Raw genomic sequence first — 56,220 nt, forward strand, 5'->3', positions numbered from 1 at the left:
CACCGGCGAGTTGGCATAGCCCTGCGTCAGCATCAGGCCGTTGGCGGCCAGGCTGTCGAGTACCGGAGAGACCGGCTCGCGCCCGCCATAGCAGCCCAGGTCCGCGTAGCCAAGATCGTCGGCGACGATATAGATCAGGTTCGGTTTCATTCGACTTTCATGCCGGTGGCAACAATGAGTTGACGATATCGCTCGGACAGGTCCGACAACCGCCGCGCGGCCGCCGCGCCGGTGATGCCTTCGGGCTGCAGGTCCAGCGCCTGCATGCGAGCCTGCACATCGGGCCGCGCCAGCGCATCGGCGATGGCACGCTCGAGCACGCGCACCACCGGCTCCGGCGTGGCCGCCGGCACCATCGCCACATACAGTACCTCATGCTCCAGTTCCTTCATGCCAAGCTCGGCCACGGTAGCAATGCCCGGCGCCAGCCGCGAGCGCTGGTGGCTGGTCACCGCCAGCGCCGTCACCTTGCCCGCCTTGACGAAGGGCAGCATGCTGGGCGTGGCCAGGAAGCCGCCATCCACTTCGCTGCCCACCACGGCGGTCACCGCCGGCGTGCTGCCCTTGTAAGGCACATGGTTCAGCTTGAGGCCGGTGGCGCGCTGGAACTCCTCGATGGCCAGGTGGCCCGGGCTGCCGCTGCCGCCGGAGCTGAAGTTCAGGCGCTTTGCCTTGGCCTGCTTGACCAGGTCCGGCAAGGAAGCGATGCCGGACGACGGCGACGTGCCTACCAGCAAACCCGAACTGGCCAGTATCATCAAGGGCTTGAGCTCGCCGGGCCGGAACGGCATGGCGCTGTAGATATGCGGATTGACGGTAAAGGTGGTATCGATGCCGAACAGCACCGCGTAGCCATCGGCAGGGCTCTTGGCCACCGCGCCCGCGCCCAGGTTGCCGCCCGCCCCAGGCTTGTTCTCGACCACAAAGGCCTGCTTAAGCTCGCCCTGCAGCACCTCGGCCACCGAGCGGGCGAGCAGGTCTGACGGGCCGCCCGGCGGGAATGAGTTGACGAAGCGCACCGGCTTGGCCGGATAGCGCTCCTGGGCGTGCGCAGCGAGTCCCGGCGCGCAGAGCAGGAGCACAAGGGTTGCGGCCCGCAGCGGGGCGGCAAGGCGATGGAACATGGCATGGTCTCCGTTGTTATGTGTGCACTGGCACTGCGGCGCCTCACGGCGCCATCATGCCGGACAACTCTACTTGCCATGCCGTCGATTGTTCTAATCAATCATTTCCGGCCCCATCGACGGTCCATCGCGGCCCACCGGCCACGCCGGGATGGACAGGTTGCGCGCGATGTCACACGCCACGCGCCGAAGCGCCCGCTCAAGCCCTGGCCTTGCGCAACCGCGCCGTTGCTTTCCCGGCCGAAAGCGCAGCGACGACGTTAGCCACCATCGGGTTTTCCCGCGTGGTGGACCACGCCATCGCGGTGGTCACCACGTTCACGGGCTCCTTCAGCGGCCGGACCACGACATTGTCCGGCGCGGCCTTCTTCAAGGAGGCGGGAACGAGCGCGATGCCCTGCCCGCACCCGACGAAGGCGATCTGCGAAGACACCGTGCGCACCTGGTGCAGCACCCGCGGCGAGAAGCCCGCAGTGCGGCAGGTCGCGATGAGACTGTCGTAGTAGACCGGGCTGACCTGCCGGGCAAACATCACGAACTCCTCATCTGCCAGCGCCGCCAGCCTGACACGTGGCACCTCGGCCAGGGCGTGCGACCGCGGCAGCGCGACCGCCAGCCGGTCCTGCTTGAGAGCAATGGACTGGATCGACGGGCCCAGCTCCCCTTCCAGGCGCGCGAAGGCCAGATCGACATCACCGCGCTCCAGCGCGGGCACGGCGTCGACGCTATCGATCTCCGTCACGGAAATGGTCAGCTGCGGGTACGCGGCCTTGAGATGGTCGATCAGCGCAGGCAGCGTATCGAGCATCGCGGACGAGATCGCGCCGATCGTCAGGAGCCCGGTCTGCCCATGCACGGCTTCGCGCACCGCCACGTCGAGCCGCTCCAGCTGCTCCGCGAGCTTTTGCACCGCCGGCAGCAGCGCCGCGCCAACCGGCGTGAGCTGCGCGCCTCGCCTTGAGCGCTCGAAGAGCTTCACCTTGAGTGCCTGCTCCAGTATCTGGATCTGCTCGGTGACGGGCGGCTGGGACATGCCCAACCGTTTGGCGGCACGCCCGAAATGCTGCTCCTCGGCGACAGCCAGGAACACCCAGAGGTGACGGACAAGCCGGAAATTGATCATGGCTTCCTTGATAGGTTTTACATATGGATAGCTTACCGGATTCGGAATTTACAGATTGGTCTCCATCGCCGAAAGTGCAAGCCTGGCAACCGCTGGTAACCCCCTGGCAACCCGCTTTACAGGCTCGAAATGACCTCCCCCACCTCACGCTCCTTGCTCGACCGCCTCGCCGCACTCGATACCAACACGGTGTCGGATGCCCTCGATTTTTACAGCCTCCCCGGCGCGACCTTCGGCATTCGCCCGCTCTGGGACTGCCCGAAGATCGTTGGCCGGGCCAGCACCATCCAGCTGGGCCACAAGACGGATGCCCAACCGACGGTGCACCTGATCACCCCGGTCGTCGCCGCGATCCACACCGATGACCGTGTGCTTGTGATTGCAGGCGGCATCGATGGCGTCTCCTGCTGGGGCGACATCCTGGCCAATGCCGCCACCGCCAGGCAGGTGCGCGGCTCGGTGATCGACGGCCTGAGCCGCGACATCGAAGGCAGCGAGTCGATCGGCTACCCCGTGTTCGGGCGTGGTGTCACCATGATCAGCGCGCGCAACCGGGTTGTGCAGGTGGGTGCCGGAGAACCTGTCAACTTTGCGGGCGTGGTTGTTCATCAGGATGACTACGTGCTAGCCGATCGCTGCGGCACGGTGTTCGTGGCGGCCGAGCGCATCGAAGACATCGTGGCGCTTGGCGAGCGCATTGCACGTCGCCAGGACTCGATGGTCAAGGCCGTGCGCGCCGGACGCTCGGTCGCTGAAGTCATGCATGACAAGGAATTCGACGCCATCCACAGTGGAAATACCCAATGAACGCAGCAGACAAAGAACTATCGGCCTTGTTCGCAGGCCTGGATACACCGGGTGTGTCCGACGCCATGGACAAGCTGGGCCTGCCCGGCCAGTGCCTCGGCATCGCGCCGCTGGACAATTACGCCCAAGTCGTGATCGGGCCGGCCTACACCGTCAGATACGTGTCCGCCAGCACGCCGCCGGGCACGGTCGGCGACTTCATCGATGACGTGGCCGAAGGCGACGTGGTGGTGATCGACAACGACGGCCGCACCGACTGCACGGTCTGGGGCGACATCATGACCCAGTACGCCGGCGCGCGCGGCATCGCGGCCACCGTCATCGACGGTGTGTGCCGGGATGTGGCCAAGGCGCTCGGCGACGGCTATCCGCTGTTCACGCGGGGCCGGTTCATGCGCACCGGCAAGGACCGTGTCCAGGTCGAAGCGATCAATGCGCCGGTCTCCATCGGCACGGCGCGCGTCTGCGCCCGCGACATCGTCGTGGCGGACGCCAACGGGGTGGTCGTCATCCCGCGCGACCGGGCGCGCGAGGTTGCCGAACTGGCACGCCAGATCGAGTCCGTGGAAGCGCGGATCCGCGAGCACATCGCCAACGGGAAAACCCTCGGGGAAGCCCGCGCGGCATTGGGCTACCACACGCTGCAGAGGAAGGCCTGATGACAACCGATGTACAACGCTTGAATGAGAACCTGGCTAGCGCCCAGCCCTCGGCCACTTACCGGATGATGGACCGCGTGGCGGCAAAACGCGCGTCCGGCGCGAAGGTGATATCGCTCAGCGCGGGCGAGCCGGACTTCGATACCCCCGTGCATGTCTGCGACGCCGCGGTCGACGCGATTCGCCAGGGCCACACCCGGTACACGCAAGTCGCTGGCCTGCGCGCCCTGCGCGAAGCCGTTGCCGCCAAGTTCAGGCGCGAGAACGGGCTCGACGTGGCCTGGCAGGACACCATCGTCTGCAGCGGCGGCAAGCAGGTGATCTACAACGCCCTGGCGGCCACCCTGAACGAGGGCGACGAGGTCATTGTGCCCGCGCCTTACTGGGTCAGCTACCCGGAGATGGTCCAGCTGTGCGGGGCGCATGCCGTGGTGGTGCCGTGCGATGCGGACGTCGGGTTCAAGCTGACGCCGGCCGTCCTCGCCGCGGCGATCGGCCCGGCGACACGCTGGCTTATCCTGAATTCGCCCTCCAATCCCACAGGCGCGGTCTACACGCACGGCGACCTGGCGGCGCTTGCCAAGGTGCTGCTGGCGCACCCGCATGTGCTGATCCTGTCGGATGACATTTACGAGCACCTGACATTTGACGGCGAGCGCTTCCATACCATCGCCGCGGTCGAGCCACGCCTGGCGGCGCGCACGCTGACGATGAACGGCGTGTCCAAGGCCTACGCCATGACCGGCTGGCGCATCGGCTTTGGCACTGGCCCGCGCTGGCTGCTTGAGGCCATGGAAAAGCTCCAGGGCCAGCAAACCTCCGGCGCCAGCGCCATCTCCCAGCACGCCGCGCTGGCAGCGCTCAGCGGGCCGCAGGCGTTCGTCGCCGACACGCGGCGGATATTCGAGGCGCGGCGCAACCTGATGGTCCGGCTGCTCAACGAAACGCCGGGGATGGCCTGCGCGGTACCCGGCGGGGCGTTCTATGCATTCGCCTCCTGCGCAGGCCTGCTCGGCCGGCGCACGCCCGCCGGCACGTTGCTGAGCACGGACGAGGACGTTGCGCTTGCGCTGCTGGACGAGGCCAACGTGGCCGTCGTGCACGGCAGCGCCTTCGGCCTTGCGCCCTACATCCGCCTTGCCTACGCGCTGGACACCGAGTCGCTGCGCCAGGCATGCCAGGCGATCCAGCGGTTCTGCATATCACTGAGTGGCTGAGCAGCTGAGCGGCTGAGCGCCGCGCGGCGTGGCGCCAGGCACCGGCGCTACGCCGCCATCCAATCCTCCCAACGAAGCGTCAAAACGACCTCGGCATGCCAAGGATGTGCTCCCCGACATAGGACAGGATCAGGTTGGTCGAGATCGGCGCGACCTGGTACAGGCGGGTTTCGCGGAACTTGCGCTCCACGTCGTATTCCGCGGCGAAGCCAAACCCGCCGTGATACTGCAGGCAGGCGTTGGCGGCCTCCCAGGAGGCATCCGCGGCCAGCAGCTTGGCCATGTTGGCTTCGGCGCCGCAGGGCTGGTGCTCGTCGAACAGCTTGGCAGCCTTGAAGCGCATCAGGCTCGCCGCCTCCACGTTGACGAACGCCCTTGCGATGGGGAACTGCACGCCCTGGTTCTGGCCGATGGGCCGGCCGAACACTATGCGTTCGTTGACGTAGCTGGTCACCTTGTCGATAAACCAGTAGCCGTCGCCGACGCACTCCGCGGCAATCAGCGTGCGCTCGGCGTTCAGGCCATCCAGGATGTACTTGAAGCCTTTGCCCTCCTCGCCGATCAGGTTCTCCGCCGGGATCTCCAGGTTGTCGAAGAAGAGCTCGTTGGTCTCGTGATTGACCATGTTGAGGATCGGCTGCACCGTCAGGCCCTTGCCGATCGCTTCGCGCAGGTCGACGAGGAAGATGGACATGCCTTCCGACTTCTTCTTGCACTCCGCCAGCGGCGTGGTCCGCGCCAGCAGGATCATGAGATCCGAGTGCTGCACCCGCGAGATCCAGACCTTCTGCCCGTTGACGACATACTTGTCGCCCTTGCGCACGGCGGTGGTCTTGATCTTGGTGGTATCCGTCCCGGTGCTCGGCTCGGTGACCGCCATGGATTGCAGGCGCAGCGCGCCGCTCGCGATCTTCGGCAGGTACTCGCGCTTCTGCTGCCCTGAGCCATGGCGCAGCAGCGTGCCCATGTTGTACATCTGGCCGTGGCAGGCGCCCGAGTTGCCGCCGGCACGGTTGATCTCTTCCATGATGACCGAGGCTTGCGTGAGGCTCAGCCCCGAGCCGCCGTATTCCTCGGGGATCAGGGCCGCCAGCCAGCCAGCGGCGGTCAGCGCATTGACGAATGCCTCGGGATAGCCCCGGGCCTCGTCGATCTTGCGGAAATACTCCGACGAGAACTGCCCGCACAAGTCGCGGATGGCTTCGCGGATTTCCTGGTGTTCATCAACTTTGTTCAGCACGAGATGTCTCCATGAGTGTTCGTCTTTGCCTGGTTCGGCTGGATCTGGAGGTGCCTGGCTTAGCCAAGCTCAGCGGTGGCGGTCATGGCGAGAGCGCCGCCCGCCTGGCGAATCCACAGCGCGACCGTCTTGCCGTCGTCGCTCAGCTTGCCGCAGGCCTGGAAACGCTGGGGCACATGGGTCGGCCGCACGCCCTTGAAGGAAAAACTGCTGACGGTGGCGTCCGGCAGGTTCCTGCGTACCAGGTCAAGGAGCAGCACGGCCAGCAACGGGCCGTGGACGATCAGGTCCGGGTAGTGCTCGACAGTGGTCACGTAGTCGTGGTCGTAGTGGATCCGGTGGCCATTGAAGGTCAGCGCGGAAAAGCGGAACAGCAGCACCGGGTCGGGCACGATTTCGCGGGACCAGTCCTCGTCCGTGCGCGCGGCGATCGGGTCCGGCGCGGCCGCGCCCGGGATGGCTTCCTCGCGGTAGACGATGTCGTGCTCCTCCGTCACCGCAAGGCCCTGCGGCCCCGAGTACCGATGCTCCACGGTCACAAAGGCCAGCGAGCCGGTGCGGCCCGCCTTGGCGCTTACATCCAGGATGGTGGAAGTTTTCGACACGGCATCGCCCAGGCGCAGCGGCTGGTGAAAACGCAGGCGCCCGCCGGCCCACATGCGGCGCGGTAGCGGCACGGGCGGCAGGAACCCGCCCCGATTGGCGTGGCCGTCGATGCCCAGCTCGGACTGCCGGTGCAGCGGCAAGAAGTAGAGCCAGTGCCAGAGCGGGGGCAAGGCATCGCCGTGCACGGGCGCCGCGTCTTCGCGGTCCAGGGTCGCGCTAAGCGCCTTGACGGGAAACGCGGTGATGTCGTCCTGGGACTCGGTTGACTTACCGATCCACGCCTTCAGGTTGGCAGTGTCCATCAATCTCTCTGTGGTTATGTTCTGGTCATGGTCAGTCGTTGATGCGGATCAGGCCGGCGCCCGGCCCGCGCGCTCGAGCAGGCTCATAGCGCGTGCAATGACAGGCGCATCGATCATCTCGCCGTCGAGCTGGAATGCGCCCGGGCCTGACCTTGCCTGCTCGACCACTCGCGTGGCCCAGGCATGCTGCGCTTCGGTTGGCCGGTAGGCGGCGTTGACCTCGCCCACCTGAGCAGGGTGAATGCAGAGCTTTGCCCCGAAGCCCAGGCGCCGCCCGCGTTCGGCAGCGTTGCGCAGCGCCTCGGCATCGGAGAGCGCAACCGTCACCCCGTCCACCGGCGGCGCAATGCCCGCGACCCGCGACGCGAGGACGAGCATGGAGCGGAAAAACAGCAGCTCCTGGTCGTCGCCCTCGATGCCCAGCTCGGTGCGAAAATCCACGGTCCCGAAAATCAGGCGGTCGACGCCCGGTGCACCGGCCACCTCCTTGACGTTGGCCATGCCCCTGGCGGTCTCGATGAGCGGGAGCACCTGCACGCCGGGCCGAAGGTGCCTGGTCACCAGCGCGACGTCCGCCGCGCTTTCCGCCTTCGGCAGCACGATGCCCGTCACGCCTTTCTCGCGGCAAAGGCGCACGTCATCCTCAAACCATTCGGTCTGCGTGGCGTTGATCCGCACCATGGCGCAGCCGCCGTCGGCCAGGTACGCCTCCAGCAGCCCCCTAGCCCGGCACTTGTCCTCGTCGGACACCGCGTCCTCGAGGTCGAGAATGACCGCGTCCGCGCCCGAGGCGTTGGCCTTGGCGAAACGCTCGGGACGATTGGCGGGCACGAAGAGATAGGAACGGGCGATAGCGGCGGCGGCCATGGGATCTTTATCCGGGATGGAAGGCATAGGGTCAGATCGCGCCTTCGGCACTGAGCCGAACCACGTCGTCCGCGGTGTAGCCAAGTTCGAGCAGGATGCTCTTGCTATGCTGGCCGAGCGCGGGAATCGCGTCCATCCGCGGCGCGAACGACTGTGGCGTGCCGGGCGGCAGCAGCGCCGGAATGATGCCCACGGGCGACGGCACGGACGTCCAGCGCTCGCGCGCCTTGAGCTGCGGATGGTTCCAGACGTCGCGCATGTCGTTCATGCGGGCATTGGCGATCTGGGCGCGCTCAAGCCGCTCGATCACCGCCTCGATGGTCAGGGCGGAGAACACCGTCGTGATGATGTCGGTGAGCGCCGCGCGGCTCTGGGTGCGCAGGGAGTTGGAGACAAAGCGTTCGTCGGTTGTCAGTTCCGGCCGCTCCAGCACGACGCGGCAAAAGGCATCCCACTCGCGCTCGTTCTGCAGGCCCAGGATGATGGTCTTGCCGTCGCCGGCGGCAAACGGGCCATACGGGAAGATGGTGGCGTGAGAGGCGCCGGCCCGCGGCGGTGGCGTGGCGCCATCGAACGCGTAGTAAAGCGGATAGCCCATCCACTCGACCATGCTCTCCAGCATCGACACGTCGATATGCGCGCCCTTTGCGCTCCTGCCGCGCTGCAGCAGCGCCGCCAGGATGTTGGAGTAGGCATACATGCCAGCCGCGATATCGGCAATGGAGCAGCCAGCCTTGACGGGGCTATCGGGGGTGCCGGTGATCGAGACGAAGCCGGATTCCGCCTGGATCAGCAGGTCATAGGCCTTCTTGTCCCGGTAGGGGCCATCGCTGCCATAGCCTGAAATATCGCAGACGACCATGGCGGGATAGCGCTGCGACAGCGCCGCATAGGAAAGGCCGAGCCGGTCCGCCGCGCCCGGCGCCAGGTTCTGCACCAGCACATCGGCCTGGCCGAGGAGCTTGCCCAGGATGGCCGGGGCCTCGCTGTGCTTGAGGTCCAGCGCCAGGCTTTCCTTGGAACGGTTGGTCCAGGCGAAATGCGAGGACAGGCCATCCACGCGCTCATCGTAGCCGCGCGCGAAATCACCCACCTTGGGCCGCTCGACCTTGATGACCCGGGCGCCGAGGTCCGCCAGTTGCCGGGTACAGAACGGCGCGGCAATGGCGTGCTCGAGGGAAACGACGGTGATGCCATCCAGGGGACGCATAGCAGCCTTGTTCAGTCTGGGCCCGCCTGCCCTGCGCAGTGCAGCGGCAAACGGGAGAAGTGGGTCCACGGCGCCCCGGCCCGGCCGGAAGTCGCCACGCATGGGCAGCACGCCTGGTGCAATGCGCACCGAAGCTAGTCTCCCAGAGTGGAGGGCATCGGACCATCTCGTTTTCTCGAACCAGCCATTCGCTTCAATGGAAACCATCGCTTTGCCAGCGGGCCCACCGCATGAATTGCGGCACCGACGACCCCTTGGTACAGTGGCGGCGAAGGAGTATCCATGCACTTTGACTTTGCCGACCTCAGGCTCTCTGCCCGCATCGCCGAGGAAGAAAACCTCTCTCGCGGTGCGAAAAAGGCATTTCTGTCCCCCGCCGCGGCCAGCGCGCGCCTCAAGTCCCTGGAGGAGCAATTGGGCACCCGGCTGTTCTACCGGGAGAGCAGGGGGCTGGCGCTGACGCCCGCCGGAGAACGGCTGCTGCGCCATGCGCGGGTCATCGAGCGGCAGTTCGAACACGTGCGCAGCGATTTCGAGGAGTTCTCGAAGGATTCCGTCGGTCACATCCGCATCTTCGCGAACACTACCGCGGTCACGGAGTTCATGCCGGAAGTGCTCTCGCGCTTCATGGCGGTGCGCCCCGCCGTGACCGTCGACCTGCAGGAGCGCCTGACGCGGGACATCATCCGCGGCGTGCTCGACGGCAGCGCCGACCTCGGCATCATCTCCGGGCCCGTGAACCCGGAAGGGCTTGAAGTGGTGCACTTCAGCACGGACAAGCTCGTGCTTGCCACGCCCGTCGGCCATCCCCTCACGCAAAAGAGCAAGGTCTCGCTCGCCGACACCCTCGAGTACGAGCACGTCAGCCTGCACGAGGGCAGCACCCTGCATGCTTTCCTCACCGATCTGCTCCACGAGCAACGGCGCAAGCTGCAGATCCGCATCCAGATTCGCAGCTTCGAAGCCATGTGCCGCATGATCGAAGCGGGCGTGGGCATTGGCGTGGTGCCGCTGTCCGCGGCGCTGCGGCACCGCCAGACCATGAAGCTCGCCATCGTCGAGCTGGACGAACCATGGGTGATCCGCGAGCGCGCGGTCATCGTGCGCGAACTGCAGGGGCTGCCCGGCTGCGCGCGCGCCCTGATCGACGAGCTGATCAGCGTGGCGCAGGCTGCCGGCGGGAGCCCGGCAAAGCTGATCGGTTAAGCACGTGAACGTCTCGCCGATCTCTCCCACCAATCTGGCGCCTACCGCATGGCAAACGGATTGCCGGAGCCCGCGCCGGTATTGATCCAGACGCTCTTGGTCTGGAGATACGCCCGGATCGCGTCGATACCGTTCTCCCGCCCCAGGCCGGAATCCTTGTAACCGCCGAAGGGCGACATGACGCTGACCGCCCGATAGGTATTCACCCACACGGTGCCGGCCTGTATCTTCTCGGACATGCGGAATGCCCGGCCGATATCGCTGGTCCACACGCCCGCCCCAAGGCCGTAGCAGCTATCGTTGGCGATCGCTATCGCCTCGCTTTCATCCTTGAACTTCAGGACGGAGAGCACCGGGCCAAAGACCTCCTCGCGCGCGATGCGCATTTGCGGCGTCACCCCGCAGAAGATGGTCGGCTCGACAAACCACCCTTGCCCGCACGACGCAGGCTGCCCGCCCAGTACAAGGCGGGCGCCCTCGTCACTGGCAATCCGGATGTAGGAAAGCACCTTGTCGTACTGCGCCGGCGTGGTGATGGGGCCGACCTGCGTCGAGGCATTCATGGGGTTGCCAAGCTTTGCCGTCCTGGCCAGCGCCACCAGCTTCTCGACGAAGGCATCGTGGATGTCTTGCTGCAGCAGCAGGCGGGAACCGGCAATGCAGGTTTGTCCGCTGGCCGCGAAGATCCCGGAGACGGCGCCGTTGACGGCATCGTCCAGATTGGCGTCGTTGAACACGATGTTAGGCGACTTGCCGCCAAGCTCCAAGCTGACATGCTTGAACTGCGCCGCGCACTGTTGGTTGATGACGCGGCCGGTGGCATCGGACCCCGTGAACGTGACCTTCCTGACCAGCGGATGCGTGACGAGCGGCGACCCGACCTCCGCGCCGAAACCCGTCACGACGTTGAAGACGCCGGGCGGAAAGCCTGCCTCCTGAAACAGGAGCGCCAGTTCCAACGCGGAAACCGAGGTGAACTCCGACGGTTTGACCACCACCGTGCACCCGGAGGCCAGCGCCGGCGCAATCTTCCACGCCAGCAGCATCAGCGGGGAATTCCAGGGCGTGATGGCGGCCACCACGCCCAGGGGCTCGCTGCGCGTGTAGTTGAAGTAGCCCTTCTTGTCGAGCGGGATGACCGTGCCCTCGATCTTGTCGGCCAGGCCGCCAAAGTAGTAGAACCACTGCGGCAGGTACTTTACCTGCCCGCTCATCTCGGCGAGCAGCTTGCCGTTGTCCTGCACTTCGAACTCAGCCAGGCGCTCCGCGTCCCTGGCGATCAGGTCGCCGAGCTTGCGCAGCAACGCGCCACGCTGGGTGGCTGTCAGCGCCGCCCAGGGGCCCGCGCGGAACGCACGATCGGCTGCGCCGGCCGCGCGGTCCACATCGGCCGCCGTGCCGCGGGCTACCTCTGCCCAGGCTTTACCCGTGAAAGGATTCTGGGTTTCGAACCAGCGACCGTCGCTTGCATTCACGAAGGTCCCGTCGATGAACATTTGATATTGCTTCATGGTGCAATGTTGTCCGGTCAGATTGAAAGCGCAGGATGGACTCGCAGGATGGAGCCACAGGATGGCAAGCTGCGGCAGGACGGCTAGAACGGCGCGAAGCCCAGATGCTGGCGGAACCGGTTCTTGACAAACACGCCATCGCGCGGCGGCAAGGCGCGCTGGTGCTCTTCGGCGGCGATGCTCACCTGCGCCACGGTCATGCCGTCGGCGTTCCTGATTGCCTGCACCAGCGTCTGCACTTCTTCCATGTCAAAGATCTCCAGCGTGGACGGCACGCCGCACGCCTTGGCCACCTTTGCCAGGTTGGTGCCCAGGCTGGTGTGGCTTTGCTGCATGCCGGTCTCGCCAAAGTGGCCGTTGTCCAGGATCACCACCGCGAGGTTGTTCGGGTTCTGCGCCGCGGCGGTCGCCAGGCTGCCGATGCCCATCAACTGCTCGCCATCGCCGGTGATGGCGATCACCTGCTTTTGCGGCTGTGCCAGGGCCAGCCCCAGCGCCACCGACGTTGAGCCGCCCATGGCGCCCCACAGGTAGAAATTGCCCGGGCGGTCGCCGGCGGCAAAGACGTCGTACGAAGGCGAGCCGAGACCGGTCACGACCAGCGCATCGGGAAACTGCCTGAGCAGCGTGGCAACAAATTCGCGGCGGTCGATCGCCGGCTTGGAGGTCAAGGTAGTCATAGGTTCAGCGCACCCAGTTTTTGCGGCCGATGAGGCTTTGAGAAAGAAGAATCGCCACGCGTTGCCCGGCGTCGAAGGCGCTAGCCAGGCCCGCGTCGACCAGTTCGGCAGCGTCTTGCGGCGAGTCCACGCGGTACACCGTGATGCCCATCAGCTTGAGCGCCGCCTCGGTAACCAGTCCCATCGGCCCCTGCCAGGGATTGAACTCGGCGTACTCGCCACGCATGGTCACGATGGTGAAAAACGGGAACCGGCAGCTTTCCAGCAGCGAGAACATGTTCACGCAGTTACCCACGCCGCTGCTCTGCATGAGCAGGACCGCGCGCTCGCCGCCCAGCCACGCGCCGCTGACAACGCCGACGCCCTCCTCCTCGGTGGTGAGGACAATGTCGCGGATCGCCGGGTCGGCCTTGGCCCGCTTGATGACGTGCGAGTGCCCGGCATCCGGCACATAGGCAATTTGCCGGACCCCGGCTTGCTTGATGACTTGGAAGATGTCCTCTTGCCAGGCAAGAGGCTCAGGATTTGGATTTGGATTTGTCATGGGAAGTGATCTGGGTAGGGAACAACGCTGTTATCATAAAATTGAATGGAATCTCATATGAAATAGAATAATTTGATTCCTACATCAGTAATTTGGATAGCCGGCCAACCACCAGAATCACAGGATCACGCCCATGGACATCAAGCAGCTTCGCGCCCTCCTGGCCATTGCCGAGACCGGCAGCGCCACCAAGGCCGCCGAGCTTCTTCGCATCGTGCAGCCGGCCGTTTCCCGGCATGTGCGGCTGCTTGAGGAGGAGTTCGGCGTAGAGCTGTTCGAGCGCGAACGGCACGGCATGGTCCTCACCGATGCGGGCCGGACGCTGGTTGAGTACGGGCGCCGCGCACTGCGCGAGCTCGACCGGGCCAAGGCGGAGATCCAGCCGGTGGCCGGGGCGATCTCCGGCATGGCCGCCGTCGGCCTGCTGCCCAGCACGTGCGAGCTGCTGGCCGCGGAGCTGGTCGCTACCGTCAAAGGCAAGCACCCGCAACTGGTCGTGCGGCTCAACGTGGGTTACGCGGGCAACCTCCTGCAATGGCTGGAGGCGGGCGACGTCGAGATCGCGCTGCTGTACGACATCAAGGCGTCCCCCGGCTTGCAGGTCGAGGCGCTGCTCGACGAGCAGCTCTGCCTGATTGGCGCCCCCGGCACCGTGCCCGCGGGCGCCGCGCATACCATCGAGAGCCTGCGGGACCTGCCGCTGGTGCTGCCCAATGCGCCGCACGGCCTGCGCACTGTGGTCGAGCATGCGTGCGCGGTGGCGGGGGTGACGCTCACGATCGCCGTCGAGACCAACTCCCTGAGCGTGCAGAAATCCCTGGTTGCCAAGGGCTTTGGCTATACGGTGCTGCCCAGCTCCGCCGTCTCCGAAGAGCTGGAAAAAGGGACGCTGGCCGCGGCACCGATCACCTCGCCCAACCTTTCCCGGCGTATCGTGCTGGCGCATCCGGCCACACGCCGGATGTCGCCTGCCGCAAGCTTCGCCTCGGCGGAACTGGTCACGCTGATCAAGCGCCTGGTGCTGGATGGCGCCTGGCCGGGCGCCACCTGGATTGGCGCATAGCCTGCCGGGCCCGCATTCAGTCCGCCTGGATGTTGCCCGCCTTGATGACCTCCGCCCAGCGGCGCGTCTCCGCCTGCACGAACCTGGCGGCCTTATCCGGGCTGGAATCCACCACGGGCTGCACGCCGATCTTCTCCATCCGCTCCCGCACTTCAGGATCCTTGACGGCCTGCTGCAGGGCCACGCTCAACTTTTCGATCGCGGGCGCGGGCGTGCCCCGCGGCACCATCACCATGTTCCAGATCGATGCCTCGTAGTTGGGAAAGCCCGCCTCCTTCATCGTCGGAACATTCGGCAGCACGCTGGAACGCGTACTGGTGGTGACCGCGAGCGCCTTCAGGCGCCCGGCCTTGATCATGGGCGCGGAGGTGGATACGGCATCGGTAATGAACTGCAGGTCGCCGGACATCACGGACTGGATCGCCTGGCTGGCACCCCGGTAAGGCGCGTGGACGACGTCCAGGTGCTCCTGGTACTTCAGCAGCTCCACGGCCATATGCAACGCGCTGCCCTTGCCGGCGGAGCCGTAGCTGTACTTGCCGGGGTTCTTCTTGATATCGTCGACCAGCTCCTTTGCCGTGCTGGCTTTCACCGATGGGTTCACCGAGAGCACCATCGGCACGGCGGCCACGATGGACACGGGCACGACCGCGCCGCTGTCATAGGGAAGCGTCTTGTATAGCGACGCGTTGATGGCGTGCGAGCTGGTGCCGAACAGCAGCGTGTAGCCATCGGCCTTGCTCTTGGCGACGGCGTCGGTGGCAATGCTGCCGCCCGCGCCTGCCCGGTTCTCGACCACGATCGGCTGGCCCAGCAGCATGCCAACCTTGTTGGCGACGATACGCGCCACCAGGTCCGTGCTGCCGCCCGCGGCGAAGCCAACCACCATGCGGATGGGATGGTCGGGGTATGCCGGCTGGGCGTGCGCGCCAACGCCGACGAGCGCACCCACCCCGACTTGCACAATCAAGCGTTTCATGTCTCTTCCAGATTGTTATGGTGCGGGCTCGGGGCAAATCGCCAAGCCCGTGGAGACGATGGTAGCCAGCGGGTGCGTGAATGGTGAAATAGAAAATGACGCTGCTGCCATCAGCGAACGACATGCCTGCAGCGCGCGCCCAGGCGGCGCCGAACGCAAAAACGCCGCGCTGCGGTTGCACGGCGGCGTGCTTGCCATGGCGGCGAGCCATGGCCCGCTGTCATCTCCAACGTTAGTCCGCTTCCACCTTCATCGTTCTCAGCAGCGGTTGCCATTTGTCGCTTTCCGTCTTGAGCCAGCCATGCAGCCCGTCCGGCGTCTGCTTGTCGACGGGCACGATCTCGGCGCCAAGGTCATCGAGGCGCTTCGCTACCATCGGGTCCTGCAAGCCCTTCTGCAGCGCCTTGGTCAGGCGCGCGGTGACAACTGGCGGCGTGCCCTTGGGCGCGTAGACACCATGCCAGACTTTCATCTCGAAGCCCTTGAGGCCGCCCTCCTGCAGCGTCGGGGCATTGGGCAGCGCCTTGATGCGCTTGGGCGTGGTCACGCCGTAGAACCTGAGCCGGTTGGCATTGATATGCGGCAGTGTCGATGTGGTCTGGTCACATAGCAGGTCGACCTGCCCGCCGAGCAGCGCCGTGAGCGCCGGCCCGGTGCCCTGGTAGGGAATCGCGTTCAGCTTCACATGCACTGCCTCCTCGAACAGCAGCCCGCACAGCTGGGATACCGCCCCCAGGCCGGCGTTGGCCAGAGATACCTTGTCCTTGTTCTGGGCGACGTACTTCACCAGGTCTTGCGTGGTGGCCGGGGGCAGGTCCTTGCGCCCGAGCAGGGTCATCGGGACATCCGCGACTTGTCCGATGTACTCGAAGTCCTTCAGCGGGCTGTACGACAGCTTTTTGTACAGCGCGGGCGCCGTCGCCATCCCGTTGTGGTGGATCAGGATCGTGTAGCCATCCGGCTGGGCCCGCGCGACATAGGCCGCCGCGACCGTGCCGCCGGCACCGAGGCGGTTCTCCACGATCACGCTTTGCCCGAGATCCCTGGACATCGCCTGCGCAAGTGCCCGCGCCACGACATCCGTCGGGCCGCCCGCCGAAAAGGGAACCACCAGCGTGACCGGCTTGGATGGGAACGCATCCACGGCCATCGCGCCCGAGGCAAGCCCCGCCGCAAGCGGTCCGAAAACCATCCACTTCAAGCCAGTGCCTACGTGCTTCATCGCGGTCATGCCAATCATCGTTGTCTCCGAAACTCAGGCCGGCAAGCTGGGGCGCTTGCCTGTTCTAGGGTGTTGGCCGAAGGTTGCCGGATAAGCCGGTGCGAGAGAATCAGGATTATCTGAACGGGTCATACGGCGTGGCCGAACGCGCGCCAGCGGCGGTGTAGCATTCGTCGCATTTCTTGACGCCGTGGCGCCGCTGGCCTGTAATGCGGCTTCTCGCGCGCCGCCTTGCCAGGGCGCGCGATCACGAACCTATGATTCGATTCACCTGGGCCGCCTCCATGCCAGCTTCCAATCCCGCCTCCGATCGCCTGAGCCAGCCGCAATCGATCGAAGACCTCTTGCTCTACCGGCTGAGCTGTCTGCTGGCGGATGCCGGCGGCATCGTGATCCGCTATTGCGAAGGGCAATTCGGCATTACCCGCAGGGAATGGCGCTTGCTTGCGCTGCTGGGCGCGCACGGCGCGATGAGCTCGTCCGAGCTGGCGCAACTGGCCCACCTGGACCGTCCCCGCGCTTCGCGCACGATCACGGCGATGGTGGACAAGAAGCTGATCAGCCGGGTGGCGCGGCCCGATGATGCGCGGCAGGTCACGCTGGCGCCGACCGCTGCGGGCGAAGCCCTGTACGGCGAGATCTTCCCGCTGACGAAACAGGTCAACCTTGAACTGCTGGATGCGCTCGAAGACAAGGAAGTGGCGCAACTGGATGACATGCTGATGCGGCTGGAGCAGCGCTCCCGGCAGATGGCCGCGCGCGGCGGCCTGCCGCTAGCGGACCGGCGGCGCGGCGGCAGCGGACGCAACCGCCAGGCGCGGGCATTGCGCGATGCGAAGGAAGACAGCAACGGCAACTAGGCCGGCCCGGCGCACCAACGTCCCGCGCGTCTGCGCCTCGTGGCACGCCAGCGTAACGCGGCCGCTGGGAAAAGCTAAGCGGCTTTGGGCGGCAACGCCGCCCGCTATACTCTAGCCCCTCAAAAGCCTCAAGCCTCAAGTAACCGGAAGCCGTCATGCCCACTATCCCCGCCTGCCCCCAATGCGCCCTGGAGAACACCTACCCCGACGGCGACAACTACGTCTGCGCCGACTGCGGCCACGAGTGGGCCATGGTGGCCGCCGCGCAGGATGATGACAGCGACCAGGCCGTGGTGAAGGATGCCAACGGCGCCGTATTGAACGACGGCGACGCCGTGGTGCTGATCAAGGACCTGAAGGTCAAGGGCTCGTCCATCACGCTGAAGATGGGCACCAAGGTCAAGAGCATCCGGCTGGTGGGCGGCGACCACGAGGTCGATTGCAAGATGGACGCCGGCAGCTTCATGCTCAAGGCCTGCTACCTGCGCAAGGCCTGAGGCTGCTTGAGACTGCGCACGCTGTTGGTTGCGGCCCCGGTTCCGGTCAGCGCGTGGCCACGATGAAGAACCGCGGGAACGGCAGCAGCACCGTGCCGTCCGCCATCGGCGGATAGGCGCACGCCACTTGCGCGGTGTAGCGTTCCAGGTAGGCAGCGCGCTCGGCTTCATCCAGCGGATCCAGGAAGGGACGCAGGCCGGTGCCCTTGAACCACTCCACGATCGCGGCAGGGCCACCGGCCAGCGCGTGGTGGTAGGTGGTGTGCCAGACATCGACCGCTGCGCAATGCGCGCGCAGCAGTTCGTAGTACCAGCCAGCCCCCTGCAGCCCGGTACGCGCCTGCGAAGCGGCGGCCAGCTTGGCGGCCCACGGGCCGTCGGCGGCGACTTCGCGCATCAGGCGGTGCGCGGGCGTGTCCAGCGTGTCGGGCACCTGGATCGCGAGGCTGCCGCCGGGCGCCAGCTTGGCGGCAAGCGCGGGCAGCAGGCGGCCGTGGTCGGGCAGCCATTGCAGCACGGCATTGGCGAGGATCACGTCGTAAGGGCCCGGGTCATACCAGGTTTCGATGCGGCTCACCTCGAATTTCAACGCCGGTAGCCGCTTGCGCGCGGCTTCGACCATGTCGGCCGAGCTGTCCAGCCCGGTCACGCTCGCGCCGGGAAAGCAGGCGGCCAGCACTTCCGTCGAATTGCCCGGGCCGCAGCCGATGTCTACCGCGACGCGCGGCTCGCGCCCCGGCACCGCGGCCAGCAGGTCGCGCACCGGACGGGTACGTTCGTTCTCGAATTTCACGTATTGCTTGGCTGACCAAGTCATTGCTGCTCCTTTGCGGGTTCGGTTCTAGTGTCTCGGAATATCGGGAGTATCTGGCGCATCTGGAGCATCTGGCGTCGCGGCCTGCCCGGCCTGCTGCAGCGCGGCCCTGCCCTTGGCGGTCAGCGCGACGATGGCCTGCGCGCGCGGCACGCCGGGCCGGGACGCCATGCCGACCAGGCCGGCCGTCGTCGCATCCTCCCACGCGGACAGCCTTGGGCAGGACGTGCGCCATGCCTCCATGGTGTCGGCAAAGGTGCGCGGCATGGCGTCTAGCCACGCCAGGAACGCAAGCAGGTTGCCCGGGTGCGACGACGCGGGAAGATTGGCGTCCTTGTCGTTGTCGTTGTCTTTGTCGTTGTCATTGCCCAGATCTTGTTCTTGCATGGCCGTGCTCCGTGGATGCCCGATGCATGCCGTCAGGATAGAGCCGAACTGCTATGATTTCCAATGCATATTGAGCACGTTTTCAATACCTTGAGAGTATGGCAATGATTGAGCTACGCCGGCTGCGCGCCTTCGTCGTGCTGGCCGAGGAAGGCCACGTCACCCGCGCCGCCGAGCGCCTGGGCATGCAGCAGCCGCCGCTCACGCGCCTGTTGCGCGGGCTGGAGGAGGAGCTGGATGTTTTGCTGATGCGCCGCCTGCCGCGCGGCGTGCGCCCGACAGAGGCCGGCCTGGCATTGCTGGAAGAGGCTCGCGCCGTGCTGGCCCGGGCCGAAGGCGTGGCCGACGTGGTGCGCCGCGCCGCGGCCGGGGAGCAAGGGCGGCTGGCGGTGGGCTTTACCAGCTCCGCCGCCCTGCACCCCTTCGTGCCCGCCGTGCTGCGCCGGTTTCGCGAGAGCGTGCCGGGCGTTGCCGTGACGCTGGAGGAAGCCGGCACCAGCGAGCTGGTGGACGCGATCCTGCACGAGCGGCTGGACGCCGCGTTCGTCCGCTCGCCGGTGGGCAGCACCGCCGGGCTGGTACTCGACGACGTGCTGGACGAGCCGATGCTGGCGGCGTTGCCGGCCGGGCATCCGCTGGCAGCGCAGGCCGGGGCGCTGCCGCTATCAGCGCTGGCGCGCGAGCCGTTCATCCTCTATCGCCGCCCCGCCGGGCCCGGCTTGTACGACGCGATCCTGACCGCCTGCCGCGCCGCGGGCTTCAGCCCGCTGGTGGCGCAGGAAGCGCCACGCCTGCCGGCCACGCTGAGCCTGGTGGCAGCAGGCCTTGGCGTGTCCGTGGTGCCCGCGTCCATGCACCGCCTGGGTGGCGAGGACATCGTCTATCGCCCGCTGGGCGAGAGCCCGCCGCTGAGCGCGCCCCTGCACCTCGCGATGCGCCAAGGCGCGCTGCCGGCAGCCGTGACGCGCTTTCGCGCGATGGTGCGCGAGATGGTGGTGGCTGCGCCAATCACGCCAGCGCGCGCAATGCGCCGTTGAAGGCATGTGTGGCGGTTTCCCATGCGTTCTTCCTCGGGCTTCGCAGCACGTTCCGAGCGAGCGGCCGCGAGGCCTTCATTGTCCAGACAGCGGGAATCTGTGTTCGCCCTGGTAGACAAGTTTGGCCTACAGCTTCGCCCGCATGCCTGCCCGGGGGCTACCAACGACGCGCGCGCCCGATTGGCTCCGCGCGTTCGTGGTTGTAGCAGACATAGTGCGCGTCGAAGCCTTGCTTCAACTTCAAATGGCGTCGCCGTAAACGAGCATTGAGATCCTTCTCAATCCATGGATTAAACAATGCTCCCCAACTTAACCATCAAGGCACGGCTCGCCATTGCAATGCTCGTGCTTTCCGTCTTGCTGCTCGTCGTCGGTGCACTGGGCTTGCTCGGCATGTCGCGCAGCAATGCGGCGAACCACGCCACGTATGCCAACCAGATGCCGAGCGCCATGGCGATCGCGGAAGCTGATATCTGGCTGGGCCGGGTCCGCACGGCGCTGTTCAGCGCTGGCATGGATCCCGAATCTCCCCACGCTGCCGAACTGCTGACCCGCACGGAGAAATTCCTCGCGCAGTCAGAGTCCGCCTGGCAGCGTTACCTGTCCTTGCCGCGCGACGCGGAAGAAGAGCGGCTGGCCCAGGATGTCATTGCCAAGCGCAAGGCGCTGTACGTCGCGCTCGATGCCTTCGCCGCCGCCGTCAAGTCGGCCGACCACCAGAAGATCATCGAGGCGGGGGTCGCGCAAACGCCGTACTACGCTGCGCTGCAAGCCAGCGGCGAAACGCTCAGCCAGTTCCAGTCAGCCCTGGCCAAGCGCAGCTATGAGGCTGCCGAGGCGTCCTATGCCACCTTCAGGACGATCACCATTGCCGCGTTGCTGGCGGGGCTGGCGCTGGCCATCTATAGCTGGGTAGCCCTGCGTCGCGCCATTGCGCGCCCGCTCGACGCGGCGCTCGCGCACTTCGGCCACATCACCGCGGGCGACCTGAGCCGCCCCGTTGAAATCCGCTCGCAGGATGAAATGGGCCAGTTGCTGTCGGGCATCGCGAAGATGCAGGACGGCCTGGCGCAAACCGTCTTGTCCGTGCGCACGGGCAGCGAAACGATCGCGGCGGCCACCAGGCAGATTGCCGCCGGCAACATCGACCTGTCGTCGCGTACCGAACAGCAGGCCGCATCGCTCGAAGAAACCGCGGCCAGCATGGAAGAGCTCACCACCACCGTCAAGCAGAACGCGGACAACGCGCGCCAGGCTGCGGTGCTGTCGGCCACGGCATCGGAAACCGCCAATCACGGCGGCGAAGTGATCCGCGACGTGGTCGCGACCATGAGCGAGATCAACGAGAGCTCGGCCCGCATCGCTGACATCATCAGCATCATCGAGGGCATTGCCTTCCAGACCAACATCCTCGCGCTGAATGCGGCCGTGGAAGCAGCGCGCGCCGGTGAGCAAGGCCGGGGCTTCGCGGTCGTCGCGGGCGAGGTGCGCTCGCTCGCGCAGCGGTCCTCCAGCGCCGCCAAGGAGATCAAGGACCTCATCGACAAATCCTCGGCGCGCGTGACGACCGGCACCGCGCTGGTGGACCAGGCGGGCTCGACCATGACCGAGATCATCCGCGACATCCAGCGCGTCTCCGACATCATGGGCGAGATCTCCGCCGCGTCCGTCGAGCAGACCGCCGGCATCGACCAGGTCGCGCACGCGGTGAGCCAGATGGATGAAGTGACGCAGCAGAACGCGTCGCTGGTGGAGCAAGCAGCGGCGGCAGCGCAATCGCTGGAAGAGCAAGCCGCCAAGCTGAACGACACGGTGGCCGCGTTCAGGCTGGGCAACCATGGCGTAGCCGGCGCGGCGAGTGCGCCGGCGCCCCATGCCGTGCGAGCCGCAAGCCGGCCCGCGGCGTCGTCGCCACGCCGCGCCGCGCCGGTGGCACCGCGTGCCGTTGCGGCTTCGGCGCCGGCGTCCGACTGGTCGTCCTTCTAAGCGGAACGCCGCGCGGCCGCATAAAGCCGGGCCAACTGCGCGGCGGCGGCCTCCAGCAGCGCCCCGCCCTGCGCGATCGACCAAGCCAGCGACGCAGGGCCGGCCTGCACCGAGAAGCAGCCATCGAATGCCTCGCGCAGCAGCGCGCCATCGGCAATCGCTCCCGATAGCAGGGTCACGGGCACGCCGTGCCGGCGTCCCAGCGCCGCGACCAGCGCCGGGCCCTTGCCAAGCAAGGTCTGGCGATCTGAGCGGCCTTCGCCGGTCAGGATCCAGTCGTACCCGGCCACCGTCGCCAACCCGGCAGTGTCGAGAATAAAGCGGCCTCCCGGCAGCAATGGCGCGCCAAGCAGCCGCAAGGCAAAGCCCAGCCCGCCCGCAGCGCCCGCGCCCTGCGCTTGCGCTGCGTGGCAACCGAGCGCCAGCTCGCAACGGGCCGCGAACTCGCCGATTACCTCGTCCGCTTGCGCGAGGTCCGTCACCCCTTTTTGTCCGCCAAACATCATGCTGGCGCCATCCGGCCCGCACAAAGGGCTGGTGACGTCGGTGAGCGCCACCAGGCGCAGCCCATGCAGCAGGTCCGCATCGACCCGAGGGCGCAGGCTGCGGATCGATGCAAGATTGTCGGGCACCGGGTCGACACGCTCGCCCGCGGCATCGAGGAAGTCGAACGCCAGCGCCGAGAGCATGCCGGCGCCGGCATCGTTGGTCGAGGAGCCGCCCAGGCCAATGACGATGGTGGCGAAACCTCCCGCGGCAATCCCGCGTATGGCCTGCCCTACCCCGCGCGTGGTGCGCGCGCCGGGCGCCGCCACCGCATCGGGAAGGCCGGCCACGGCCGCCACATCGAAGATCGCAAAGGTGCCAAGCGCCGCGTTCTCGCAGGCGGCAAACGGCATGCGCACCGGCTGGCCGTTGGCATCCGTCGCCTCCACCGCATGCCAGCGCCCGCCGCATGCCGCGGCCACCGCGGCGGCCGTGCCTTCGCCGCCATCGGCAATCGGTACCTGCGTGACCACGGCGTGCGGCAGCGCATGGCGGATGCCGCAGGCCATATGCCGGGCCACCGCCGGCGCGTCCAGGCTGCCCTTGAACGAATCGGGCGCGAGCAGAACGCGCAGCGCTCGCGCCGGCACGTTATTCAACGCCGTCGCGCCGGTCACGGCGCGTCCAGCTCGGAGATCTCGATCAGGTTCAGGTCCGGATCGCGCACGTAGACGGAGCGGATCTTCTGCGTGGCGCCGGTCCGCGCGACCGGGCCCGCAACAATGGGCCAGCCGGCGGCGCGCAGCCGCTCGATCACCGCATCGAGCGGGATCGACGCAATGAAGCACAGGTCCAGCGCGCCGGGCACCGGCAGGTGCGCCTTGGGCTCGAACTCCGCACCGCGCACATGCAGGTTGATCTTCTGGTTGCCGAAGCGGAACGCCACGCGGTTCTCGCCGAAGGTTTCCAGCTGCATGCCGAGCACGCGCGTATAGAAATCGATGGTCGCGCCGGCATCCGTGCTGGTCAGCACCAGGTGGTCGAGGTGGTCAATCATGTCGCGCTTGCTCTCTGTGCGGTTTAGCCGGGAGCCATCATGGCAGTCGCGCGGGCACATGAACATGTCGGATTGCGCCAGCACCCTTTCCGAAAACGCAAGGCTGAAGCGGCCGCCTCAGTGCGGCGCCAGCAGGTGATCGAACAGCTTGCGCGCCTCGGGCTGCAGCGCCGCGACCGATTTCACGCCAAGCCACAGCGTGCGCGAGGCCCACGGATCAGCAAGGCGGATGGCGCGCAACCCGGCGCCAAGTATCTCGGCGCGCACGGCGCCCTCCGGCAAGACCCCGATGCCAAGGCCCGCCTCGATCATGCGGCAGATCGCATCGAAACTGCTGACCTGCACGCGCAGCTTGAGCACGCGCTCCAGCGCGGCCGAGGCGTCGGCCAGCCGCTGCAGCAGCGAGCTGCCCTGGTTGAGACCAACGAAATCGAATTCGAGCGCATCGGCAAAGGCCACCTCGGCGCGCGCCGCCAGCGGATGATCTGGCGGCACCAGCACCACCAGGCGGTCGCGACGGTATTCGAACTTTTCCAGCGTGCCGGCCGCGACGTTGTCGGCAAACACGCCGATATCCGCCTGCCCGCCCGCCACCGCCGCGATCACCTCGCCGCTCATGCGCTCCTCCAGGCTGACGCGGATCAGCGGCTGCGCGTGCAGGAACACGCCCAGGTCCCGCGGCATGAACTGGATGACGGCCGAGGTGTTGGCCCACACGCGCACATGCCCCCGCACGCCGATGGCGAAATCGCTCATGTCGCCCGCCAGGCGATTCACGGTATCCAGCACCGCCCGCGCATGGCCGACCAGCCCAACGCCGGCCGGGGTGAGTTCAAGCCCGCGCGGCATCCGCACGAACAAGGCGCAATCGGTGGTCTTTTCCAAGTCGGCAACACGGCGGCTGAGCGCCGACAGCGTCATGTGGGTGCGCTCGGCGGCCTTGGTGAAGCTGCCGCTCTGCGCCACCACCAGGAACAGGCGCAGGGACTGCAGGTCGAGATGGGCGGGATTGATCACGCGAAAGCGTCCGGTGGGCGGCGGCATCGATGGCGGCCGGATGGCCAGGGCCGTCAAGCCATGCCCTGAGGTTTGAGAATCGGGAAAGGCTAGTGGACGAGAACGGCATTGTCAATTTGGGCGCCCGGGGCCACCATGGCCGGTCCACGTGCTCCGGCCGATGGCCAGAGGCGTGGCGCATTCACCACCCAGGCTTACCGACAGGCAAACACCACAAACCCCATGAATCCAACCCAGACCACGCCGGAAGTCGTTTTCCTGGACCGCGGCACGCTGGCCCCCGAGACCGTGCTGCGCGCGTTGCCGTTCGCGCACCAGCTGACGGTCTTTGACGCCACCGCGCCGCATGAAGTGGCCGCGCGCATCGCCAACGCGCAGATCGTGATCACCAACAAGGTCAAGCTGCCGGCCGAGGTGCTGCGCGAGGCCGCCAGCCTGCGCCTGGTGGCGATCGCGGCCACCGGCACCGACCACGTCGATCTGCGCGCCTGCGCCGCCCGGGGCATCTGCGTGTCGAACGTGCGCAATTATGCCGTGCATACGGTGCCCGAGCACACCTTCGCGCTGATCTTCGCGCTGCGCCGCAGCCTGCATGCCTATTGCGACGCGGTGCGCTCGGGCCGCTGGCAGGCCTCGGGGCAGTTCTGCTTTCACGACTATCCGATCCACGACCTCGCCGGCTCGACCATCGGCATCGTCGGCGGCGGCACCCTGGGCCGCGCGGTGGGCGAGATCGCCCGGCTGCTGGGACTCAAGGTGCTGTACGCCGCCCGCAAGGGCCAGCACAGCGCCGACACGCAACACACGCCCTTCGCGGACATGCTGCGCCTGAGCGACATCATCACGCTGCACTGCCCGCTGACCCCCGCCAACGCGGGGCTGATCGGCCGCGAGGAGTTCGCGCAGATGACGCGCCGCCCGCTGCTGATCAACACTGCGCGCGGCGGCCTGGTCGACGAGGCCGCACTGGTCGACGCGCTGCGGCAAGGACAGGTTTCCGGGGCTGGTTTCGACGTAGCCACCCAGGAGCCCCCCGGCCCCGGCCACCCGTTCCACGCGCTGCGCGACCACCCCGCCTTCCTGCTCACGCCGCACGTGGCCTGGGCGAGCCGGGAGGCCATCCAGGCACTGGCGGACCAGTTGATCGACAATATCGCGGCGTTCGCGGCCGGCTCGCCGCGCAATGTGGTGGCGGGCTAAGCCCTCTCCTGCCCCGCCCCCCTGCCCCCCTGTCCCATGCGCATGGGACCCGCCAGCCGCAGCGGCCACTGGCGTGCACCCCGGCATCGGGCCGGACAACGACGATAGCGCTCGTGCGACGCCCGGATCCGTGCCGGATAGCCGCTTCGCGTCTATATTGTTCCTGTTCGGGATCACGACGGAGGGAGCATGCGTGCGCAATGCGGCAGGCTTGTGCTGGGGGCAGCGACTGCCTGCGCGCTGGGCCTGGCCCTGAATTCCGCGCCGTGTTTCGCCCAGGCCGGTGGGGGCGCGCCAGTGCCTTTCGTGCGGATCGTGCTTGCCAGGCAGGTTGCCGTTCAGGTTCCCAAGGACTGGACCATCCTGTCCGGGGCCCGGGGACGGACCCACGGCACCATCGCGGACGCGGCTGGGGGTGTCTCCATCGTCCCGGCGCCGGCGGGCCAGACGGTCAACCTCCTGCATGCCGTATCCAATGTGCAGAATCCGTACGCGGCCGTGATCGTCAACTCGATGGCGCAAGCGCCGGTCACGCCCGAGCAGGTCCGCCGGTTCGACAGGTCACTGCTTCTGGCATACGCGGCGAGCTTCGAGCGCAGGATGCGCGACTCCCTGAAGACATCGGGCAGGGAAATGCTCTCCATCGACGAGCCCCGCATCGAAAAAATCGGTGGCTGGCCGGCGATTGCAATCAACTACGTGCGCACCGGCGCGCAAGGCACGATCTACGTGCAGCATTTCGACATCTATACGCCGGACCAGGAACTGCTGCTCATCCTCTCGTGCCGCGACACGGCGCGCGGCGCATGGCTGCCGCTGCTGGACCAGGTGCGCGGCTCGATCGTCGTTGGCGAATAGCCTGGATGGCGATCGGCCTGGTTCCCATCGGGCTGGTTCCCCTAGTGGCTGATCATCCAGGGCCGCGTGCCGGGAAAGGACTTGGCCGCGCCCGGCTTGCCGGCCAGGCCGACGCTGCCGCCCGAACAGCCACAACCTGGCCCATGGCGGTGCCCCTGGGAACTCGATGGCGCGTGGGCGCTGCGCTCGTTGCCCGCGTGCGCGACGCGGCGGGACGAGGGCATCAGGGCCAGCATGGTCGCGGTGACCTGGCGCCGGGCCGCGTGGCCGCAGCCGGGGCATGGCTGCGGCGCGTCGCGCTCGTCGATGCGGCGCACCGCGGTGAAGCTGCCGCACGCCTCGCAGGCGTATTCATACATGGGCATACAGGTCTCTCCGCTTGGTGGAAAGTGGCAAGCGCGGGCCCCCTTTGGGAAGGAGGAGGAAGGCGGGAGCCCGCGCTCGCCGGGACTTCACATCTCTGGCTGGCGCTCAGATCGGCATTCAGGCCGCATCCTGCGAAAGCAGGACGTCGGCACCGCCCTTGATATGCACAGTCGGTCCATTGGCCTGCGGCCGGATATCGAAGTCGAAGATCTGCGTCGGTATCCAGAGCGTGGCGCAGGAGTTGGGGATGTCCACCACGCCGCTGATATGCCCCTGCACCGGCGCCGTGCCCAGGATGGCGTAGGCCTGCGCGCGCGAGTAGCCAAACTTGGTCAGGTATTCGATCGCGTTCAGGCAGGCCTGGCGGTAGGCGACGTTGACATCCAGGTAGTGCTGCTTGCCTTGTTCATCGACCGAGATGCCTTCGAAGATCAGGTAGTCGTTGTAGGTCGGCGTGATCGGGCTGGGCTTGAAGATGGGGTTCTTGATGCCGTACTTCGCCATGCCGTCCTTGATCACGTTCACCCGCATGTGCACCCACCCCGCCATCTCGATGGCGCCGCAGAAGGTAATCTCGCCGTCGCCCTGGCTGAAGTGCAGATCGCCGACCGACAGCCCTGCCCCATCCACATACACCGGGAAGTACACCTTCGAGCCACGTGACAGGTCCTTGATGTCGCAGTTGCCGCCATGCTCGCGCGGCGGCACGGTACGCGCGCCCTCGGCTGCCGCCCGCCTGCCGGCGTCGCCAACGAGCTTGCCCATATGGGCGGTCGCGGCAAACGGCGGGTTGGCCAGCGGCGGCACGCGATCGGGGTCGGTCTTGATCAGCCCTGTCTCGCGTTCGTTCCAGGTATGGAGCAGCTTGGGATCGGGCAAGCAGCCGATCAGCCCGGGATGGATCAGCCCGGCGAACTCCACGCCGGGCACATGGCGCGACGTGGTGTAGACACCGTGGAAGTCCCAGATGGATTTCTGCGCCAGCGGGAAATGGTCCGTCAGGAACCCGCCGCCGTTTTTCTTCGAGAAGAAGCCGTTGAAGCCCCACTGGCTTTCGGGCTTGGCGCCTACGTCCAGCAGGTCGACCACCAGCAGGTCGCCCGGCTTGACGCCGCGCACGCCCACCGGCCCTGAGAGAAAGTGGACGATGGACAGGTCGATGTCCCGCACGTCATCCGCCGACTCGTTGTTCTTGATGAAGCCGCCGGTCCAGTCATAGGTTTCCAGGATGAACTCGTCGCCGGGATTGACCCAGCAGGCCATGGGAATGTCCGGGTGCCAGCGGTTGTGGACCTGTTCGTTCTCGTACGCCGATTGCGCGAGATCGACCTTGATCAGGGTATCTGCCATGTGCCTGTCTCCTTGGTGTGTGTCCGGTCAGTCGCCGGATTGCGGCCTTGAAACGATGCAGCCGCCTTGGCTGCATGCCTGGATCAGCGTTGGTCGCGTGCGGCTGCCCGCCGCCGCGCTGTGGTCGATCTTTGCGGTACGTCTTTGCGGTCTATCTGAATGATTCGCTCAGCAGCAGATAGCCTGGCAGCCAGCCGGTGGCGATACCTGCCAGGACAGTGGCAACACCGGTGAACTTCAGGATCGGGCGCTGCATCGCCAGCAGCAGGAAGTACAGGAACCACAGCACCCCCCAGCCGACCCAGCACCAGGCGAACCAGGTATCCCAGACGGAGTTGGCATGGCGCAGCGCATCGATGGCGACGGGAATCACCGTGACCGACACGAACAGGCTGAACCAGCCCAGGCCACGCCCGTCCGCGCCGTTGAAGCGGTTGAGCGCAACCCACAGGTAGGTGAAGGTGAACAGCAGCGTCAGCGCGCCGGCCTTGATGGATGCGCTGTCCGCCTCGCCGCCGAAGATCAGCCTCAGCGACACCAGCATCGTCACCCCGCCGGCAAAGATATTGACGACCCAGATCTCACGGTCGCCAATCTTGCCCAGCAGCCACAAGCCGTTCAGGCACAGCACGGCACCTACGTAAAGCAACGTCAGGCCTAGCATGGCGTATCTCCTGCGTGACGGGTTCTGGTTGTTCTTTTTCTGTTGGCGCCGGCTGCCTCGCGGCGGCCGCGTGGCGACGGGTCAACTATAAGCAGGCCCGCGAAGATGCGAATCCTTCACGACGAGGATTCCGCACATCATGTGGCTGGGTGAGGTGGCCTCACCCAATTGAATGAGGCAATGGATAAGGCAGCGGACAAGGCAACGGCGCGATGGCCAGGTGAGGGACGTTCAGGCCGGCGGGCAATGCTGCGCGTGCAGGCGCACCAATTCCATCTGGCCATGGGTGTTGGTCTTCTGGAAGATCTGCTTGAGGTGGCTGCGCACCGTGTTCTCGGACACGTGCAGTACCTGCGCCAGGCTGGCAATGGAGTGGCCGGCGAAGACCAGCGCGTTGACCCGCGCCTGGGCCTCGCTCAGCTTGAACTGGCGCGCGAACAGGCAATCGTGGTGCGCATGCTCCGCACCCTGCCGGCGCGCGCTGACCACCACCAGCGCGCGCTCCTCGCCCAGCCCGTTGCGCATGGATGCACCGGCGGGCTGCAACGTGAGCGTCGTGGGCAAGGCAAAGCCGGGCGCGGAAACCGACAGCACCTGCGTGGGCACCAGCGTGGCCTGGCCCGGGTGGGCGTCGCGCGTGTCACCGGCCATGGAGGGAAGTCCTTGGGAAGCCCCGGCCAGCGTGGCCAGCATCTCATGCAAGGTGCGGTGATCGGTCGGCATCACCGCGGCAAGATACTCGCCATCCCGGTACAGGCCGCTGCCCTGCCCGCACAGCGCCTGCGCGCTGCGGTTGCAGTAGACGATGCGGCCATCCTGCTCCACCAGGAAGGTCGCGTTAGGATGGCCGTCGATGACGCACATCAGCGCCTGGCTCAGGTCGGCGGCGCTGTGGCGGTGCCAGCGGTTTTCCAGCGACAGCGCCATATGCGCCAGCAGGCCGCGGAACTCCGCCTTCTCCTTGCTGGCAAAGCGCCGCTGGTCTTCGCGCCGGTACAACTCAAGGTAGTAGACGACATCCGCCTCGCGCGCCACCACCCCGCACAAGCGATGCAGATAGCGATGGGGCCGCAGCAACGCCTGGTAGTAGTCCGTGCGGACCAGGTCGCCGCTGCCCAGCATGTCGTCGCCGCTGATCACCTGCAGGGGCTGGTAGGCCGTGCTGGAGAGGAACCACGGGTTGCGCGCGGAGTACTGCGCAAAGGTGCGAAAAAACGCCGGGTCGTCCGGGGCGCCGTGCAGCACCGCGCCCTGGCCGCCGGCCAGGTGCCGCCGCGCCAGCACGGCCGTGCCCGCGGCGAACTGATCGCGCACCAGCGCAACCACGCCGCGCCAGCCATCATCATCGCGCGCGGCGTGGATACGGTAGATCAGCTCCCCGGCCTGGGGATCGGCGCTATCGGCGCTATCGGCCTTATAGGCGCTATCGGCATTCTGGGCGGGCAACCGCGCATTCTCCATGGCATCGGGCACAGCGGATTCGGGCAACGGCGAGCGCTATGCGGCGCTGCCCGCGGCCTCTTCGATATGAAGACTGCCGGCCAGTGTTTGCGCTGACACCCTAAATGTCAAGGCGCCGCGCCATGCTGCCGCGCAGCATCCGTACGGCATGCTGCAGCGCGTTCCGCACCCTTTGCCGCGCCGCGCGCATGTCATTGCGCGAGGGGCGGATTCAGACAATAATCGGAGCGCCCGCTGCCAGCCATCCGTCCGTCCCGACCCGGATTGCACACCCCCCTCCCGGAGCCGCATCGCACCCGACGCCACCACGCCATGCGCATCAAACGAGAATATCAATCCTGGGTCGCGAATGAAACGCTGGAGGATTACGCGCTGCGCTATGCGGCACGCTCTTACCGGCGCTGGTCGCCGTTCACGCTGGCCAACACGGCCATCGGCGGCGTGTCCTTCCTGGCGCTGGAAGCCATCGGCGCCAGCGTCACGCTCAGCTTTGGCTTCCAGAACGCGTTCCCGGCCATCCTGCTGGTCTGCGCGCTGATCTTCCTGATCGGGCTGCCGGTGGCATACCACGCCAGCATGGCCAACGTGGACATCGACCTGCTCACGCGCGGCGCGGGCTTCGGCTATGCCGGGTCCACCATCACCTCGCTGATCTACGCGTCCTTTACCTTTATCTTCTTCGCGCTGGAGTCGGCCATCCTGGCCCAGGCGCTCGCCATTGCCACCGGCCTGAACCTGACAGTGGGCTACCTGGTCTGCTCGCTGGTGATCGTGCCGATGGTGTTCTTCGGCGTCACGCTGATCAACAAGCTGCAGATGTGGACACAGCCGCTGTGGGCGGTGCTGCTGGTGCTGCCCTTCGCCTACATCCTGCGCCACGATCCCGGCGTGCTGGCGCAATGGGCGGCATTCACCGGGCGCGATGCGGCCTCGCCGGCGTTCAATGTGCTCGCGTTTGGCGCGGCCACCGGCGTGCTGTTCTCCCTGATGGGCCAGATTGGCGAACAGGTGGACTACCTGCGCTTCCTGCCCGACCGCACGCCGCAGAACCGCTGGAGCTGGTGGAGCGCGCTGCTGCTGGCGGGCCCGGGCTGGATCGTGATCGGCGGCCTCAAGGTGCTGGCGGGCAGCCTGCTGGCGGTGCTCGCGCTGCGAGCCGGCGTAGCCGCCAATCACGCGATGGAGCCGATCCACATGTACGTGTGGGCATACGGGCAGGTATTCGATCGGCCCGAGGTGGTGCTCGCGGTGGCGATGCTGTTCGTGCTCGTGTCGCAGATCAAGATCAACGTGACCAATGCCTATGCGGGCTCACTGGCCTGGTCCAATGTGTTCGTGCGGCTGGCGCACTACCATCCGGGCCGCGTGGTCTGGCTGGTGTTCAACGTGCTGATCGCACTGTTGCTCACCCTGCTGGGCATCTTCAGCACGCTGGAGGCCGTGCTGAGCGTGTATTCCAACCTGGTGATCGCCTGGCTCGGCGCCCTGGTGGCCGACCTTGTCGTGCTCAAGCCGCTGGGCATCAGCCCGCGGCACATCGAGTTCCGCCGGGCCTACCTGTATGCGTTCAACCCGGTGGGCTGCGGCGCCATGCTGATTGCCTCGCTCGCCGGCATCGGCGCTTACTCCGGCTTGCTTGGCGCGCTGGCGCAAGCCTATTGCGCCTTTATCGCGCTGGGCGCTTCGTTCGCCAGCGCCATCCTGATCGCTTATGCGACCCGCGGCCGGTACTACATCGCGCGGGAAGACCCACACCCCCTCGACAAGCACACCGACGAGCCGATCCGCTGCTGCATCTGCGAGCGCGACTACGAAGCACCGGACATGGCGCACTGCCCCTTCTATGCGGGGCCGATCTGCTCGCTGTGCTGCGGCCTGGACAACCATTGCCACGATGCCTGCAAGGCGCCTGGCACCGCCGCGCAAATGCAGGCGGCGCCGTGGCAAGGCAGCTTCCTGCGGATACTGCCGCCGCATTTCCTGCGGCGGCTGGCGCGCTTCCTCGGCCTGTTCGTGATTGCCGCGGCGGCCATGGGCGCCGTGTTCCTGCTCGCCTACCGGCTGATCGGCGAAGGCCATGCCTCGCACGCCGACGGGATCGGCGGCCTGCTGCTGCGCGTGTACTCGGCCACCCTGCCGCTGCTGGCTTTCGGCGCATGGTGGATCGTACTCTCACACGAAAGCCGCGAACTGGCACAGGCGGAACTGATGGAGTCGCTGCGCCATCTCGAGTCTGCGCGCAAGAACCTGGTGGACGCGGAAAAGATGGCCTCTCTCGGCGGACTGGTCGCGGGCGTGGCGCATGAGATCAACACGCCGGTGGGCATCGCCGTCAGCGCCGCCTCCTACCTGCAGGACCGCACCAGCGCCACGCAGGCGCTGGTGGCGAGCAACGAGCTGGCACCCGAGGCGCTGCAGCGCTACCTGTCGGATGCCGCGCAATCCGCCCGTTTGCTGTTGTCCAACGCCAACCGCGCGGCCGAGCTGGTGCAGAGCTTCAAGCAGATGGCGGTCGACCAGACCAGCGAAAAACGGCGCAGCTTCGACCTGGGCGACTATATCCGCGAGACCGTGGTCAGCCTCGACCCGCGCCTGCGCGACACGCATGTGCAATTACTGATCGACTGCCCGGCCGGCATCGCCATGAACGGCTACCCCGGCGCGATCGCGCAGATCCTCACCAACCTGGTCATGAACTCGCTGGTGCACGCATTCGGCAGCGGCGACACAGGCCCTGTGCGCGGCACCATCCGCATCGCCGCCCGGCTCGCCGCCGGTGACGAAGTCGTGATCCGCTACGCCGACGACGGCAGCGGCATTCCCGATGCCCTGCATGAGAAGATCTTCGAGCCCTTCTTTACCTCGCGCCGCGGCAAGGGTGGCAGCGGCCTGGGCCTGCACCTGGTCTACAACCTGGTGACGCAGCGCCTGGGCGGCACCATCGCCGTGGGCCATGCGGTGGGCACCGATGGCGGCGGTACCGTCTTCACCCTGCGCATGCCCCGCATCACACCCTCGGCAAAGGCCACCATCCCGATCGTATCCGCCAGGACTCTGCCATGAACTCCTCTTTGTCCATGCCCGCGTGGCAGGTCCTGCTGGTCGACGACGACCCCGACGTGCACGAGATCACGCGCCTGGTACTGATGGACCTGACCTTCTCCGGGCGCAAGATCCAGTTCCACAGCGTGTATTCCGGCGAAGCCTGCAGGGCCCACCTCGCCCGTCACCCCGATACCGCGCTCGTGCTGCTCGATGTCGTGATGGAAACCGACGATGCCGGCCTGGCCACGGTGCGCTACATCCGCGAGCAACTGCGCAACCCCGACCTCCAGATCGTGCTGCGCACCGGGCATCCCGGCATGGCGCCGGAGCGCGAGGTGGTGACCGGCTACGAGATCAATGGCTACTTCCTCAAGACGGAGATGACCGCGCAGAAGCTGACCTCCGTCGTCATCGGCGGCCTGCGCGCGTACCAGTACGTCAAGGCCTTGCAGCAAGCCCATGCCCTGCCCAAGCCAGTACCGCGGGCGCCCGAGCTACCCACCTCCGAGGCAGCTAGCGACGCGCAGGTCGAAGCTGCCATCGAGCAAGCGCTGCACAGCGGCCAATACCGGCTGCAAGCCGTCTCCCAGTTCGACCTGGGCTCCGCCGCCATTGCGGCCATCGCGCTGCTGCCGGCGTGGCCGGGCCCCACCGGCTGGATGCCGCATGCCGAGATCGCCAACTACGTGCGCAGCCCGGGCCTCATTGGCGCGATCAATGCCGTGCTGCTGCGCCGCGCCTGCGAACTCGCGCTAGCCTGGCACTCGGATCCGCAAGCCGCCCTATCCGGCCCGGCCCGCGTCAGCGTCCCCATCCTGCTGCCGCTCATGGCCGGCGCCGAGGAGTCCGAACTGCTGGCGTTGCCGGAGCTGCTCCGCCAATACCTGCGCGAGACCGCCCAGGCCGGCAGCGGGCTCGACCTGCAATTGCCGGGCATCCTGCTGGGCACCGCCACGGAAGCCGCCCGCCTTGCCTGCGCCCGCATCCAGGAGCAAGGCGCATCCGTCACGCTGGCCGACGTTGGCAACACCCCCATCTCGCTGGCCAACCTGCAGCGCTTGCTGCCCGACCGGCTGCAGATTCCCCAGGACTACGTGCGTAACGTGGCAACCGATGCCAAACGCGCCGCCATCGCGCGTGCCGTGATCGCGCTGGCGCACACGCTCGGCATGCAGGTACTGGCCAATGGCCTGGCCAGCTCGGAAGAACTGCAGTTCTTCAAATGGGAGGGTTGCGACATTGGGCAGGGGGACGTGCTGGGCAGCGTTTGGGAGACCACGGGTCGCGGCTCGCCAGGCGCTTAGCGTGCCGCGGCACCCGGCTCGGTGATGGCGCTGTAGACCAGCGTGCGCAGCTGGCGGCGCACCGGGTAGGCGGACGACGGCAAGAGCTGGGTCAGGAACAGTCCGATCAGGTCCTCCTGCGGATCGACCCAGAAGAAGGTGCTGGCCGCTCCGCCCCAGAAGAAGTCGCCGGCGCTGCCGGGAATCAACGTGGTCGCCGGCGTCACCGTGGTGGCGAAGCCAAGCCCGAAGCCAACGCCATCATAGGTGGCTTCGCTGAACATGGAGCGCGACATGCGCGGCAGGTCCACCCCGCCCGGCAGATGGTTGGCGGTCATCAGCGCCAGGGTCTTCGGCCCCAGCAGGCGCACCCCATCGAGCTCACCGCCTTGCAACAGCATGCGTGCGAAGCGCATGTAGTCAGCCGCGGTGGACACCAGGCCGCCACCGCCGGAGATGAAGCTTGGCGGTTTCAGGTAGGGGCTGGTGCGGGGATCGTCCTGCAGGACCGGCGCGCGCGCGGATACTACCTTCGAACCGAGCGAGCCGACGGCGTAGCAGGCGCAAAGGCGCGAGGCCTTGTCTTGCGGCACGTGGAAGGCAGTGTCAACCATGCCCAGCGGATCGAATATGCGTTCCTTCAGGAAGGTCTCGAAAGGGATTCCGCTGATCTTGCCGACAAGATAGCCCAGCACGTCGGTGGCAACCGAGTAGTTCCAGGCCTCGCCCGGCGAGAACTCGAGCGGCAGCTTGCCCAGCTTCGCGATCATGTCGTCCAGCGTGCCGCCGGTGGCGAGTTCGCCCAGCATCTGCTTGCGGTAAGCGGCGTCGACGTTGGTGTTCTGCTGGAAACCATAGGTCAGGCCGGACGTATGGCGCAGCAGGTCGACCACCAGCATCGGGCGCGCAGCCGGGCGCGTCTGGAAGCTCTCCATGAAGCCCCCGGCATAGACGCCCAGGTTTTCCCATGCCGGGATGTACTTGCTGACCGGATCGTCCAGGGCGATCTTGCATTCCTCGACCAGCATCATGACCGCCACCGAGGTGACGGGCTTGCTCATCGAGTAGATGCGGAAGATCGAATCCTCGGCCAGCGGAACCTGCCGCTCGCGGTCAGCCAAGCCCAACACCGAGTTCAGCGCCAACTCGCCGCGCCGCCACACCTGGATGAGCGTGCCGGGCAACTTGCCGGTCGCGATATAGGCGTCGTCGATGAAACGTTCGACCCGCCCAAGCCGCTCGCGGGACATCCCCTGCGTTTGCCTGCCTTGCATATCCGTGTCTCCTCATTGATACCGTAGGTGAAATGCCGGCTCGCTGGCTGGAAATGCCGCTCGCTCGCACCTCGCCATCATGACATCGGCGCCTCCCCACGCCAAGCGGGCTGCGCGGGCAGCGGCAACATTCAATGAAACCGGAGAAGCGGTGGGCCGGCGCCTGCCGCACGGATCGCATCGACTCACCGAAGGATGCGATGAGGTATGCGGCCCCTGCCCTTACTCCAGGGTCACATTGGCCTTCTTGACCAGGGCAGCATAGCGCGCCGCTTCGCTCTGGAAGAATCTGGCGGCTGCCTCCGGCGTGCTGGGACTGATCGTATTGCCCTGCTTCTTCATCACTTCCAGCACGTCCGGACTGGTGAAAGCCTTGGCGAACAACGTGTTGAGGCGCTTGACCTCGGCCGGCGGCAGCCCTGCGGGGCCTACCACGGCAAACCAGCCCTCGACCGCGTAGTTGGGCAAGCCTTGTTCTGCGATGGTCGGAATATCCGGTGCGGCCGGCGAGCGCGTCGCGCCGCACAGGCCGATCGCGCGCAGGGTGCCGCTCTTCAGGTGGGGCGCCACGGCGTTCAAGGCCACGACCCCCATCTCCACCTGGCCCGCAATCAGGTCGGTCATCATCGGTCCGGTGCCTTTGTAGGGCACATGGCGAGCCTTGACATGCGCCTCATCGAGGAACATTTCCGCGGCGAGCTGGATGATGGTGCCGTTGCCCGACGACGCATAGTTGAGCGAATCGGGCTTGGCCTTGAGCAAGGCAATGAGTTCCTGCACGTTCCTGGCGGGAACCTTGGGGTTGACCACCAGGACCAGCGGCGTGGAGCCGATCACGCTGATGGGCGTGAAGTCCTTGATCGCGTCGAACGGCATCTTCTTGTACACGCTCGGGTTGATCACGTGGTTGTTGGAGAACAGGCCCAGCGTGGTGCCATCGGGTGGCGCCTTGGCCACCGCCGCCGCGCCGGTCATGCCGCCGGCGCCGGGAAGATTCTCGATCACCACTGGCTGGCCCAGGCTCTTGCCCAGCGCAGGCCCGGCAGCGCGTGCGATCGCGTCCACGCCCGAGCCAGCGCTGATCGGCAGGATCAGGCGCACCGGCCGGCCCGAGCCTTGGGCCAGCACGGTGCCGGCCGGCAAGGCAAGCATAAGTGCGATCGCCGAAACGGCCATGCCGAGTGCTGCCCGGCGCGAAAGGGGGAATGCCATGTCTGTCTCCGTATGTTTATCGTTCTGGTCCGCGTGGCCGTCCGAAGCCACGTGGCAATGCGGGAGGATTCAGTCCGGGGCACGCGCGCCCAGGCCGGACAGGATTTCGTCGTTGTGCTCGCCAATGCCCGGCAGCGGCATGCGCACGCCGGGCCTGCGTCCGCCCATCAACAGCGGCAGCAGCACAACGTCGGTGGTGCCGCCGTCCTCGGTCTGCATCGGCACCAGGCCACCGCTTGCTCTCAGGTGCGGGTCATCGAGCAGTTGCTCCGGACGCATGATGGGCGCGTAGGGAATGCCCGCGGCTTCGAGCTTCGGCGAAAGCGCTTCCACGCGATGGTCCTTGAGAATCTCGCCAAGCCGCTCCAGCAATGCCGGGCGTACCGCCACCCGCATCGCGTTGGTGGCAAGCGCCGGATCAGCGGCCAGGTCGGGACGTTGCAGCACGTCGCACAAGGTGTTGAACTGCTTGTCGCTGACGGCCCCGATGAAGAGCTGCTCGCCTTCAGCCAGCGTGAACACGTCATAGACGCTCCAGGCGGACACGCGCGACGGCATCGGCGGCGGCGGCTCGCGGGTCATCGAGAACTGCTGCATATGCTGGGACGACAGGAACACGCAATTCTCGAACAGCGCGCTCTGCACTTCCTGCCCCTTGCCGGTACGGTCGCGCTCCCGCAGGGCAGCCATCACGCCGATGGCGCCGAACATGCCGCCCATGATGTCGTTGACCGAGGTGCCGGCGCGCAGCGGGCGGCCCTTGGGCCCGGTCATGTAGGACAGGCCGCCCATCATCTGCACGACTTCGTCGAGCGCCAGGCGGTGTTCATAGGGACCGGGCAGGAAGCCCTTGTGCGAGACGTAGATCAGTCCGGGAAACCTGGCGGACAGCGTCGCGTAATCCAGCCCGCATTTCGCCATCAGCCCCGGGCGGAAATTCTCCAGCAGCACGTCGCACTGGCCAACCAGCTCCGCTGCCGTGGCCTGCCCTTGCGGGGTGGTGATATCGATGACGACGCTCTTCTTGTTGCGGTTGAACGAGCGGAAGAAGCCAATGCCAAGGCCGGGCAGGTTGCGGGTCTTGTCGCCACCGGGCGGCTCGACCTTGATGACTTCGGCGCCCAGGTCCGCGAGGATCATGCCGCAGGTCGGGCCCATCACCATATGGGTGAACTCGACCACGCGGACGCCGGCGAGCGGCAAGGAGGCATGTTCAGCGTGCATGGTTCTCTCTCAGGCGGACAGCCGCATCGGCAACCGATACGGGAAATGTCTTGGGCAGGCCGGCGCGCCACAACGTGCCGTGCAGGGTTTCATGGGGCAGCCAGCCGGCCACGCGCTCGCGCAGCGCCAGCAGACGGCTGATATCGATGCCGGTATCGAAGCCCATGCTGCCCAGCAGGTAGGCCAGGTCTTCGGTGGCGACATTGCCGCTGGCGCCGGGCGCGTGCGGGCAGCCGCCGATGCCGGCGAGGCAGGCATCGAAGCGGGTCACCCCGACCTCCAGGGCGGCATGGACGTTGGCCAGGCCAAGCCCGCGCGTGTCGTGGAAGTGGCCGCACCAGAAGCGGTCGCCGGCCATAGCCGTGGCGCGTTCGAACAGGCGGCGGACCATGCCGGGATCGGCGTAGCCCACCGTGTCGGCCAGGCTCACGCGATCGGCGCCCGCGTCCAGCAGGGCCTGCATCAGCCGCAGCACCTCGTCCGGATCCACATGACCCTGGAGCGTGCAGCCAAAGGCCGTGCCCACGCCGCCTTCAATCAGCGTGCGGGAGCCGGCCGCGTCGCGCTCGGCGCGGATCCTGGCGACTTCGGCTACGACTTCGTCGGGGGTCTTGCGCAGGTTGGCCAGGCTATGCGCATGGCTGGCGGAAAGCGGTACCAGCATCAGGTCCGCGCCGCTGGCGATGGCGTTCTCCGCGCCCCGCAGGTTCGGCACCAGGACCGAGACGAACAGCCCCGGCAGCGACCTGGCAAAGTCCACGAGTTCCGCGGTATCGGCAAGTTGCGGCAGCAGCTTCGCCGGGACGAACGAGCCGACTTCGATCTCCCGCTGGCCCGCCGCATAGGCCGCCTGGATCCACTCGCGCTTGGCGCAAGTCGGCAGGATGGTGGCGATGCTTTGCAGCCCGTCACGCAGCCCGACCTCGCGGATCACGGCTTGGCGCGGTGCCGATGGAATGTGCGTTGTCATTGGATCTGTGTCCCCTCGGAGATTAGTGCTTCAGTCTGGCCTATGCACTCTATGTTGTTCCAGCCTAGGCCAGAAGCGGTAATCAAGAAGCACCAGCATTCCGGATTGGAACATCTAAGCGAATCACTCCGATGCGTGCCCAAGCCAGCGGCCCGCCGACTGCCGCACACGAGGCGCCAAGTGCCACCGCTCGTGTCCAGCCCGAGGAATTTCCGGTGATGACAAGAAACGTTAAGATGGCCGCACTTAATTTCCAGACTGGAAATCCACCGTTGAAGGCTTTCGATGCGTGATCTAGACCTCACCTCCCTGCGCCTGTTTGTTGCGGTTTGCGAGACCCGCAACATGGCGCGCGCCGGCGAACAGCAGCACATCGTGGCTTCGGCCATCAGCAAGCGGCTGGCGCAGCTGGAAGACACGGTGGGCGTCACGCTGTTCGAGCGGCGCCGGCGCGGCGTGATCCCGACCGCGGCGGGTGAGATCCTGCTTGAGCACGCTCGCGCCATGCTGGCCGCGGCTGATCGCGTGGAGCGCGACATGGCCGACTACGGGACCGGCATCAAGGGGCAAGTCCGCTTGCTGGTCACCGTATCGTGCATGGCCGAGTCGCTGCCCGACGATATCGCGAGCTTCCTGCAGGTGCCCGAGCATCGGGACATCCGCGTCACCGTCGAGGAAAGCCTCAGCCGCGACCTCGTCCGCGCATTGCGTGAGGGATCCGCACCGTTGGGTATCTGCTGGGATGCCGCGGATCTGGAAGGATTCCGGACCCGCCCCTATCGCAGCGATGCCCTGGCGGCCATCGTGCATCCCGAGCATCCGCTCGCTAGCCAGGCGGATTGCACGTTTGAGCAAACACTGGAGTTCGACCACATCGGGCTGCCCGGGCAGACGGCTGTGCACACCATGCTCGCGCGCGCCGCGGCCATCATCGGCAAGCCGATGGCGTACCGCGTGGTGGTTTCCTCGTTCGATGCGTCCCTGCGCTGCGTGCGCGCGAATCTGGGTCTTGCCATCATGCCCCGCGAGGTGGTCGAGCCCACTTACGCCGGCTTTGGCGTACGGGTGGTCCCGCTCACCGATACCTGGGCGCAGCGCCGCTTCGCGATCTGCATGCGCGACGAGGCAAGCCTTTCGCCAGCGGCAAGGCTGCTGGTGGACTACCTGGAACAAAAGGCGGCAGGCTGACGGCACGCCTGCGCGCATCGCCTTGCGCAGTCGGCGCAGACTGGTATCACGATGACAAGGCGTACAACAAACCGAGGGCCAGCAGGCATCCGGTCAGTTTCAGGTAATACCCGCCACCGTGATGAGGTTGGCCTGTGCGTAGTGCATTGCGGCTGTGCGGCATCATGTTGCTCACCGGTTTGGACAGTCCACAGATTAAGAACTCGCCCATGCAAATGGCGTAGAAAGCTATCGGCCAGGCATAAACAGCCCGTAAATGTCCATCTGCTGCCGGATGATTCCCCACCTACAATGAATTGTCGGGCCGGGCCAGCTTGGACCTTTGCCTTGTTGCGGGCAGCCGCAGGCCACGGATGACGGTCCGGCAAAGGAGCATGATCGATGCGCTCGCCAGGGATATCCGGCCTGCGCCTGAGGCGCATTACCGCCAGGGTTGCGGTTGGCATCATCGGCCTGATCGTCATCGGCCGCCTCACCGGCATGCTGGTTGACTGGCTGTGGTTTTCCTCCATCGGCTATGTCAACGTCTTCTGGACGGTCCTTGTCACCAAGGTGCTTCTGTTCGCCGCTGTCTTCGCTGCGTCGGCTGGCGCGATCTGGGTGTCGGGATCGCTGGCGCACCGCTATGCGAGCCCGCCCGGCTCCTGGAAGGCAGAGGTCTTGAGCGAGCTGGTGGGCGAAGTCGCGCCGCACCTGCCCTGGCACGCCGCCATCGCCGGTGCCGCCGTCCTCCTGGGCCTGCTCCTCGCCACCAGCGAAATCCCGGACTGGGACCTCGTGCTTCGCTACCTCAACCAGGTGCCCTTTGGCAAGGCCGATCCGATCTTTGGCAAGGACATCGGCTTCTATCTCTTCTCGCTGCCCGCCTATCTTGCGCTGAGGAACTGGCTGCTACTGCTGCTGTGCTGCAGCGCTGCGGCAGCGGCCACGGTGTACGGAATGCGCGGCGACATCGCCTGCATGCGCTCGCCGCGCGGGCTTTCACCCGCGGCCGCGGCCCACGGCTCGGCCCTGCTGGGCCTGTTCTTCCTGCTGCAGGCCTGGTCCTACTGGCTCGACCGCTTTCTGCTGCTCTACGGGGACAACGGCGTGGTGGTAGGCGCCAGCTATACCGATATCCATGTGGGGCTGCCAGTCCTGTGGCCGCTGATCGGCCTGGCCACCGCGGCCGCAGCCGCCTCGTGGGCCAATATGCGCTGGCGGGGCTATCGCATTCCTGCCGCCTCGGCGCTATCCGTGTTCGGCAGCGCATTGGTACTGGTGCTGATCTACCCGGCGCTGTTCCAGCGTTTCTATGTCAAGCCGAACGAACTGCAGCTGGAGACGCCCTATATCGCCCACAACATTGCGCTGACGCGCGACGCCTATGGCCTGGCGCAAATCTCGGTAAAGCCGTTTCCCGCCGAGCAGAACCTCGATCTCGCCGCGCTGCAGGCCAATCGCCCGACCATCGACAACATCCGCCTGTGGGATCTGCAACCGTTGCGCGATACCTACGCGCAGTTGCAGGAGATCAGGACCTATTACAAATTCCTGGCGACGGACATCGACCGCTACCGGTTCGACGCCCGTTACCAGCAGGTGATGCTCTCGGCGCGGGAGCTGGAGCCGTCGCTGCTTCCTGCCAATGCCCAGACCTGGGTCAACCTGCATCTCCTGTTCACCCACGGCAATGGCGTCGTGATGTCGCCGGTCACGGAGAAATCCGCGGAAGGCCTGCCTACGCTTTACCTGAAGGATATTCCGCCTGTCTCCAGCGGCGGCCCGCCCATGGTCGAGCCGCGCCTGTACTTTGGTGAAGGCGGCAAGGGCTATGTGATCGTCAACGGCAACGCGCCCGAATTTGATTACCCCAAAGGCGATGAGAACGTTTATACGACCTACCACGGGCGCGACGGCGTCGCGATCGGCAGCATGGCGCTGCAGGCCCTCTTCGCCTGGCAATTCGACGATCCCAACATCCTGGTGACCAGCTACATCACGCCCGCGAGCCGGATCCTGCTCCATCGCAATATCCAGGACCGGGTGCGCACGATCGCCCCGTTCCTCAGCCTCGACCATGACCCCTACATCGTCGTCGGCGGCGGGCGGCTTTTCTGGATCCAGGATGCCTATACCACCAGCCGCTGGTTCCCATACTCCCAGCCGGGCACCGGTGACGGCGACAATTACATCCGCAACGCGGTCAAGGTGGTGATCGATGCGTACAACGGGACAGCCGATTTCTACATCAGCGACGCCGCCGATCCCGTCGTACGAACGTACCAGCGCATTTTCCCGGGCCTGTTCAAGCCGCTGGGCGCGATGCCGCAAGACCTGCAGCAGCATATCCGCTACCCCGAAGACCTGTTCCTGATCCAGGCGCAGGTCTACCGCGCCTATCACATGGAAACGCCGGAAGTCTTCTACAACCGCGAGGACCTCTGGCAGTTCCCGCGCAAGCAGGCCGACATCGATGCGGGCACCGGCCCCGGCATGCCCATGACGCCCTACTACATGATCGTGCGGCTGCCCGCGCAGCCGCGCGCCGAATTCGTGCTGATGCTGCCGATGGTGCCCAGCCAGCGCGAGAACATGATTGCGTGGCTGGCGGCGCGTTGCGATCCGCCTGACTACGGCAAGCTCGTCGTCTATGCCTTTCCCAAGGACAAGCTGGTCTATGGGCCATTCCAGATCGAGGCGCGCATCCAGCAAAACACCGAGATTTCGCAGCAGATTTCGCTGTGGAACCAGATGGGGTCGCGCGTCATCCGCGGCCACCTCCAGGTCGTGCCCATCGACAACTCGATTCTCTACGTCTCGCCGCTCTACTTGCGCGCGGAGTCCGGTCAGTTGCCCGAACTGAAACGGGTGATCGCCGCCTATGGCGACCATGTGGTGATGGAGGAAACCTTGGGCGCGGCCCTGGCGGCGCTCTTCAAGAAGGCGGCCCCGGTGGCGGCCGCGCCCGGTGGCGCACCAGATGGCCGCGCCCGCGAGGCACTCGCCCACTATGACCGCGCCATGGAGCGATTGAAGGCAGGCGACTGGGGCGGCTTTGGCGCGGAACTCGATGCGCTGAAGCCACTGCTCGAAGCGCTCGGCGCCGGGCGCGCCGATACGCAGAAATGACGAACGATCATGCAAACGACCGCGCCCGCCGCCGAGCCGGCGAAAAAGGCCGACGCTCGCTTGCAACGGCTAGAATGATCGCCAACGACCGCCGCACATTGTTCGCTCGCCCTGGAGGAAGACCCATGAAAGTCTGGATCGCAATGGCCGTTGGTGCGCTTGGATGCGCCATGGCGTTCCTGGCGGGTCCGGCTTGCGCCGCGGACACGGCGACGCTGACCATTGCCGCCGGTGCGCAACAGCGCAACTGGACGCGGGATGCGCTGCTGAAAGACCGCCGCCTGACCGACGTGACGGTGGACGATGACAACCTGAAACGCCGCCTGACGTTCAAGGCGATTCCCTTGGCCGCCCTGCTGCGCGGCATGCCGGTGACGGCCGACGCGAGTGCGACGACCGCAGCCAGCGATGGCTATGTCTCTCACCTGCCGACGCGCCTGTTGCTGGCCGATAGCGCCGACGAGCCGCGCGCCTGGCTCGCGGTGGAAAATCCTGCCGCGCCGTGGCCGACGCTCAAGGGCCAGGACATCGGGCCGTTCCGCCTGATCTGGACAGTGCCGGCGGGCCGCGCCGCTTCCGAGGTCAACGAGAGCCTCTGGACGTACAGCATCGTGCGCATCGACATCACCGCGCCGCCGGCGGAGCGCTTTGCGGCCATCCGGCCCGCCCCCGGCCTGCCGGCGGACGGCGCGGTCATGCGCGGCTTCGCGACGTTCCAGCGCGTTTGCTTCTCGTGCCACTCCCTCAACCGGGTCGGCGACGCGCACCTTGGCCCCGATCTGAATGTGCCGCACAGTGCCGTCGATTATCTGGGCGACGACAAGCTGGCCACGCTGATCCGCGACCCGCAGTCGCTGCGCTGGTGGCCCAACGCGCGCATGTCGGCGATCGACGAAAAAACGCTGTCCGACGCGGATCTGAAGGACTTGCTGGCGTATCTGCATCACATGGCTGGGCGCAAGGTGGCTGCGCCTCCCGCAGGTTCCTGAGTCCTGATGCGCCCGTGCCGCATGGCATGGCACGGGCCAGCATCCGGTTCAATTGGCGATGTGATAGGTGACCGAGTGCGCCTCAACCGGCGACACCACCTCCCACCTGTGGAGCATTCTCTCGATGGCGGCGTTGGTCAGCGTGGTGTCGCGCTTGCGGTTGCGCGACAGGATGGTCTGCTCCGCGGCCTCCAGATAGACGACATTGACTTCGGCGCCGTACGCGAACAGCAAGTCGAGGGTTTTCGCGCGCATCTGCCGGCTCAGGTGCGTCGCGTTCCAGATGAACGGCCTGCCCTCGCGCAGCAGCGCTTTTGCCTGGTCGACGGCAAAGTGCATCGCCGCGCCCTCGTTCTTCCCGTATTTCAGCCCGAGGGCCTCGCGTGCGTCGTCAAACCCCACAACCGGCAGACCGGCGCAGCATGTCTTGATCCAGGTGCTCTTGCCTGTGGCCGGCAGGCCGCTCAGGACCGTCACGGTGGAGCCCGCCTCGCGGTGGTAAGCATAGTCCGGATGGACGTCTTCGCCCCGGAGGTAGCGCATCCGAGTCCAGCGGTCCGCGAAGGCGCGCGGCTGGCCGTAGCATCCCTCCTCGCGCGCCAGCTCGCGAAACAGCGCGATGTCGACCAGCACGTCTTCGCTGTCTGCGCATACCCGCCCACGCATGTCGGCCTCGGCCAGCGCCGCCAGCTCGCGTATATCGAGTTCCAGCGACAGGCGCCGCACCACCATCTCGGCGGACTCGCCGGACCGGCTTCCCCGGATGGCATAGAACGGCAGCTGATGCACGTGGATCAGCCGGCAAACCGCTTCGCGCAAGGCAAAGGGCACACCGCTGCGCCACAACAGCACGCGCGCATCGACCGCGCCGCGCGCCGAGTGGCCCGGCTGGCCGATCGCCCCGGTTTGCGGGTCTACCCGCGTGGTGGCTGGCTTGGCGATGTCGTGCAGCAGCGCCGCATGGAACAGGACAAAGCGGCGCTCGGGAGTGGCCATCGCATAGTCATCCAGCCCCACCAGGGACTGGACCACCAGCTTGGTATGGGTCCAGACGTCGCCCTCCGCGTGATAACGCGGATCCTGCGGCGTGCGGCGCAACGGCTCCAGGCATGGGAATGCCGCCATCAAGGCCTGCCAGTCCGGGTCGACACCCGGGGCAGGCACGAGTGCCATCAGGCTCGTGTAGGCAGGCGCCCGCAGCACAGGTGCCGTGCGCAGCGATTGCTGGTTCGCTGCGGTCAACAGGTCGGTCATTTCCATTGCGGCTCTCCTGCGCGCTCACGCATATGGTTCTGCTCGAACGCGTGGTTGTGCATCCAGTGCGCGTCCGTCTGCACATGCCCGCTGCGCACGAACTTCGCCACGCAGCGCCTGAAACCGGCATAGGGGAACGCGCCCGCGATCCGGACCACATAGCCCTCCATCCGCTCGCGCTCACGTTCGCCCCAGAGGGCTTGGATCGCCGCGGCGTCGAACACGCCGTCGTAAAGCACCGGCACCGGCTCGATACCGAGCAAGGCAAACCACTCCAGCGTTTCATCCCAACCGAGGCATACGTTACGCGCGTTCCAGATCGAGAACCCAAGGAAGAACGAAGCCAGGTCGCGGTAACGGATCGAATGCATGGCGAACAGGTTCTCGCCGCAGACGCGCCAACCCTGCGGAATATCCATGCGCATCGCGCCCCAGAATCCCTTGAGCCAGTCACGGCTTGGATGATGGCGGCTGTCCAGGCTCCTGGCGTGCATGCCCGTGCGGTAGAGCGAGGTGTTTTCTCCGTCCATCTTGGACGTGACAATCACGCGGCAGCCCTGGAAGGCATCCAGGGACTCGATCCTCCGGTCATCGTCGCTAAGTCCTGGCGACCACGGCAAATGCAGCGTGCGCGGATACTTCACGCGATCGGCAATCGGGTCGGCAGGGTTGGTTTCCCGAAGCGCTTCGGGTTCTTGCATCGTCATTTCGAACTCCAGAAAAGTTGGAGCCGACGATGGGATGGCGCGTGGTGGCATTGGCGGTGCCCCGGCAGGCAACTCAGGCCTGGGACAGCGTAAGCGCTTGAGGCAAGCACAGCAGGCGAAGAGCGCGGGCGCGCCATCGGCACTCTGCGTGTGCAGGTGTCGTCGGCATCAGAGGGTGATGGCGGACGTGCGGGGCACTTTGCTCTCCAGTAACAAGGGGGGAACGATCAACAGCACAAGCGCTGCAGGTGCCGGATATTACACAGGCGGCGCGGGCGCGTAAATCGCGCGTTGCTCGTTTTCCACACGACTGCGCCCGGAGTTGCGGCCCGATTGGCGCTTTGCAGCGTGGCACGGGCGGGCCGTGCGCGCCCAATCCCGGCATAATCCGCAAGAGATACCCAGACGAGCCGGCGCAAAACATGAACGACTGTCCCCGATGCGCTCAACCAGGGCTTGCCGCTTCCCTTGGCGAGGTTACCCATGACATTGCGGCCCCAATACCAATCAGGAAGCCGGTCGGCAAGCCGCCGATCTTGCCGGCGATACTTCTGCCAGCCGCCCTTGCGCTGGCACTCGGCCACGGCCACGACGGCTGGGCGGCGCCCCAGGCCGAGCAGCCCACGCTAAGCATCGAAGAGCGTCTGACAGAGCCGCCCCAGTTGTTTCCCCCGACTTACGATGAAGCGGTCATGGCGCTGATCCGTGCGTTTGACGTCGGCGCCATCCTTGCCGCTGGCCTGGACCAGGCCTTTGCCAGGCTGCCGGCGAAAATCGGGCCCATCCCCAAAGAGCGCTACACGCAATGCGCCCGGGCTAAGCTCTCGCCCGAGGTGGTCGAAGCGGCGGTCCGGCCCGCGCTGGCACCGGAGATCCAGGATGCAGGGCTGGCGATGCAGCTGGCGCGCTTGCTGGGCTCGCCGGTCGGGCGCAAGACCAGGGAGGCGGCGCTGTCGGGCAAGGAGATCGCCGAGGCCGGCATTACGGGTGCCGACAGGCTCGAATTCAACCGCTTCATGGAGAACCCCGCGTTGAAGGCCTTCCTTGAGCAGGGCGGCCTGCGCCGGGTCAAGGATGCCGTGACCCGTGCAATCAGGGTGGAAAGCAAATCGGCCTCGGACGCTTGCGTCCGGGAACTGATGCCCCTGTATCGCCTCACCAACGAGCGCTCGGCCTGATGCCCCCGCTGGCTGCCTCCGCGCCGTGAAATATCGTTACAGTTGAAATCCCCGGCAGTGCGATGGCATGGCTAGAGTCAGCTTATTGCGACTGCAAGATGAGGATCGACATGCAGCAAGGTAACTTCTACGCGCTGGGGCTTGGCGCATTTGTTCTGGCGCTCGCCCAGCCCGCATTGGCACGCGTCGATGTGGACCTGAACGTCGGCGTGCCTGCGCCGGTGGTGGTGGCGCCGGCCTACCCCGCGCCCGTGTATCAGGCTCCGCCCGCCTATCCCGCCCCCCCGCCGCCCGCGGCCTATCCTGCGCCGGCTCCGGTCTATGGGCCCCCTCCCGGTTATGTCGGATATGGGCCGCCAGTGGTGGTGGCGCCGGCGGTGGTGATCGGGTGGCACGGTGAGCGCTACTGGGATGGACGGCGCTGGTGGGGTCGCCGCGACTGGTATGCCTACCATCACCCCTACCGGCGCTGACGAGCGCATCTCCGGGATGCATGTGATACATGTGATGCAGGCGTGACCCGAGGGTGGCGCGGATGCAACGGCCCGGACCGCATTTTATTAATGTTGATTACAAAGAAAAACCGCCCCGGCAAAGGGGCGGTTTTTCGTTCTGGCGTACTGCCGTGGTAGTGCCGTGGTAGTGCCGTGCCTCAGTGGCCCTTCGGACCGAAGGTGTACTCCCCATCCTGGTAATCCACCGGCACCACATCCTTGGCGGCGAACTTGCCTTCGAGGATGAGACGCGCCACCGGGTTCTCGATCTGCTGCTGGATCGCACGCTTGAGCGGACGCGCCCCGAACACCGGATCGTAGCCAGCGCTGGCGATCTTGGCCAGCGCAGCTTCGCTCACCTCCAGCGTCATGTCCATGCGCGCCAGCCGTGCCGTCAGCCGCTCCAGCTGGATGCGGGCGATCGACTCGATATGCTGCTGGTCGAGCGAATGGAACACCACCACCTCGTCGATACGGTTCAGGAACTCGGGCCGGAAATGCGTCTTCACTTCCTGCCATACCGCGCCCTTGACCGCTTCGTGCGGCTCGCCGGTCATTGCCTGGATGATGTGCGATCCCAGGTTCGAGGTCATCACGATCACCGTGTTCTTGAAGTCCACCGTGCGGCCCTGGCCGTCGGTCAGGCGACCGTCGTCCAGCACCTGCAGCAGCACGTTGAAGACGTCCGGGTGGGCCTTCTCGACTTCGTCGAGCAGGATCACGCTGTACGGCTTGCGGCGCACGGCCTCGGTCAGGTAACCGCCCTCTTCATAGCCCACGTATCCCGGCGGCGCGCCGATCAGCCGGCTCACGCTGTGCTTCTCCATGAACTCGCTCATGTCGATGCGGATCAGGTGGTCCTGCGAATCGAACAAGAACTCGGCCAGCGCCTTGCACAGTTCGGTCTTGCCCACCCCGGTGGGGCCGAGGAACAGGAACGAGCCGTAGGGCTTGTTCTCGTCCGACAGGCCGGCACGCGAGCGCCGGATGGCGTCCGACACCAGGCGCACGGCCTCGTCCTGGCCCACCACGCGGCGGTGCAGGTAGTCCTCCATCTGGATCAGCTTCTCGCGCTCGCCCTGCATCATCCGGGACACCGGGATGCCGGTCGCGCGGCTTACCACCTCGGCGATCTCCTCGGCGCCTACCTGCGTGCGCAGCAGCTTGTTGGGCTGCTTCTGCTCGCTGGCTTCGGCGACCGTGGCGGCCTTGAGCTTGCCTTCCAGTTCTGGCAGCTTGCCGTACTGCAGCTCCGCCACCTTGTCGAGCTTGCCTTCGCGCTGCAGGCGCGTGATCTCCAGGCGGATCTTGTCGATCTCTTCCTTGAGCGCGGCTGCGCCCTGGGCGGCACCCTTCTCGGCCTTCCAGATCTCTTCGAGGTCAGCGTATTCCTTCTCCAGGCGACCGATTTCCTGCTCGATCAGTTCGAGCCGCTTCTTCGACGCCTCGTCGGTTTCCCGCTTGACGGCCTCGCGCTCGATCTTGAGCTGGATGGTGCGGCGCTCGAGCTTGTCCATCACCTCCGGCTTGGAGTCGATTTCCATCTTGATGCGCGCGCCGGCTTCGTCGATCAGGTCGATGGCCTTGTCGGGCAGGAAGCGGTCGGTGATATAGCGATGCGACAACTCCGCCGCCGCGACGATGGCCGGGTCGGTGATCTCCACGCCATGGTGCAGCTCGTACTTCTCTTGCAAGCCGCGCAGGATGGCGATGGTGGCCTCCACGCTGGGTTCGTCGACCAGCACCTTCTGGAAGCGGCGCTCCAGCGCGGCGTCCTTCTCGATGTACTTGCGGTACTCGTCCAGCGTGGTGGCGCCGATGCAATGCAGTTCACCGCGCGCGAGAGCCGGCTTGAGCATGTTGCCGGCGTCGATCGCGCCCTCGGCCTTGCCGGCCCCGACCATGGTGTGCAGCTCATCGATAAAGACGATGGTCTGCCCTTCGTCCTTGGCGATGTCCGACAGCACGGCCTTGAGGCGTTCCTCGAACTCGCCGCGGTACTTGGCGCCGGCCAGCAGCCCAGCCATGTCGAGCACCAGCACGCGCTTGCTCTTGAGGCTTTCCGGCACTTCTCCGTTGACGATGCGCTGGGCCAGGCCTTCCACGATAGCGGTCTTGCCCACGCCCGGCTCGCCAATCAGCACGGGATTGTTCTTGGTGCGGCGCTGCAGGATCTGGATGGTGCGGCGGATTTCGTCGTCACGGCCGATCACGGGGTCGAGCTTGCCGATGCGGGCACGCTCGGTGAGGTCCACGGTGTACTTTTTCAGCGCTTCGCGCTGGGTTTCGGCGTCGGCGCTGTTGACCGAATCGCCGCCGCGCACGGCTTCGATGGCGGTCTCGAGCGATTTGCGCGAGAGGCCGTTTTCACGTGCGATGCGGCCGGCCTCGCCCTTGTCATCGGCCACCGCGAGCAGGAACAGCTCGCTGGCGATGAACTGGTCGCCGCGCTTGATGGCCTCTTTCTCGGTGGCGTTGAACAGCGCGCTGAGTTCGCGCCCGACCTGGACCTCGCTGGTGCCCTGCACCTGCGGCAGGCGCTTGATGGCGGCATCCAGCGCGGTGGTCAGGCCGCCGACGTTGACGCCGGCACGCGCCAGCAGCGCACGGGCGGCGCCGTCGTTCTGCGCCAGCAAGGCGCGCAGCACGTGCAGCGGGTCGATGTATTGGTTGTCGTTGCCGATCGCCAGGCTCTGGGCATCGGCCAGCGCTTCCTGGAATCGGGTAGTCAGTTTGTCAAGTCGCATTTAGGAGCCCTCTTTTTCGGATGAGTGCCCGATGCGGTAGGCAAGGCGCTTGCGCCCCGGCCTGCCGATCCCGCCACGCGGGCCGGACACTGGTGTCTGATCGAAAGATAAGGCTTTGCGCGTGCATTTCAAGGCCTGACTGCACGGCCCTTGATGTGGCGCAGGAAATACGTTGCACCTTGGCCACCCACGCGGCTTCAGGCGGCCGCCAGCGACCGCTTGTCCTCCAGGTTGCGCACCAGCACCAGCGCCTCCCCGGCCAGCACCACGCGGCCATCGTCGCCGGTGACCACCGTGGCCAGGTTGACCAGGTCCTTGTCGCCGCGCAGGCGCACGATGCGCACCGATGCGCTCAGCAGCTCGCCCAGCCGCGCGGGCGAGCGCAGCCGCAGCGACTGCTTCATCCAGCCAGTGCCGCGGCCCGGCAAGCGCGTGCCCAGCAGATCCGAGAACATGCCGGCCAGCAATGGCAGCGGCACGATGGTGCCCTCGAAGCCACGGCTGTGGGCGAACACCGGGTCGGTATAAAAGGCATTGCCATCGTCGGTCAACGCCACGTATTCATCGATATCGCCCGCGCTGAAGCTGCGTACCGCCGAAGCCTCCTGGCCCACGCTCAGGTGATAGAGCGCACGGTCGCCAGCTGGCTGCCCCACAAGCTGCCCGGCGGATTGCGCAACTTCGTCGGCATCCTGGCGCTGGGCCTCGGCCAGCGATTCCGCGCTGGCGTCGACCAGCAGCACCGCGTCGCCATGTGCCGTTATCTGCTCATCCGTGACGGGCGTGCGGTTGCGGCCACGCTGCACGCAGCGCACCGACGTGTCCAGCGCGATCCGGTCGCGCCCGGGCGTTTCGTTCAACACCAGCACGGCGGCCACGCCGTCGCCGACAAAGGTGGGACGCGGGAACATCAGCGTTTGCGCGATGGGCAGCACCGGCCGGGGGTTGCTGCGCTGCATCTGCGCGCAAAGCAGCGAGAACAGGAACATGCCATGCGCGACCGTGGCGCCAAAATGCGTCGTGCGGGCGAACGCCGGATCGCAGTGGATGGGGTTGTCATCGCGCGAGAGCGAGGCGAAGCGGTCGAAATCTTCTTGCGTCAGAACGCGTGGGCGGGATGCCTTCATCAGTTGGGTACCTCTACGGTGCTGCCGTTGACCGTGATCCGGTCCGCATCGGCGGGCGTTGCGGCAAACGGCGGCAGGTTGGTGGGCAAGATGGCGGGTGCCGGCGACGCGGTGCCACCGCGCGCGACCGTGCGCACCACCTGCGAGGGTGGCAGCGCGCGGCCGTTGGCGAGGTTGTCGTAGACCGCGTCGAGCGCCCGGTTCAGGTAGACGTGGAGCGGGATGAAGCGGTTGTCGTAGCCCGCTACCGCGCCGATGAAACTGTCGAAATGCTGGCCATTGGTGACTTCCATATAGGACAGCTTGCTGGCGCTGCCCTCCTGGAGCCGGTTGTAGCCGAGATAAGGCCGCGACGTATGGTTGACCGGCAGCAGCGCATCGCTGCGGCCATGCACGATGATGGCCGGCTTGCCGTGCAGGTTGCCCGAGCGCAGCGTCTGGGCCAGGCCCGCCTGCAGCGCCTGGGCCTGCGCGCCGGTGCCGGTGAGCAGGCCGCGCAGGCAGCGCGCGCCGTCGAGGTTGGCATCGGCCACATTGTTGCTCGGCGACTGGGAATAGATATCGCGCAGCGGGCCGCCGGGATTGTTGTCGTTGATCAGCTGCACGCCGGCCGCCGGCGGCACGCCATTGCCTGTCGCGTACAGCACATTGAGCGTAGCTGGCGCAATCGCCGCCGGCGTCAGGACTGCCGTGCCGGTCGCGGCAAAGCTGAAGCCGCACAAGCGATCCGCCACGCCGGCCCGCGCGAGCGCGTTGGCAAAGGTCACCGAGACTGCATTGGCCACCTCAAACAGGGCCAGCGACGGATGGAGCACATCGGACTCGGCTTCCCAGCCAAAGGCGTGCAGCGCCTGCAACGCGCTGACGGACTGGCTGGCGGCATCCGGCCCGGTCACCAGGCCCGCGTTGGCCAGCGACTGGCAGCGGTTGAGCGCCGGCTGCGCCAGCCCGACGGTGGGCAGCGCGTACAGCGCCACACCCGGCGCATTCACCAGCGCGCTCGCCTGCGAGGTGCAGAGCTGCAGCAGGTTGGCCGTGGTGGTGTAGTCATACAGCGGGCGCCCGGACAGGCTGACCGGCACGCCGCCACGGGTGACGGTGACGCCCGTGTTGCTGGGCAGGTTGAGGTTCGGCTCGCCCACTGCCACGCCGTCGATCAGGCCCTGGGTGTCCTGCTCCGCCGCGGCAATCGCCGCGCCGCCGCCGTTGGACACGCTGGACGCGATCACCACGATCTTGTCCGGGCCCAGGCTGCGCTGGCGCGTGCCATCGGTGGCCACGTTGCCAAAGCGGTCGTTGATGGCCCAGATGGCGAAACTGGCGGCCTGCAGCGTGAACGTGCCCCAGTCCTTCTCGGGGTTGCGCTGCGAGTGCGCGTGCTTGAACGCCAGCCGGTGCGGCGCCAGCGCATTGAATGCGGCCAGGCTGGTGTTGGGAAACGGCGCGGCAAACTGCGCGTTGGCGCCGGCCGCGGCGCGGCTGGCGCGGGTGCCGTCGATCAGCGCAACGGTATCGGTGTCCAGGTCGTGCGGCGCGGCGCCGGTGCCTTTGTCCGTGTAGGCGACAGCGCAGCCGCGCTTGAGTGCCCACTCGCCGGTGGAGATCGCGCCATAGACGCCGCGCGAGCCGGACGACGTGGCGGTGATCAGGCACGGCTTGGCCACATTGAAGCTGTCGGGAATCTGTACCAGCATGGTTACGTTCTGCTGGCCGCTGCCATCGTCGGAGAAGGCCAGGTACTCGCGCCCGGCGACCTTGCCCTGCCCCGTCGTGATGTTGCCTTGCGCGTCCACATTGGGGCCGTACAGCGAGCCATAGCCACCGCCCGCCGTGGTATCCACCAGCGCGCGGTAGTTGGTGTAGATGGCGTAGCGGCGCAGCTCGGCCGCGGTGGGCGCGGCCGGATTCAGCGGCAACGGCGCGGTGGCGGAGCCCAGGCCGTCCTTGCCGAGGCCAGCAGTGAGCAGGTCGTCCGTGTTGCCGTCGTAGGTCTTGATCGTGACCGCGCCGATATTGGCCGGCTTGGTATTGGGATTGGTATTGCCGCTGCTGGTGTTGTTATCGCCCGAGCCGCACGCCGCCAGCAACAAGCCCGCCGCCCCTGCCAGCGCCAGGCACACGCCGTATCTGGTCAAATCGCTATGCCCTGCAAGTCCGCGCAACATGTTGTGCCCCCTTATTGCATGCCGGCCCGGCATGCTGGATCGATCGGAACGCAATACAGAAACGACAGAAACGAGAATTTCACGAGACAGCCACTGCATGACTTCACACGGCGCGCCGCCCTCACTGCGCCTGGAAGCGCGCGCGCAGCTTGTGCTTTTCCACCTTGCCCGACGGCGTGCGCGGCAGCGCCTCGATCATCCGCACGTGGCGCGGCACCTTGTAGCTTGCCAGCGCGGCGCGGCAATGCGCGAGCACGCCTTCGGCATCGAGCGCCATGCCGGGCTTTGCTACCACCAGCGCCATGCCGACCTCGCCCCAGCGCGCATCGGGCACGCCGATGACGGCGGCCTCGGATACGGCAGCAAGCTGAAACAGCACATTCTCCACTTCGGCAGGGTAGACGTTCTCACCGCCGGAGATAAACATGTCCTTGGCGCGGTCGACGATGTAGTAGTCGCCCTCCTCATCCATGTAAGCGATATCGCCCGAATACAGCCAGCCGCCACGGATGGCGGCCTCGGTGGCCTCCGGCAGGTTCCAGTAGCCGGGCGTGACGCCCGGCCCCTTGATCAGCAGCTCGCCACGTTCGCCCGGCGCCACGTCGCGGCCCTGTGGATCCACCACCCGCGTCAGCATGGAGCCGACCGGCTTGCCGATGGTGCCGATCTTGCGGCGCGCCGTGGCTTCGTCGCACACGAACACGGTTGGCCCGGTCTCGGTCATGCCAAAGCCGAAGCAGATCGTCACGCCCTTGGCCAGGTAGGCCTCGAGCAGCGGCCGCGGCACCGCGGAGCCGCCCGCGGACATATTGCGCACGCGGGAAAAATCCGCCGCCGCGAAGCCGGCATGCTGGCTCAGGAACAGGTAGACCGCGGGCACGGCGAAGAACATGGTGATGCCCTCCCCGGCGCTGGCATCGAGCTTGCGCAGCGTCACCTCGGCGTCGAACTGCCGCATGATGTGCACGGTGCCGCCGGCATGCAGCACGGGATTGGCGTACAGGTTCAGCCCGCCGGTATGGAAGAACGGCAGCACGTTCAGGAACACGTCGTCGCGCGTGATCTTGTTGGCCAGCATGGCGTTGACGGCGTTGAAAAACACCATGCCGTAGGTCTGGATCACGCCCTTGGGCCGTCCCGTGGTGCCCGAGGTGTAAAGCAGGTGCCAGACCTCGTGCTCATCGCGGCACGGCATCTCGATGACACGCCCGGAACTACCCGCCAGCATCGCTTCGTACTCGGTCCAGCCGCCCGGCACGTCCGCGCTCTCGTCGTCAGCCAGGTGCAAAACCGCGCGCAGCGGCAAGGTGTCGGCAAGCGCGGCGGCGGTGGCAAGAAAGCCATCACCGGCCACCAGCACGTCGGGCGAGCAGTCGCGCAGGATCGGCAGCAGCTCCGCGGCCGCCAGCCGCCAGTTCAGGCAGACCATCACCATGCCGGCCTTGGCGCAGCCATAGAGCATCTCGAAATAGTCCGAGCTGTTGTGGGCCAGTACGGCCACGCGGGCCCCGGGCGCCAGCCCCAAGCGCTCGCCCAGGTATTCCGCGAAGCGGCTGGCGCGCTCGTCGAACTGCCGGTAGGTCACCGTGCGGCCGCTCTCCACGTCAACCAGGGCGACTTTGTCCGGCGTATGCAGGGCATTCTTGTGCAGCCAGTCGACTACGTACATGGTCTGGGATCTCCGCTTGTGGATGTTCTTGTTATCTTGCTAGCCTTTTATTGCATGCAGATCTACGACGCCACCTCGTGCTCGGCGCGATCGCCGCGCAGCCGCCCGACGATGCCTTGCGGGAAGTAATACACGCTGAGGATAAACAACAAGCCGAGCCACAGCAGCCAGCGGTCCGGATGC

General features: G+C 66.5%; 50 protein-coding genes (2 of these 50 only partly in view). 18 read left to right on the top strand and 32 right to left on the bottom strand.

Annotation, left to right across the window (positions count from 1 at the left end):
- The 3 genes from AC07XB_RS04170 to AC07XB_RS04180 all read right to left on the bottom strand — a co-directional run.
- Positions 1-150, bottom strand: the start of a protein-coding gene (locus AC07XB_RS04170; protein ID WP_492826431.1) for a sulfatase family protein. Its footprint begins 1,152 nt before the window's first position; only the first 150 of its 1,302 coding nucleotides appear in the window; the start codon lies at positions 148-150; the stop codon falls past the left edge of the window.
- Positions 147-1,124 (bottom strand): Bug family tripartite tricarboxylate transporter substrate binding protein, encoded by a 978-nt coding sequence (locus tag AC07XB_RS04175; protein WP_492371623.1) that lies wholly within the window; start codon positions 1,122-1,124, stop codon positions 147-149. The genes AC07XB_RS04170 and AC07XB_RS04175 overlap by 4 nt, the downstream gene beginning before the upstream one ends.
- Before the next feature lie 199 nt (positions 1,125-1,323).
- Positions 1,324-2,247, bottom strand: a complete 924-nt coding sequence (locus AC07XB_RS04180; protein WP_492371622.1) for a LysR family transcriptional regulator — start codon at positions 2,245-2,247, stop codon at positions 1,324-1,326.
- A gap of 129 nt (positions 2,248-2,376) precedes the next feature.
- Between AC07XB_RS04180 and AC07XB_RS04185 the strand changes: the two genes are divergently transcribed.
- The 3 genes from AC07XB_RS04185 to AC07XB_RS04195 are packed head-to-tail and all read left to right on the top strand — an operon-like array spanning position 2,377 to position 4,930.
- On the top strand, positions 2,377-3,054 hold the full coding sequence (locus AC07XB_RS04185; RefSeq protein ID WP_492826434.1) for an RraA family protein: 678 nt from the start codon (positions 2,377-2,379) through the stop codon (positions 3,052-3,054).
- The gene (locus AC07XB_RS04190; protein ID WP_492826436.1) at positions 3,051-3,713 is read left to right on the top strand and encodes an RraA family protein; all 663 of its coding nucleotides are present in this window, start codon (positions 3,051-3,053) and stop codon (positions 3,711-3,713) included. The genes AC07XB_RS04185 and AC07XB_RS04190 overlap by 4 nt, the downstream gene beginning before the upstream one ends.
- Positions 3,713-4,930, top strand: a complete 1,218-nt coding sequence (locus AC07XB_RS04195; RefSeq protein WP_492826438.1) for a pyridoxal phosphate-dependent aminotransferase — start codon at positions 3,713-3,715, stop codon at positions 4,928-4,930. The genes AC07XB_RS04190 and AC07XB_RS04195 overlap by 1 nt, the downstream gene beginning before the upstream one ends.
- Positions 4,931-5,009: 79 nt before the next feature.
- Here the strand turns inward: AC07XB_RS04195 and AC07XB_RS04200 are convergent, their stop codons facing one another.
- The 4 genes from AC07XB_RS04200 to AC07XB_RS04215 are packed head-to-tail and all read right to left on the bottom strand — an operon-like array spanning position 5,010 to position 9,155.
- Positions 5,010-6,170 (bottom strand): acyl-CoA dehydrogenase family protein, encoded by a 1,161-nt coding sequence (locus AC07XB_RS04200; RefSeq protein ID WP_492814014.1) that lies wholly within the window; start codon positions 6,168-6,170, stop codon positions 5,010-5,012.
- Between the two features lie 59 nt (positions 6,171-6,229).
- On the bottom strand, positions 6,230-7,078 hold the full coding sequence (locus AC07XB_RS04205; protein ID WP_492826440.1) for an HTD2 family dehydratase: 849 nt from the start codon (positions 7,076-7,078) through the stop codon (positions 6,230-6,232).
- 48 nt (positions 7,079-7,126) lie between these two features.
- The gene (locus tag AC07XB_RS04210) at positions 7,127-7,945 is read right to left on the bottom strand and encodes an HpcH/HpaI aldolase/citrate lyase family protein (RefSeq protein WP_492826442.1); all 819 of its coding nucleotides are present in this window, start codon (positions 7,943-7,945) and stop codon (positions 7,127-7,129) included.
- Positions 7,946-7,976: 31 nt separating this feature from the next.
- Positions 7,977-9,155 carry a CaiB/BaiF CoA transferase family protein gene (locus AC07XB_RS04215; RefSeq protein ID WP_492826444.1) on the bottom strand — a complete coding sequence of 393 codons (1,179 nt, stop codon included), beginning with the start codon at positions 9,153-9,155 and terminating at the stop codon, positions 7,977-7,979.
- 282 nt (positions 9,156-9,437) lie between these two features.
- Between AC07XB_RS04215 and AC07XB_RS04220 the strand changes: the two genes are divergently transcribed.
- Entirely contained in the window at positions 9,438-10,361 is a 924-nt protein-coding gene (locus AC07XB_RS04220; RefSeq protein ID WP_492826446.1) for a LysR family transcriptional regulator, read from the top strand.
- A 41-nt stretch (positions 10,362-10,402) separates the two neighbouring features.
- Here AC07XB_RS04220 and AC07XB_RS04225 read toward each other — a convergent pair whose 3' ends face one another.
- From AC07XB_RS04225 to AC07XB_RS04235, 3 genes are all read right to left on the bottom strand, one after another.
- On the bottom strand, positions 10,403-11,872 hold the full coding sequence (locus AC07XB_RS04225) for an aldehyde dehydrogenase (protein ID WP_492371613.1): 1,470 nt from the start codon (positions 11,870-11,872) through the stop codon (positions 10,403-10,405).
- An 83-nt stretch (positions 11,873-11,955) separates the two neighbouring features.
- The gene (locus AC07XB_RS04230) at positions 11,956-12,552 is read right to left on the bottom strand and encodes a thiamine pyrophosphate-dependent enzyme (RefSeq protein ID WP_492371612.1); all 597 of its coding nucleotides are present in this window, start codon (positions 12,550-12,552) and stop codon (positions 11,956-11,958) included.
- Positions 12,553-12,556: 4 nt separating this feature from the next.
- Positions 12,557-13,096 carry a phosphonopyruvate decarboxylase gene (locus tag AC07XB_RS04235; RefSeq protein ID WP_492826448.1) on the bottom strand — a complete coding sequence of 180 codons (540 nt, stop codon included), beginning with the start codon at positions 13,094-13,096 and terminating at the stop codon, positions 12,557-12,559.
- 133 nt (positions 13,097-13,229) lie between these two features.
- Between AC07XB_RS04235 and AC07XB_RS04240 the strand changes: the two genes are divergently transcribed.
- Complete coding sequence (locus AC07XB_RS04240; protein ID WP_492371610.1) at positions 13,230-14,159, top strand: LysR family transcriptional regulator; 930 nt, start codon at positions 13,230-13,232, stop codon at positions 14,157-14,159.
- 16 nt (positions 14,160-14,175) lie between these two features.
- Here AC07XB_RS04240 and AC07XB_RS04245 read toward each other — a convergent pair whose 3' ends face one another.
- Entirely contained in the window at positions 14,176-15,138 is a 963-nt protein-coding gene (locus tag AC07XB_RS04245; RefSeq protein ID WP_492371609.1) for a Bug family tripartite tricarboxylate transporter substrate binding protein, read from the bottom strand.
- A gap of 232 nt (positions 15,139-15,370) precedes the next feature.
- Positions 15,371-16,369, bottom strand: coding sequence for a tripartite tricarboxylate transporter substrate-binding protein (locus AC07XB_RS04250; RefSeq protein ID WP_492371721.1), 999 nt, complete (start codon positions 16,367-16,369; stop codon positions 15,371-15,373).
- A gap of 275 nt (positions 16,370-16,644) precedes the next feature.
- On the opposite strand from AC07XB_RS04250, the gene AC07XB_RS04255 reads away from it, so the two are divergent.
- Positions 16,645-17,220: a MarR family winged helix-turn-helix transcriptional regulator gene (locus AC07XB_RS04255; protein WP_492814000.1), complete on the top strand. Its 576-nt coding sequence runs from the start codon at positions 16,645-16,647 to the stop codon at positions 17,218-17,220.
- A 155-nt stretch (positions 17,221-17,375) separates the two neighbouring features.
- Positions 17,376-17,717, top strand: coding sequence for a zinc ribbon domain-containing protein YjdM (locus tag AC07XB_RS04260; RefSeq protein ID WP_492371607.1), 342 nt, complete (start codon positions 17,376-17,378; stop codon positions 17,715-17,717).
- Between the two features lie 46 nt (positions 17,718-17,763).
- Here the strand turns inward: AC07XB_RS04260 and tam are convergent, their stop codons facing one another.
- Both tam and AC07XB_RS04270 read right to left on the bottom strand, forming a co-directional pair.
- Positions 17,764-18,534, bottom strand: a complete 771-nt coding sequence (gene tam, locus AC07XB_RS04265) for a trans-aconitate 2-methyltransferase (protein WP_492826450.1) — start codon at positions 18,532-18,534, stop codon at positions 17,764-17,766.
- 24 nt (positions 18,535-18,558) lie between these two features.
- On the bottom strand, positions 18,559-18,918 hold the full coding sequence (locus tag AC07XB_RS04270) for a hypothetical protein (protein ID WP_492826452.1): 360 nt from the start codon (positions 18,916-18,918) through the stop codon (positions 18,559-18,561).
- A 98-nt stretch (positions 18,919-19,016) separates the two neighbouring features.
- Between AC07XB_RS04270 and AC07XB_RS04275 the strand changes: the two genes are divergently transcribed.
- Both AC07XB_RS04275 and AC07XB_RS04280 read left to right on the top strand, forming a co-directional pair.
- Positions 19,017-19,955 carry a LysR family transcriptional regulator gene (locus tag AC07XB_RS04275; RefSeq protein WP_492826454.1) on the top strand — a complete coding sequence of 313 codons (939 nt, stop codon included), beginning with the start codon at positions 19,017-19,019 and terminating at the stop codon, positions 19,953-19,955.
- Positions 19,956-20,252: 297 nt separating this feature from the next.
- Positions 20,253-21,941, top strand: a complete 1,689-nt coding sequence (locus AC07XB_RS04280; protein ID WP_492371603.1) for a methyl-accepting chemotaxis protein — start codon at positions 20,253-20,255, stop codon at positions 21,939-21,941.
- On the opposite strand, the gene AC07XB_RS04285 is transcribed toward AC07XB_RS04280, so the two are convergent.
- From AC07XB_RS04285 to AC07XB_RS04295, 3 genes are all read right to left on the bottom strand, one after another.
- Positions 21,938-23,104 carry a glycerate kinase gene (locus tag AC07XB_RS04285; protein ID WP_492826456.1) on the bottom strand — a complete coding sequence of 389 codons (1,167 nt, stop codon included), beginning with the start codon at positions 23,102-23,104 and terminating at the stop codon, positions 21,938-21,940. The two genes, AC07XB_RS04280 and AC07XB_RS04285, sit on opposite strands and share 4 nt — an antisense overlap.
- Positions 23,101-23,484 (bottom strand): VOC family protein, encoded by a 384-nt coding sequence (locus tag AC07XB_RS04290; RefSeq protein ID WP_183031298.1) that lies wholly within the window; start codon positions 23,482-23,484, stop codon positions 23,101-23,103. The genes AC07XB_RS04285 and AC07XB_RS04290 overlap by 4 nt, the downstream gene beginning before the upstream one ends.
- A gap of 117 nt (positions 23,485-23,601) precedes the next feature.
- Positions 23,602-24,501, bottom strand: coding sequence for a LysR family transcriptional regulator (locus AC07XB_RS04295; RefSeq protein WP_492826513.1), 900 nt, complete (start codon positions 24,499-24,501; stop codon positions 23,602-23,604).
- Between the two features lie 222 nt (positions 24,502-24,723).
- Between AC07XB_RS04295 and AC07XB_RS04300 the strand changes: the two genes are divergently transcribed.
- Both AC07XB_RS04300 and AC07XB_RS04305 read left to right on the top strand, forming a co-directional pair.
- Positions 24,724-25,701 (top strand): D-2-hydroxyacid dehydrogenase, encoded by a 978-nt coding sequence (locus AC07XB_RS04300; RefSeq protein WP_492813990.1) that lies wholly within the window; start codon positions 24,724-24,726, stop codon positions 25,699-25,701.
- A gap of 189 nt (positions 25,702-25,890) precedes the next feature.
- Positions 25,891-26,559: a hypothetical protein gene (locus AC07XB_RS04305; protein WP_492826458.1), complete on the top strand. Its 669-nt coding sequence runs from the start codon at positions 25,891-25,893 to the stop codon at positions 26,557-26,559.
- 41 nt (positions 26,560-26,600) lie between these two features.
- Here the strand turns inward: AC07XB_RS04305 and AC07XB_RS04310 are convergent, their stop codons facing one another.
- From AC07XB_RS04310 to AC07XB_RS04325, 4 genes are all read right to left on the bottom strand, one after another.
- Positions 26,601-26,924 carry an FmdB family zinc ribbon protein gene (locus AC07XB_RS04310; RefSeq protein WP_492813986.1) on the bottom strand — a complete coding sequence of 108 codons (324 nt, stop codon included), beginning with the start codon at positions 26,922-26,924 and terminating at the stop codon, positions 26,601-26,603.
- A 118-nt stretch (positions 26,925-27,042) separates the two neighbouring features.
- On the bottom strand, positions 27,043-28,275 hold the full coding sequence (fmdA, locus tag AC07XB_RS04315) for a formamidase (RefSeq protein WP_492376187.1): 1,233 nt from the start codon (positions 28,273-28,275) through the stop codon (positions 27,043-27,045).
- Between the two features lie 151 nt (positions 28,276-28,426).
- Positions 28,427-28,939, bottom strand: a complete 513-nt coding sequence (locus tag AC07XB_RS04320) for an AmiS/UreI family transporter (protein ID WP_174427428.1) — start codon at positions 28,937-28,939, stop codon at positions 28,427-28,429.
- Between the two features lie 231 nt (positions 28,940-29,170).
- Positions 29,171-30,385 carry a helix-turn-helix transcriptional regulator gene (locus AC07XB_RS04325; protein WP_492813982.1) on the bottom strand — a complete coding sequence of 405 codons (1,215 nt, stop codon included), beginning with the start codon at positions 30,383-30,385 and terminating at the stop codon, positions 29,171-29,173.
- 327 nt (positions 30,386-30,712) lie between these two features.
- Here AC07XB_RS04325 and AC07XB_RS04330 point away from each other — a divergent pair, with 327 nt between their 5' ends.
- Positions 30,713-33,463: an ATP-binding protein gene (locus AC07XB_RS04330; protein WP_492826460.1), complete on the top strand. Its 2,751-nt coding sequence runs from the start codon at positions 30,713-30,715 to the stop codon at positions 33,461-33,463.
- Positions 33,460-34,749, top strand: coding sequence for an EAL domain-containing response regulator (locus tag AC07XB_RS04335; RefSeq protein WP_492376184.1), 1,290 nt, complete (start codon positions 33,460-33,462; stop codon positions 34,747-34,749). Before AC07XB_RS04330 ends, AC07XB_RS04335 begins: the two co-directional genes overlap by 4 nt.
- Here AC07XB_RS04335 and AC07XB_RS04340 read toward each other — a convergent pair.
- The 4 genes from AC07XB_RS04340 to AC07XB_RS04355 form a co-directional block, all read right to left on the bottom strand.
- Entirely contained in the window at positions 34,746-36,002 is a 1,257-nt protein-coding gene (locus AC07XB_RS04340; RefSeq protein WP_492376183.1) for a serine hydrolase domain-containing protein, read from the bottom strand. The genes AC07XB_RS04335 and AC07XB_RS04340 overlap by 4 nt on opposite strands.
- 222 nt (positions 36,003-36,224) lie before the next feature.
- Positions 36,225-37,214, bottom strand: coding sequence for a Bug family tripartite tricarboxylate transporter substrate binding protein (locus AC07XB_RS04345; RefSeq protein WP_492376182.1), 990 nt, complete (start codon positions 37,212-37,214; stop codon positions 36,225-36,227).
- A gap of 69 nt (positions 37,215-37,283) precedes the next feature.
- A complete protein-coding gene (locus AC07XB_RS04350) occupies positions 37,284-38,438 on the bottom strand; it encodes a CaiB/BaiF CoA transferase family protein (protein WP_492813976.1) in 1,155 nt (384 codons plus the stop codon).
- On the bottom strand, positions 38,428-39,408 hold the full coding sequence (locus AC07XB_RS04355; RefSeq protein ID WP_492826463.1) for a hydroxymethylglutaryl-CoA lyase: 981 nt from the start codon (positions 39,406-39,408) through the stop codon (positions 38,428-38,430). The genes AC07XB_RS04350 and AC07XB_RS04355 overlap by 11 nt, the downstream gene beginning before the upstream one ends.
- A 285-nt stretch (positions 39,409-39,693) precedes the next feature.
- Here AC07XB_RS04355 and AC07XB_RS04360 point away from each other — a divergent pair, with 285 nt between their 5' ends.
- The 3 genes from AC07XB_RS04360 (at position 39,694) to AC07XB_RS04370 (ending at position 44,696) form a co-directional block, all read left to right on the top strand.
- Positions 39,694-40,596 carry a LysR family transcriptional regulator gene (locus tag AC07XB_RS04360; RefSeq protein ID WP_492826465.1) on the top strand — a complete coding sequence of 301 codons (903 nt, stop codon included), beginning with the start codon at positions 39,694-39,696 and terminating at the stop codon, positions 40,594-40,596.
- Between the two features lie 381 nt (positions 40,597-40,977).
- Positions 40,978-43,707 carry a UPF0182 family membrane protein gene (locus AC07XB_RS04365; protein WP_492826466.1) on the top strand — a complete coding sequence of 910 codons (2,730 nt, stop codon included), beginning with the start codon at positions 40,978-40,980 and terminating at the stop codon, positions 43,705-43,707.
- A 125-nt stretch (positions 43,708-43,832) separates the two neighbouring features.
- Positions 43,833-44,696, top strand: coding sequence for a cytochrome c (locus tag AC07XB_RS04370; RefSeq protein WP_492826467.1), 864 nt, complete (start codon positions 43,833-43,835; stop codon positions 44,694-44,696).
- A gap of 48 nt (positions 44,697-44,744) precedes the next feature.
- Here the strand turns inward: AC07XB_RS04370 and AC07XB_RS04375 are convergent, their stop codons facing one another.
- Positions 44,745-45,869 (bottom strand): AAA family ATPase, encoded by a 1,125-nt coding sequence (locus tag AC07XB_RS04375; RefSeq protein ID WP_492814026.1) that lies wholly within the window; start codon positions 45,867-45,869, stop codon positions 44,745-44,747.
- A gap of 77 nt (positions 45,870-45,946) precedes the next feature.
- Positions 45,947-46,657: an RNA ligase family protein gene (locus tag AC07XB_RS04380; RefSeq protein WP_492826468.1), complete on the bottom strand. Its 711-nt coding sequence runs from the start codon at positions 46,655-46,657 to the stop codon at positions 45,947-45,949.
- A gap of 536 nt (positions 46,658-47,193) precedes the next feature.
- Here AC07XB_RS04380 and AC07XB_RS04385 point away from each other — a divergent pair.
- Positions 47,194-47,835, top strand: a complete 642-nt coding sequence (locus AC07XB_RS04385; protein ID WP_492826470.1) for a hypothetical protein — start codon at positions 47,194-47,196, stop codon at positions 47,833-47,835.
- Between the two features lie 110 nt (positions 47,836-47,945).
- The gene (locus tag AC07XB_RS04390; RefSeq protein ID WP_459371228.1) at positions 47,946-48,308 is read left to right on the top strand and encodes a hypothetical protein; all 363 of its coding nucleotides are present in this window, start codon (positions 47,946-47,948) and stop codon (positions 48,306-48,308) included.
- 179 nt (positions 48,309-48,487) lie between these two features.
- Here AC07XB_RS04390 and clpB read toward each other — a convergent pair whose 3' ends face one another.
- The 5 genes from clpB to AC07XB_RS04415 all read right to left on the bottom strand — a co-directional run.
- Positions 48,488-51,076, bottom strand: coding sequence for an ATP-dependent chaperone ClpB (gene clpB, locus AC07XB_RS04395; RefSeq protein ID WP_492376398.1), 2,589 nt, complete (start codon positions 51,074-51,076; stop codon positions 48,488-48,490).
- Between the two features lie 197 nt (positions 51,077-51,273).
- A complete protein-coding gene (locus AC07XB_RS04400) occupies positions 51,274-52,203 on the bottom strand; it encodes a MaoC/PaaZ C-terminal domain-containing protein (RefSeq protein ID WP_492376399.1) in 930 nt (309 codons plus the stop codon).
- Complete coding sequence (locus AC07XB_RS04405; RefSeq protein WP_492826472.1) at positions 52,203-54,368, bottom strand: D-(-)-3-hydroxybutyrate oligomer hydrolase; 2,166 nt, start codon at positions 54,366-54,368, stop codon at positions 52,203-52,205. The genes AC07XB_RS04400 and AC07XB_RS04405 overlap by 1 nt, the downstream gene beginning before the upstream one ends.
- A 121-nt stretch (positions 54,369-54,489) precedes the next feature.
- Positions 54,490-56,037: an acyl-CoA synthetase gene (locus AC07XB_RS04410; protein WP_492826474.1), complete on the bottom strand. Its 1,548-nt coding sequence runs from the start codon at positions 56,035-56,037 to the stop codon at positions 54,490-54,492.
- 62 nt (positions 56,038-56,099) lie between these two features.
- A protein-coding gene (locus AC07XB_RS04415) for a branched-chain amino acid ABC transporter permease (protein WP_043347191.1) crosses the window boundary here: on the bottom strand, positions 56,100-56,220 show its end. It continues 956 nt past the right edge of the window; only the last 121 of its 1,077 coding nucleotides appear in the window; the start codon falls outside the window, past its right edge; the stop codon is at positions 56,100-56,102.

It is taken from the genome of Cupriavidus sp. GW821-FHT02F09 (assembly GCF_059421605.1).

What these genes read in the sequence shown, in the direction of transcription:
- AC07XB_RS04355 (WP_492826463.1), bottom strand. Translation starts at nt 39,408, where the DNA reads ATGACAACGCACATTCCATCGGCACCGCGCCAAGCCGTGATCCGCGAG.
- clpB (WP_492376398.1), bottom strand. Translation starts at nt 51,076, where the DNA reads ATGCGACTTGACAAACTGACTACCCGATTCCAGGAAGCGCTGGCCGAT.
- AC07XB_RS04340 (WP_492376183.1), bottom strand. Translation starts at nt 36,002, where the DNA reads ATGCAAGGCAGGCAAACGCAGGGGATGTCCCGCGAGCGGCTTGGGCGG.
- AC07XB_RS04410 (WP_492826474.1), bottom strand. Translation starts at nt 56,037, where the DNA reads ATGTACGTAGTCGACTGGCTGCACAAGAATGCCCTGCATACGCCGGAC.
- AC07XB_RS04220 (WP_492826446.1), top strand. Translation starts at nt 9,438, where the DNA reads ATGCACTTTGACTTTGCCGACCTCAGGCTCTCTGCCCGCATCGCCGAG.
- AC07XB_RS04280 (WP_492371603.1), top strand. Translation starts at nt 20,253, where the DNA reads ATGCTCCCCAACTTAACCATCAAGGCACGGCTCGCCATTGCAATGCTC.
- AC07XB_RS04250 (WP_492371721.1), bottom strand. Translation starts at nt 16,369, where the DNA reads ATGACCGCGATGAAGCACGTAGGCACTGGCTTGAAGTGGATGGTTTTC.
- AC07XB_RS04195 (WP_492826438.1), top strand. Translation starts at nt 3,713, where the DNA reads ATGACAACCGATGTACAACGCTTGAATGAGAACCTGGCTAGCGCCCAG.
- AC07XB_RS04320 (WP_174427428.1), bottom strand. Translation starts at nt 28,939, where the DNA reads ATGCTAGGCCTGACGTTGCTTTACGTAGGTGCCGTGCTGTGCCTGAAC.
- AC07XB_RS04235 (WP_492826448.1), bottom strand. Translation starts at nt 13,096, where the DNA reads ATGACAAATCCAAATCCAAATCCTGAGCCTCTTGCCTGGCAAGAGGAC.
- AC07XB_RS04345 (WP_492376182.1), bottom strand. Translation starts at nt 37,214, where the DNA reads ATGGCATTCCCCCTTTCGCGCCGGGCAGCACTCGGCATGGCCGTTTCG.
- AC07XB_RS04225 (WP_492371613.1), bottom strand. Translation starts at nt 11,872, where the DNA reads ATGAAGCAATATCAAATGTTCATCGACGGGACCTTCGTGAATGCAAGC.
- AC07XB_RS04180 (WP_492371622.1), bottom strand. Translation starts at nt 2,247, where the DNA reads ATGATCAATTTCCGGCTTGTCCGTCACCTCTGGGTGTTCCTGGCTGTC.
- AC07XB_RS04270 (WP_492826452.1), bottom strand. Translation starts at nt 18,918, where the DNA reads ATGCAAGAACAAGATCTGGGCAATGACAACGACAAAGACAACGACAAC.
- AC07XB_RS04260 (WP_492371607.1), top strand. Translation starts at nt 17,376, where the DNA reads ATGCCCACTATCCCCGCCTGCCCCCAATGCGCCCTGGAGAACACCTAC.
- AC07XB_RS04275 (WP_492826454.1), top strand. Translation starts at nt 19,017, where the DNA reads ATGGCAATGATTGAGCTACGCCGGCTGCGCGCCTTCGTCGTGCTGGCC.
- AC07XB_RS04400 (WP_492376399.1), bottom strand. Translation starts at nt 52,203, where the DNA reads ATGAAGGCATCCCGCCCACGCGTTCTGACGCAAGAAGATTTCGACCGC.
- AC07XB_RS04300 (WP_492813990.1), top strand. Translation starts at nt 24,724, where the DNA reads ATGAATCCAACCCAGACCACGCCGGAAGTCGTTTTCCTGGACCGCGGC.
- AC07XB_RS04390 (WP_459371228.1), top strand. Translation starts at nt 47,946, where the DNA reads ATGCAGCAAGGTAACTTCTACGCGCTGGGGCTTGGCGCATTTGTTCTG.
- fmdA (WP_492376187.1), bottom strand. Translation starts at nt 28,275, where the DNA reads ATGGCAGATACCCTGATCAAGGTCGATCTCGCGCAATCGGCGTACGAG.
- AC07XB_RS04245 (WP_492371609.1), bottom strand. Translation starts at nt 15,138, where the DNA reads ATGAAACGCTTGATTGTGCAAGTCGGGGTGGGTGCGCTCGTCGGCGTT.
- AC07XB_RS04375 (WP_492814026.1), bottom strand. Translation starts at nt 45,869, where the DNA reads ATGGCACTCGTGCCTGCCCCGGGTGTCGACCCGGACTGGCAGGCCTTG.
- AC07XB_RS04335 (WP_492376184.1), top strand. Translation starts at nt 33,460, where the DNA reads ATGAACTCCTCTTTGTCCATGCCCGCGTGGCAGGTCCTGCTGGTCGAC.
- tam (WP_492826450.1), bottom strand. Translation starts at nt 18,534, where the DNA reads ATGACTTGGTCAGCCAAGCAATACGTGAAATTCGAGAACGAACGTACC.
- AC07XB_RS04360 (WP_492826465.1), top strand. Translation starts at nt 39,694, where the DNA reads ATGCGTGATCTAGACCTCACCTCCCTGCGCCTGTTTGTTGCGGTTTGC.
- AC07XB_RS04405 (WP_492826472.1), bottom strand. Translation starts at nt 54,368, where the DNA reads ATGTTGCGCGGACTTGCAGGGCATAGCGATTTGACCAGATACGGCGTG.
- AC07XB_RS04330 (WP_492826460.1), top strand. Translation starts at nt 30,713, where the DNA reads ATGCGCATCAAACGAGAATATCAATCCTGGGTCGCGAATGAAACGCTG.
- AC07XB_RS04215 (WP_492826444.1), bottom strand. Translation starts at nt 9,155, where the DNA reads ATGCGTCCCCTGGATGGCATCACCGTCGTTTCCCTCGAGCACGCCATT.
- AC07XB_RS04380 (WP_492826468.1), bottom strand. Translation starts at nt 46,657, where the DNA reads ATGACGATGCAAGAACCCGAAGCGCTTCGGGAAACCAACCCTGCCGAC.
- AC07XB_RS04210 (WP_492826442.1), bottom strand. Translation starts at nt 7,945, where the DNA reads ATGGCCGCCGCCGCTATCGCCCGTTCCTATCTCTTCGTGCCCGCCAAT.
- AC07XB_RS04175 (WP_492371623.1), bottom strand. Translation starts at nt 1,124, where the DNA reads ATGTTCCATCGCCTTGCCGCCCCGCTGCGGGCCGCAACCCTTGTGCTC.
- AC07XB_RS04310 (WP_492813986.1), bottom strand. Translation starts at nt 26,924, where the DNA reads ATGCCCATGTATGAATACGCCTGCGAGGCGTGCGGCAGCTTCACCGCG.
- AC07XB_RS04185 (WP_492826434.1), top strand. Translation starts at nt 2,377, where the DNA reads ATGACCTCCCCCACCTCACGCTCCTTGCTCGACCGCCTCGCCGCACTC.
- AC07XB_RS04350 (WP_492813976.1), bottom strand. Translation starts at nt 38,438, where the DNA reads ATGCACGCTGAACATGCCTCCTTGCCGCTCGCCGGCGTCCGCGTGGTC.
- AC07XB_RS04240 (WP_492371610.1), top strand. Translation starts at nt 13,230, where the DNA reads ATGGACATCAAGCAGCTTCGCGCCCTCCTGGCCATTGCCGAGACCGGC.
- AC07XB_RS04190 (WP_492826436.1), top strand. Translation starts at nt 3,051, where the DNA reads ATGAACGCAGCAGACAAAGAACTATCGGCCTTGTTCGCAGGCCTGGAT.
- AC07XB_RS04255 (WP_492814000.1), top strand. Translation starts at nt 16,645, where the DNA reads ATGCCAGCTTCCAATCCCGCCTCCGATCGCCTGAGCCAGCCGCAATCG.
- AC07XB_RS04365 (WP_492826466.1), top strand. Translation starts at nt 40,978, where the DNA reads ATGCGCTCGCCAGGGATATCCGGCCTGCGCCTGAGGCGCATTACCGCC.
- AC07XB_RS04205 (WP_492826440.1), bottom strand. Translation starts at nt 7,078, where the DNA reads ATGGACACTGCCAACCTGAAGGCGTGGATCGGTAAGTCAACCGAGTCC.
- AC07XB_RS04230 (WP_492371612.1), bottom strand. Translation starts at nt 12,552, where the DNA reads ATGACTACCTTGACCTCCAAGCCGGCGATCGACCGCCGCGAATTTGTT.
- AC07XB_RS04290 (WP_183031298.1), bottom strand. Translation starts at nt 23,484, where the DNA reads ATGATTGACCACCTCGACCACCTGGTGCTGACCAGCACGGATGCCGGC.
- AC07XB_RS04370 (WP_492826467.1), top strand. Translation starts at nt 43,833, where the DNA reads ATGAAAGTCTGGATCGCAATGGCCGTTGGTGCGCTTGGATGCGCCATG.
- AC07XB_RS04305 (WP_492826458.1), top strand. Translation starts at nt 25,891, where the DNA reads ATGCGTGCGCAATGCGGCAGGCTTGTGCTGGGGGCAGCGACTGCCTGC.